Here is a 56,726-nt window from a genome sequence, read left to right on the forward strand (position 1 = left end):
TCGTGCAGGGTGAAGATGCTTCCTGGATTCGCGCTGCTAACCCTGCAACGCTGATGGCACTGTTGCGCTCCTGGGCAATTTCTTTGTTTCGTAAAGCTGGCTATTCCTCCATTACAAAAGCCATTCGCTTGTTCCAGCATGATTTGCCGACTCTGATTTCTTTTATCTAGAGAATCAGCCCTACGCTCAGGTGGGGGTGATGCTCCAGGTAGGTTTTCAGGGCTTCAATCGGGTCTAGCTCGTTGCCTGCACCTAACTCTGGCAGGCGTGGTCGGGCAAGCTGGCTCTGCACTTCGGGATAGATGCTGTAGGTATGGGCGGATTTCAGAACTTCGTGCAGAGCGGCCTGATCGATTTCCTCAGATTGCTCTGGCAGGATTTTATAGACTAGGCGCACCACCGCGTCGGCCATCAGGGTTTGCTGGAGATGGCTTAGGAGCGTTGCTTGTGGGTCTGCTGCATCCGTCAGATCCACGCTGAGGGTCTGAAAGGGGCGCACGGGCAGCGGGCAAAATTCCACCACTGCTTTGCCGCGCTCTAGGGACACCAGCACATAGCCCTTGTCTTCGGCTTCTTCGCTAAAGTCTACCCGCTCGATGCTGCCTGGATAGACCACGGGCGGCTGGTCGCAGAGAATCTGGTGGCGATGAACGTGACCCAGCGCCACGTAGTCAAAGCAGGGACGCGCCAGCAGCGCCATCGGCACGGTGAACCCCTTGCTGGCGGCGAGAAAGCGCTCTGCGCCAAAGCGGGCGGTGTCGGTCATCAGGTGCGCCAGCAGGATGGTGGGCAAATCTGGGTCGAGCCGCCGAATCTCGCCCTCCAGCGCCACTCGCAGCCGTTCCAGGAGCAAGTGATCTACATCTGCCAGCGATCGCCCTTCGGTGTCGGGGCGGCTAAGCAGGGTAGAGCGGGTTAGCCAGGGCAGCGTGATGACCTGAACCTCTCCGCTGCGGGTGGCAATGCGGTGCGTTTCCAGGCGATCGCCCACGACAAACCCTGGTACGCCCAGCGTCCGATAAATGCACAAACTCGCGCCGCCCTGTCCCTGCGTGTGCTGGTCGTGGTTGCCCACCAGCAGGACGGTGGGAATCTGCGCGTCTACCAAACGGCGAAACTGCTGGGCAAAGACTTCCTGCACCTTGGGCGGCGGCGTGGCATCGGGAAAGGCATCGCCCCCAAACAGCACCAGGTCAACGGATTCGGCGATCGCCCGATCGATACACCGCTCCAGCGATCGCCCAAAGTCCTCCAGCCGCGTATTTGCGCCCGTCTCTGGGTTCACGCGCCCGTGCAACAGTCCACTGCCGAGATGAATATCCGACAGGTGCAGCAGTCGAATCATGGCGATCGCCCCATGCGTTTCAGTACAAGTGTTTAGAGCATTTATACTATATCAGGACTGTTGAATTTTGGATTTTGGATTGGCGATTTTGGGGCGCTCTAGCCGTCTTCATCTGGTGTGATCCGGGTGGCATCAGCGCGGCAACCGCAAACCTGATAGGCTGGATGCCAGAGATTTGCATCGCTTGCGAAAGGCACGGTTTCCATGAACCCCGATGACGAAATTAGCCGCCTGGTTGAAATCATGCCTGCCTCTGGGCGGATGTATGTAAAGCTAATCGACCGCCCAGCACAGGCGGAGGTAATTACAGCAAACCTGCCCCTGCCCTGGCAGCAAAGCCGCCCAATTTACCTGAACTTTGACCTGTGGGAAGAATTGAGTCGTTCTCAGCGCGATTTGCTGCTGCTGCGAACCGTGGCATGGGTGAACGCGACGCGGTGGTTTCAGCCCGGTTGGCCGCAGTTGCTCCTGGCTGCGGGCACGCTGGGAACGGTCGTGGAACTGGCACAGGGCGATGCAATGGGAACCGTGGCCGCGGCGGGGCTGACGGCCTTTTCGGGCTATCGCATCTGGAAAAATAGCCGCAGCTCACAAATCGAGCTAGAAGCAGACGAGCGAGCCATTAATTTTGCCCGACAGCGGGGCTATACCGAACAAGAGGCTGCCCGCAGTCTGCTGAGCGCGATCGAGGCGGTGGCGCAGATCGAAAGTCGCTTTTCGCTGGATTTTACCGAACTGCTACGTTGCCAAAACCTGCGGGCGATCGCCGGACTCTCCAACACGCCCGTCCCCGAACGCCTGCGCGAAAAGTAACATCACATCCGCTTTTGAAATAGCACATTCAAGAGGCGTAAACTTCCCACTTTGCCAGGATTCTCCGCTCAAACCTTAGCCCGCAAAGCGATCGATCAACCTAGGGAGTGTCATCAATTAGATAAGCTGTAATCAGCAGTGATTCAGCTATCTGACGATTATGACAACCCGACGCTACGCCCTGCGCGATGACCAATGGGAACGGCTCCAAGATTTGCTCCTGGACGAGCGGGGCGGTAGGAGTCACAGCAAAGGATAATCGTCTGTTTGTCGAGGCAGTGCTATATCGATATCGAGCCGGCATTCCCTGGCGAGACTTGCCAGAGCGGTTTGGTCATTTTCGCAAGGTTCACACCCGCTTTCGGCGCTGGGCAAAGACGGGCGTATGGCAACGGGTGTTTCAGGTGCTGTCTGAAGATGCAGACAACGAATACGCCATGATCGACACCACGATTGTGCGTGCTCATCAGCATAGTGCGGGGCAAAGGGGGGATGCCAATGCCCAAGCCATTGGTCGTAGTAAAGGGGGATTGAGCACCAAGATTCATGCGACTGTCGATGCACTGGGCAATCCGACAGGCTTTCACCTCACACCCGGGCAGACCTGTGACCTTGATGGGGCTGATGTGCTGCTAGAGAATATTCAAGCTGATACAGTCCTGGCTGACAAAGGATATGACGCAGACCAACGGGTGATTGAGCGACTCCAACAACAGGGCAAGACGGCTGTGATTCCGCCCAAGCGAAACCGCAAGACACCGCGTGATTACGACAAGGAGCTATACAAAGCGCGGCATCTGATTGAGAACTTCTTTGCCAAACTCAAGCAGTATCGAGCGATTGCGACACGCTATGACAAGTTAGCCGAGACGTTTCTGAGTGCAATTTACATGGCGGCTGCCCTTATTTGGCTTAATTGATGACACGCCCTAGAAATCGAAGCTGGAGTCTGGGCAAGCTTGGGGAACAATCTCTTCAGAATTATCGTCGGGGCTTTATTTGTGTGAAGAATTTATAAGCTTTTATCTTCTTAAGCGGATTTTCAGAATCCAGGTTGTCTAAGGGAGTAACAGACAGGTTAACTCAGGGTTTTCCTTGTCTGACCAAGCCAGGGCTGCATAACTGGATTCACAGCGACTCTGATGAGCGAAAAGCAAGCTTTTTGCCGAGGACTACTAAAATCTGTCACATCTCCAATCAAAGCTTTAGTTTTGATAACGCTCCAGCAATCTTAGCCCCCGCTGGCTTAAAGCGTTTCCAGCAGCGATTTCGTGTCTGAAAATTGCCGTTTTGCATTTGCTCACACTTGCGGTTTCGGCAAACAGCCACGTTTTGCCCGTTGGCGATCGCCCTTCAGCATAGCCTGTGCCCCAGGCTGTGCAGAGAGTTGCGATTTCTAACCTGAGCTGCCATGCGAGGTTAAGAAAACCCAGCGCATCAGATTCCCCTGTCTCGATCAAAGGATTACCAGATTCGGTCAGGTTGCCTTCTGACCTGCGCTAGCTTGGGCTGGCATTTAGCAGACTGAACCATTTGTCAGAGTCGGTCTTTCAATCCTCAAGAACAGACAAACGACCGTTTATACATCTCACAACCATTACAACTATGCGTTTAGCTCCCATCGCGTTTTCTGCGCTGGCGATGCTTGGCTTTTTGGACGCAAATCGCCAGGCCAACGCCAGCCCCCTCTCGGAAGGGGACTTTGTAGAACCGATTGCGCCCGTGGAAACCGCTGCTCCGGCTGTGCCCCAGCCAAAAGCAGCGATCGCTCCACCAGAACCAATCCAGACCGCTCCTCAAGCCCGTTCCACTGCCCCTCGTCCAATCGAAAAGGCCGCGCAAAAGGCTGAAAAAGTTGCTGCATCGGCTCCTAGTTCACAGGTTACGCCGCCGCCTGCGCCCGCTCCGGAGAGAATTGCCGCCAGCCCCGTGAATCGATCTGCGACTCCTCAGCCCGTTGGGTCGGCTGAAGAAACTCCAGCAGCAGTCTTAGAACCGGCGGCGCGTCCCGTGGCGCAGCGGGTTGAGCGTGAGGCTCCGGTGGTCGCAGTGGCAGCGGTGTCTGAGTCGGACTCTCCAATAGCAGCAAGCGCCGAAGCAGCACCACCCGTGCGGGCGATCGCCCCGCGAATTGCGGAAAAACAAACGGCTCAGTCCGCGACGATTCCTGCATCTGCGGCTACTCCGACACCAGCCGTCACAGGCTCGTCTGCGCCGTCCTACGTCGCAGATGCCACCGTCGAACGGGTCTCCCCAGCCCCCGTTTCCCCCGTCGAGGTGAGCGCTCCGGCAGAAGTGACTGAGGTGATTGTGCCTCCGGCCGTACCAGTCACCTTTGTCGAGCCGACCACGCCCCGCATTTCCTACAGCGAACCAATCCCGCTGCTGAAGGATGATCCGCTGAACGATCCGCGAGAATTTCGGGCTGGCTCGATGCACCTGGAAACCCTGCCAGTGGTGGTGTCTCCGGCAACTGATCCCAGCCTTCGGGCCGGCGCAACGTTGACCGCCGATGCTTCGACGCTGAGGGTTCCAGACGCGACAAGCGCGGTTGCCGAATCGAGGAGCGATCGCCATGAGGCGGCAGTGCGTTCCTGCCTGGGCGAAAATCCCAACCTGTTTCGTCTGGTGGAGCGCGAGGAAGGACGCTATCTGTCTCAGGTGCTTTATAACGGGCAACCTGGAAGGATTGCGCGTGGCTCAGATGGACGGCTGGTGTGTCCCGACGCGGTGCCCGTTGCGCGGACGATAGAAACCACGCCCGGTGTGCAAGTTGCCGCTGCGCCCGCACAAGCGCCCGTGGCGATCGCCCCTGTCGAGGCAGAAGTCGTGACCGAGGGCACTTCTCACCGTCGTCATCGCTATTACTACGGCTATCGGCCCTACTATCCGCCAGTGGTGGTGTCTTACCCGCGCCCGGTGGTGGTCGAACGTGCCGTGCCCGTAGTTGTGGAGCGCCCCGTGCCCGTAGTTGTGGAGCGCCCCGTGCCCGTAGTTGTGGAGCGCCCCGTGCCCGTAGTTGTGGAGCGCCCCGTGCCCGTCCTGCTGCGCCAACTGCCAGTGCTAGAAATCCGCTATGACCGACGCACTCGCCGAGCGCTGCGGCATCATCCCTACCGCCTGGTGCATTATCACTATCCCTACTACTATCCAGAGCTGGCCTACGGCGGTTGGCCCTATGCTTTTGGGCTGCGGGAAGAAAACGCCGATTCGCAGTTGACTCAGCCGCAGCGAGAAGCCGAGACCTTAAACCCGACCCATCGGTTTGAGGGAACTTTGGAGGCCGCAGCGCCCGCAGAGATCACGACGCTCTCTGTTTCAACGGATGCTGCTAGCGTGGCGATCGCCCCCAGCGGCAGCCGCACCGCCGCCCCCGTCTATGCCAGAGCAAACGAGAGCGTGGTGGCGATTCGCGATCGCTTTTCGGGCAGCGGTTTTTTCGTTGAACCCGCCAGCGGCCCTGGCGGGAACCCCAACACCCTGATCGTGACCAATGCCCATGTGGTGGAAAATCTCCAGCAAGGGCAAGTTTCTCGTGTCACCCTGGCAGACAACAGCGACCGTCGCGCTCGTCTGGTGGGCTTTGATCCCAGTGGCACTGACCTGGCGCTGCTGACCCTGGAACCGTCTCGCTATCCCAACCTGGATCGGCTCAACGGGCGCGAATCGACCTTTACGGGGCAACCGCTGAGGCTGGCGGATACTCGCTCGGTGCAGCCGGGTGATCCCGCCTATGTCATTGGCACGCCCTTTGGGCAGGAGCGGTTTCGCAATGCGCTGACCAGCGGCGTGGTGAGCAAGATCAACCCCGATGAAGTGCTGACCGATGCCCAGATTAATCCCGGTAATTCGGGTGGGCCGCTGCTGGATCAAGACGGCAATGTGATGGGAGTCGTGGCGCTGTCTTTTGCGCGGGGCGGCAATCGCGGCCTCAGCAGCGCCATCAGCAGCGATCGCGTGCGGCATCTGCTGGCAAGCGCCCACACTGGGCATCTAGCCACCACTGCGCCGCTGTCGCGGGTCACTAATGCTACGCCGTTGTCCTTTGGGCAAGATTCGCATGGCATTGTCGCCAGGGCGGAAGGGATTATTGACGGGGGCGATCGCCTGTCTGACAACGGGCGGCGCTTCGAGACCTTCTCCTTCCAGCTTCCCGCTCCGGCCCAGGTGTCGATTCAGATCCGCAGCGCATTCGACTCGTTTCTCGCCCTGAGACGAGACGTGTCGCGCTTCAATGATCAGACGGCGCTGGAGCCAGTCGCGGAAAACGACGATGCCAACATTAACCCCAACGCACGGGATGCCGCCATTCGCGCCAACCTTCCGGCGGGAACCTATGTGGTGTTTGCGGGTAGCTACGGCGCAGGGGACGCAGGGCGCTATGACCTGAGCGTGCGCGTCAGTCCGCAGGGCACTCGCGTCGCGACGCCGGCGCGTGGACTTGCGGAAGGAAACGCCGTAATGGTGTAGTCAACCAAAGCGAGATTCGATTCGGCTAGAGTTCCATTCCAGATGAATCGTTGTGTGGTGAATCTGCACAACGATTCATTTTGTTTGGAATATCTTACTTGAGTCTCAATGCTTCTGAGTGGCGCTACGAATAGGATTACTGGAAGTCCCGCAGGCGCTTGACTGGCAATCTAAAATCGCCAATCCAAAATCCAAAATCAACATGATCGGGCATCAGGTCAAGCCCTTAGCCAGCAGACCGGCGATCGCCCCGCCTAGCACCAGCCACGCCGAGTTGATCTTGAATCGAAACACGGCAATCAGCGACACAACCGCCAGAATCCCCGTCACCCAGTCCACCACGGCGGCGCGGGCCAGCGTCCAGGTGACGACGGCCATGAGTCCGAGGGAAGCCGCGTTGACCCCATCCAGAAAGCCGCTGACCCAGCATGACTGGCGTAGCTTGGGCAAAAACGGGTTGATGATTAGCACCAGAGCAAAGGCGGGCAAAAAGATGGCAATAGTGGCGGCGATCGCCCCGCCATTGCCCGCCAGCAGATAGCCAACAAAAGTCGCCGTGGTGAACACCGGCCCCGGCGTGACTTGCCCCACAGCCACCGCATCGAGAATCTGCTGCGACGTGAGCCAGCCCGTGCGCTGCACAAACTCGCGCTCCAAAAACGCCAGCAGCACGTAGCCGCTGCCATACAGCACCGCCCCAATTTTCAAAAACAGCAGAAACACGCTGCCCCAGGTGGGGGAATTGGCGGGCGAGGCTGCCGGAGCCGCACTGGTTTGGGCTAGTAGCGATAGGGGAAACAGCAGCAGCGGCGAACCGGGTTCGCGTTGACCCAGGTTTTTGATCAGCATGACGGCGACTCCGCCTAGCAGCAGCAGCGCGATTTCGTTTAGCCCGGTGGCAAAGAGCGCGATGACGGCGATCGCCACTATCCAGGTGGGCCAGTCCTTCAGCGCCTTTTTCCCCAGTTTCCACAGCGCTTGCACGATGATGGCGATGACCACCGCCTTCACACCGTAGAGCAGCCATTCCACCTGGGGAATCGCCTGGTAACGGATGTAGACCGCCGCCAGCGCCCAGACGATCAGCATGGCAGGTAAGATAAAAGCAGGTGCCCGCCAAAACCAGCCCGCGCCAGCCCGCCCGGTCATACCCCAGGTAAATCGCTAGCTAGTTCCGTCGAGTTTGGGCCAGGAATCAGGTTGGGTGATGCCCAGAAAATCGAGCAGCTTCTCACGGCTGAGCCAGCGGCGGCGGGTAACGATTTCGTCGTCCATCATGGCGATGTGGGCGGCGGGCCCACCAAAGGCGATCGCCCCCAGTTTCAGAAACACGCCCGCCAGTTCGCCCAGTCGCTGCCGCTGTGCGGCCGGACTCAAGGTGTTGTAAGGAATGGTTTCGTTGCTAAAGTCTTCTAGGGGCTGAGATGGCTGAGACATGGCTAAGGTCGAGTGCTATGCAGGATTGAATCCGATGAGCTTGGCGTAATTTCGTCCTCAACCTATCAACTCAATTGGGTTCAACACCAGCCCAAGCAGTCACATTCTTCTCGGCCCAGAGGCAGATTTTAGCCTGGTGTAGTTGGTATCCCGGAGTGCAATTTGAGCGCACCTGCTCCGCTTACCATCCAGCGTAGATTACGATTTGGCAAAAGACTTTTAAAACCTCCCAACTCCACCCTGGTTTAATGCGGCTATGGCCTCAGATTCCCACATTCAGACCGACCTGCAATACACTCAGGCAAACAGCCTTTCCGACCTGTTTGCCGCAGACACCGCAGACGCGCCCCACGCCTTCATCCTCAACTATCCGGCAACCGCAAGCTGGGCCGCCTATCCCAATACCGAAAAGTACTTTCTGCAAGACGGCAGCGACGAAGCCACCAAGGTCAGCTATGACAAATCGTGCAGCAGGGAGCCTTGGAAAAAAACCTGGCCGTGTTGGGCGATCGCCTCACGGGGATTGTCATCCGCCCGCCGCGCAACCTCCTGATCGACTACTGGCGCGAGCATTTTGGCTTTCGTTACGAAAACCTGGAAGTGCTGCAACGGTCGGTTTACCTGGATTACCTGAGCCAGAGCGATCGCTTTGCCAAGGTGCTAACGCTGTTTCCCTTTGACCACCTCGCGCCCGAAAAGCACGCCGTCCCGCCCGACATCCACTATCGCCTGCTGAGTAAGGAAACCCTGTCCGAACTGGGTGTGCCCTGCCCGCACTACGTCACCTATCACCTGGACGAAACGCCGCTAGAGGACGTGCCGCTGCCTGCCGCGTTTCCTTACCTGATCAAAACGACCCACGGACTCTCTGGCGAAGGCACTTACATCATCCAGAACCCCAGCGACCTTGACTATTGCCTGCGAGAAATTCGCAAATATCGGGAAATTAATCTGGTTCGCAGCATCGTCGTGTCAGATTTTGTGAAAAACGCCGTGCAGAACTACTGTATGCAGTTCTACGTCAGCAAGACGGGCGCAGTGGCGCTAATCGGCGTGACGGGGCAGCTCGTCACCGAAGAAGGCGGCTATCTGGGCGGGCTGATTGATTACCAAAATACGCCCGTCGAGCGATTTGCGCCGCATATTCTGGCGATCGCCCGCTATGCCCACCAGCAGGGCTATTTCGGCATCATCGGCTGCGACGTGCTGGAAGACACCGATGGTCAGCTCCACGCCATCGATGCCAACTTTCGGGTAAATGGCTCCACGCCGCTCTGTTTGCAACGACAACCCTTGCTGAAGGCAGGAAAGGCGATCGCCAAATACTCCACCGACTATCAAATGGCGGGCACGCTCGACTCGATTCTGGTAGACCTCAAGCCCGAACTCGATCGCAAAGATTTCCTCATCCTGTCCGCCCTGGAAAAGGTGAAGTACGGCAAAATCTACACTGCCCTCTATGGAATCGTCGCGGGCGAAACGCTGGAAGAGATGCAGCAAATTGAGCAAACGCTCCAGTCTAAAGGGCTGATGCTGAGCTAAGCACCACCAGTTTGCGGCGATCGCTGCTATTCTTCGTCTTCCAAATCCATTTCTTCGTCTTCGAGCGCCTGAATCGCTAGCAGCAGCGCCTCTTCCTGCTCCTCAAACTCGTCTTCGGGCAGTTCGCCCATGTCGAAGGCGAGTTGCAGCGCCAGCAGTTCTTTTTTCAGATTTTCTTTTTCATCCAGCAGCGGCTCTGCCTGCTCCAAAATCTTGCTGGCGATCCAGTTCATGCCGTTGATGGGCGCGGTGACAGGGGCGAGGAGGAGGTCAAAGATCATAGCGGGGGTTGGGAGGGAAGTAATAAAAGATGGGTGCTATCTTACTCTGCGTCTAGCTGGGCAAAGTTGTAGGGCGCGGTGAAGTTGTTGTAGCGGATGGTGAGGCGGCCGCTGAACTGCGTGTCCAGTTGCTCGACCTGTTGCCCAAAGGCGGGTTCTGCGTCCCAGGGAATCAGGTAGGCGGCGTTGTAGATCATGCCTGGAACGCTCGGCAGCAGATCGTTTTCGGCAATTTCAACGGCATGGGCGTTGAGGCGATCGCGGCAGGTTTGGATGATCGCGTCTTTGCGAACAGTCATGGCGTGTTCGATGGATTGCCCAATGCGAACGATTTCGTCCATGCTGAGGGTTTTGCCTTCGAGGCGATCGCGCTCGGCTCTGAGCAGATCGTTTTCCTGCATCAGCGCCTCTAGCTCCGCCTCCTGGTTCCACACCAGCTTGATGCCCACCTCGCGGCGACCCTCCAGCCGCTGAAACAACTGCCGCAGCGCCTCTCCTTTGGGCACGATAAGCTGCGCCTCCACGCTCTCCCAGTCTTTCGTCACCATGCCAAACTGGAGCGGCAGCAGGGTGCGATAGCCCTTTTCCATTGCTTGCTCCAGCACGCGCTCATGGCCCAGCAGGTTTTTGCGGCTAGAGAGATAGCGCTTTTGCTGCGCCTCGGAATAGAGGAATACGAAGTCGCCAATGGCGTGGGAATCAACGGGCTGCGCGTCTAGACCTTCGAGAGTCAGCCCGATAGGGCCGGGACTGGGGAAGATGCCGTAGAGATAAAAACCGTATGCCATGATGCGTGGGGGAAACAGGGCCACTGAGAGCAAATGGGCGCAAATCGTCGGGGTATTGGCTGACCCAATCTGCCTACTCGCTGAGAATGCCCAGTTTAGAGGGGGCGATCGCCAACCGTCCCCAGATTGCGACACAGCGTTACATCCAGGCAGAAGCCCAACGCTACAGCGGCTTGGAAGTCAGCACAAGGCGGAGCTTGGCGTGAATTAAGTTGAGCTGCGCCAGCCCCAGATCTACGTCGCCCTCGACCACCACGCCCGTATTTAGCAGGCGATCAAGCAGTTCTAAAATCGATGGATTGGCAGACTGTTCACCCGGATAGTAGCCGCCCGCCTTGGGCAGCAGCGTGCCGATTTCGCCCAGGTCAATGTTGAGATCAGCCGGATCGACTTCAAAAATTTCGCAGAGCTGCACGACCTGTTCTTCTAGCTTTCGCAGGCTTTCGGCAGCGCGATCCAGGTCAGCATCAGCCAACAGGCCCGCTTCCATCCGGCGGATCACCTGCGCCTCCATCAACTGTCGCACTAGCTCAACAACCGTCAGCAGCAGCGGAGCCAATCCCGCATCCGATTTGCCCGCAGGCATCAGGGAGACATCCGCAGGCAGCGCCGCCAAATCCCCGGATAGAGCATCCCCAAGCAGAGCATCTGATGGAGGAGAGGCCGCCGCAGCATCAGGAGATGCCGAATCGGACATCGAATCCGTAGAGGTTGATGCCGAAGCAGATGCAGAATTGGGCACAAAATTGACAGGTTCCATGCCTCCATCATGCCCAAAATTTATCAAGTTTCTCCGTGAATTGTTACAGCATCCGTCACAATCTGTGTCGTCTTGTGTTCACCATGCACCAGCGACAAATTGGATGAGTATGGTATAGAAAATAAAGAAAACCTTAAGGAGGCGGTATGAGTCCTCTAATGCTCCGGCAACTCTGGATGGTCGTAGACGAGGCCCAATCAAGTGTATTACTGAACCTGGATGACCACACCCTTACCAAGTGGCTAATCGGGCAATTTTATCAAAGGCGATCGCTCAATCCCAGCGAATCTGATCTCCTCAGCGAATACATTCGCAACCGCATTCCGCTCATTCGCGAGATGGCACAAGGACGCTAAGCAACACGTCACGGGGTCAACATTTAACCCACTTTGCGCTCACAAATAGTCCTGAAATATTACTCAATATCGCTCAGCACTTGTCCCAGCATTTGTTTAGGCTATCTCAAAGCTGATTCAAGCACTCTTCAGGAATCATCCAGGTTATCTCCCGTCAAGCTGCATTCGTTCAAAATAATTCTCTGTAATTTTCTTCAGGCTACAAACCGCCAAGCGATGCGCCACTCCGGCATGCCACTCCGGCATGAAGGATATCGCTCTCGTTTGGCTGGCGCTGCCAATTTCTAAAACTAGCTCAGTCGGCGATCGCAATTTGGCAGAGCTTTTCTTCTTGTAGGAGGGATTAGCGATAGCATATCCATGCGGTCAAAAGATCTGCTTGACGCACCCTACCACACCCCACATTTGAGCAGGGCTAACGATAAAATCCTCACAGGATGAGGCGGAAAAAACTCCAAATCATCCTGATTTTTAGTGGCACTTTGCCCGCTTCTGATTTTTATCTTGCCAAGGGTTTTTCGCCAATTTTACAGCCCTATGACAACGCCATGAAATGTATAGCGATATACAAACGGAATTCCGGAAGCAGTAGACTGTTAAGAAAGTTCAAAGCAGTCGGCTGGAAGAACGTTGAGTCTGCGTCCTGGCGGATGCCTGGTTTTTGATTGCGGATGCGCTTCTTTCAGGCAAGTTGCTACCCTGATATTTTTTTGAAGTTCTGTTTGAAGTGAGTGAGACAACTATGCGTAAGTGGGGTTCTTTGCTGCTGGCAGCAAGCCTGTCTGTAGCCGCAATCTCTGCCTGTACCTCAGCGCCGACGGATACTGCGGGTTCGCCGGGTGCCGAAGGGGCTTCTCCAGCGGCAACTGCTGCGGGCAGAAGCCGTCTGGACATGGTGAAAGAGCGGGGCAAGTTGATCTGCGGCGTTGAGGGAACGATTCCTGGGTTTAGCTTTGTTGACCCCAGTGGCACCTATTCGGGGCTGGATGTGGATGTCTGCCGCGCCGTAGCTGCTGCGGTTTTTGGCACATCGGAAGATATTGACAGCAAGATTGAGTATCGAAATCTCGACTCTACGGCTCGCTTCCCTGCCCTACAAAACGGCGAAGTGGATATGCTGTCTCGTAACACCACTTGGACGGCTAGCCGAGATGCAGCGGGCGGAAACGGTCTGGAGTTTGCGCCGACCACATTCTATGACGGTCAAGGGCTATTGGTGAGTAAGGCCAGCGGTATCCAAGATGTGGCCGGTCTAGCAGGCAAGTCGGTGTGTGTGGAAACGGGCACTACAACCGAGCTAAACCTGGCCAGCCGCACCAAAGAAGCGGGTGTGACGATTAATGAAGTAAAGTTCCAGGACTCCAACGCGGCGATCGCCGCCTTTGCTGAGGGTCGCTGCGAAGCCTTCACGTCCGACCGCTCTCAGCTTGCCGCCAAGCGCACCTCCCTGCCCAACCCTGACGACTACGTGCTGCTCGACGTGGTGATGTCCAAGGAGCCTCTGGGCCCAGTAACCATCAACGGCGATTCTCGCTGGTATGACGTGGTGAAGTGGGTCACCTACGGACTGATCCAAGCAGAAGAGTTTGGCATTACCCAGGCTAACGTCGATCAAATGAAGCAAGACCCGAACCCCGACATTCAAAACTTCCTGGGTGTCCAGGGTGAATTGGGGAGCCAACTGGGTCTGCCTGCTGATTTCATGGTTCATGTTATCAAGGCAGTGGGCAACTACGGCGAAATCTACGAGCGCAACGTGGGCAGCGGCTCCGAGCTAAACATTTCTCGCGGCCCCAATGAACTGTGGACTAAGGGTGGTCTAATGTATTCGCCGCCGTTCCGCTAGAGCCTGCGCTAACGTTACCTAGTACGCCGGAGGGCAGGTTTCGTCAACATTTAACCGTCATTTCAGGCGGCAGTGTTGCAGAGCCTGCCCTTCCTGATATCTTTTCTGCAAAGGGCAAGTTCTGCAAAGGGCAAGTTCTGCAAAGGGCAAGTTCTGCAAAGGGCAGCCCCGCTCAACCATTTCCTTTCCTCAAGTCTCGATAGACATAGCAGATCGGCATGACGCAATCCACTGACGGCAGCGAAAAGATTCCCTTTTGGCGAGACGACCGGGTCTGGCGAATCATCATCCAACTGATTGTGCTGGGCGTTGTGTTGCTAATCGGGTCAATCCTGCTTGGCAATATGTTTCGCAACCTGGCGCAGCTAGGGCGGCAGTTTGACTTTGGATTTTTGAGGAACCAGGCCGGGTTCAACATTGGCGAAACCATCGTGCCCTACCAGACCAACGATCGCTACTGGTGGGCGCTGGTGGTGGGCTTTTTGAACACGCTGCGGCTGATTTTGGTGGGCTTTGTGCTGGCGACGGTAATCGGCGTGCTGGCGGGAATCGCTAGTTTTTCCGACAACTGGCTGCTGCGTAAGCTCAACGTGTTTTATGTAGAGATTGTGCGGAACGTGCCGCTGCTACTCCAGCTCTTTTTCTGGATTTTTGTGGTGTTCTATAGCCTTGCGCCGCAGCGTAACCTCAGTGATCCACCGACCCCGCTGCTGGGCAGGGGCTTTATCAACAAAGCTGGTATGTTTGTTCCCTGGCCCGCCAACACCACAGGCGACTGGCTAGCGCTGTTGGGAGTGGTGCTGGGGGCGATCGCCGCTTTCTTCATCTGGCGCTGGCGCATCAAGCTGATGGAAACCGCAGGCGCGTCGGGCAAACCGCAGCAGTGGATGCTGATTGGGCTGGCGCTCATCGGTCTGCTCGTCCTGCTGTTTGGCATGAAGTGGGAAACGCCGACCCTGGGCGAAAACAACAGCATCACGGGTGGACTGCGAATCTCGCTGGAATACGCCGCCGTGCTGGCTGGGCTGTCGTTTTATACGGGCGCATTCATCGCCGAAATCGTCCGCGCAGGCATCCAGTCCGTCTCGAAAGGGCAGTGGGAAGCGGCTCGTGCGCTGGGATTGCACACTGGACTGGCGATGCAGCTTGTCGTCTTGCCCCAGGCCCTGCGCGTCATTATTCCCTCGCTCAACAGCCAGTATCAAAACCTGGCAAAAAACTCGACCCTGGCCCTGGCCATTGGCTATCCTGACTTTTTCTCGACTTTTCAGACGACGCAAAACCAGACCGGACGCGCTGTTGAGATGATCCTCATCCTGATGGCGGTGTATCTCATCGTCAATCTGGTGATTACGACGCTAATGAATTTGCTTAACCGATCCGTTCAGCTTAAGGAACGCTAGCCCATACGCTGCATTCCTCTCGATGCTCGCTCTGCAAAACAGCAGCCCTGAAAGCCCTGAATCCTCATTTCCCATTCCCAGTTCCTCTAGCCCATGACCACTAGCTACCCCCCCGCCGCTGCCTCTCCTCCACCAATTGCCCAAGTTGGCCCAGTCGCCTGGATGCGGAAGAACCTGTTCAATAGCTGGTTCAACGGCATTCTCACCATTTTGCTGGTGTGGCTTTTGGGCAGCACGGTGATTAATTTCGTGCGCTGGGCCTTTTCGCTGGCGCAGTGGCAGGTGATTCCGGCAAACCTGCCGCTGTATTTTGTAGGGCGCTTTCCGGCGAGTCAGTATTGGCGGGTCTGGGTGCTGGTGGCGCTGCTGGCGGCGCTGGCGGGGCAGACGTGGGGCATTTTGGCAAAGACGGCTCCGCGCCTGTTTAGCCGTCCGGTGCTGATTGGGCTGGCGATCGCCGCGCTGATTGCCGTTATCTTTCCCACGCCGCCACTCTATCGCCTGCTGATTTTGGGCGTTGTACTGGTGGTTGCCGCGAGCGCCTGGGTGGGCTGGCAGATTGGCAGCAAGATCCCCGGTTTTGGCAAGTGGCTGTCGATAGCTTGGGCGATCGCCCTGCCGATTGCGCTATGGCTGCTGCTGGGGGGCTTTGGTCTGCGCCCGGTGAATATCAACGACTGGGGCGGGATGCTGCTGACGGTGTTTGTGTCGGTACTCAGTATTTTGCTGTCGTTTCCGCTGGGGGTTTTGCTGGCGCTGGGCCGCCAAAGCACGCTGCCCGTCATCCGCTGGCTGTCCACGGCCTACATCGAACTGGTGCGCGGGCTGCCGCTGCTGTCAATTTTGTTTTTTGCGTCGGTGATGGTGCCGCTGTTTATTCCGGGCAATATCCGGCTGAACCTGGTGATTCGCGCCATCATTGGTCTGACGCTGTTCACCGCTGCCTATCTGGCGGAAACGATTCGCGGCGGGCTGCAATCCATCCCTCGCGGCCAAACCGAAGCCTCCCGCGCCCTGGGGCTGAGTACGCCGCTGACGCTGGGGCTAATTATCCTGCCGCAGGCGCTGAAGGTGTCGATTCCGGCGATCGTGGGCTTGTTCATCAGCCTGCTGCAAGACACAACGCTGCTGCTAATCATCGGTCTGTTTGAGCTATTGGGCATCAGCCGCGCCATCCTGGCAAACCCGCAGTTTATCGGGCGCTATGCCGAAGTGTATCTATTTATTGGGCTGATTTTCTGGGTGCTGTGCTATGCCATGTCCTGGGGCAGCCGCCGACTGGAGCAAAGCCTGAATACGACGCATTAGGGGTTGAGATCCCCCTAAATCCCCCTTAAAAAGGGGGACTTTGAACGGTTGGGCTGCGTTGCGCGAATCGCTAACGCAGCCTACGGGTTTGGGTGTCTTGTGCAAGATCCGCTGGCTTGGCAAGAAGCTGTCCCTATCAACTGACTGGCGTTCCGGACATTTATACGCTACGACTATAGCAAATGGGGATCCGTCAAGCCCCCCGTTTCTGCCCATGAATGCTGCCGACGTATTACGCCGCTACGCCAACGGAGAGCGCGACTTTCGCCGGGCCAACTTGCGCGGTGCAAATTTCCAGGGAAAAGACCTGTCAGGAGCCAACTTTAGCGAAGCCGATCTGTGCGGCGCAAACTTTAGCAATGCCAACCTGCAGGGCGCAACCTTCATCAACGCCAGAGCCGGAGTGCAGAAACGCTGGCGGGTGGCGCAGTGGGTGATTGGGTTTGTGATATCTGCACTGATGAATTTTTTCTCAGCCGTCATTTATGCTGTGTTTCTTGCTGAGCTTTTGAGTCCACGAGGTATTGAAAGCTACACGATTTTTCCAGGTTTGGCAGTTCTGCTGGTGCTGGCCGTCACTCTCTATGCGATCGCCCGCCAAGGACTCACCACCAGAGCAGCCGGAACGATTTTGATCGCTGGAGCTGTAGCTGTAGCTGGAGCTGGAGCTGGAGCTGTAGCTGTAGCTGTAGCTGGAGCTGGAGCTGTAGCTGTAGCTGGAGCTGTAGCTGTAGCTGTAGCTGTAGCTGTAGCTGGAGCTGTAGCTGGAGCTGTAGCTGTAGCTGTAGCTGTAGCTGGAGCTGGAGCTGGAGCTGTAGCTGTAGCTGTAGCTGTAGCTGTAGCTGTAGCTGTAGCTGTAGCTGTAGCTGTAGCTGTAGCTGTAGCTGTAGCTGTAGCTGGAGCTGTAGCTGGAGCTGTAGCTGGAGCTGTAGCTGTGCTCGGCCTGTATATCGCCCGCAGGGCGATCCGAGGCGACGAAAAATTTGCCCTCGCCCGATCGATGGGGCTGGCGCTGGGGGCGCTGGGCGGCACGCGCTTTTGCGGGGCCAATTTGTCTGGGGCCAGCTTTGCGAAAGCCACGCTGGGGCGGGCGAGCTTCCACGCCTCGCGCCAGCGCCCCACCATCCTCGCTCAAGTCTGCTGGCGCGAAGTCAAACAGCTCGATCGGGCGCGGCTGGGCGGGTCGATCTTGGCAGACCAGGCGGTGCGCGAGCTGCTGGTGTCGGGCTATGGCTACAAAAAAGACTATACCGACGCCAATTTGCAGGACGCAGACCTGAGCGGCGCAAACCTGAATGGCGCAAACCTGACGCGGGCAAATCTCAGCCAGGCCAGACTCCACAACGCGGATCTGCGCGAGGCCACCCTGACCGCGGCGCTGGCCGTCGGGACAGATTTTGCTGGAGCCGCGCTCACCGGAGCCTGCTTAGAAGCATGGAACATCGACCACACCACCAACCTGAGCCAGGTAGACTGCCAGTTTGTGTTTTTGCTAGAACGTCCCAACGCGCTGGGCAGCCGCGAGCGCCGTCCCCACGAGCCGGATGCGGTGTTTGGGCCGGGTGATTTTGAAAAGCTGTATCGCAAAGTGATGAACACGGTGCAACTGCTGCTGCGGAACGGGGTGAATCCTGAGGCGTTTGCGGCGGCATTTCAGCAGCTCATGCAGGAGCATCCCGACCTGTCCTACGATTCGATCATCGGCATCGAAAAGAAGGACGGCGACGTGCTGCTGACGCTGGAGGTGCCAGACACAGCCGACAAAGCAGCCGTGTCTCGCAGCTTCTTGCATCCCTATGAAACGAAAGTGCGCCAGCTCGAAGCAGAAGTGACCCGCTTGCAAGAACTCCGCTCTGCCGACCTCAAGGAAATTGCCCTGACCATTGCCCGCCAAAAGAACACGACGATTGCTCAACAAGTCATTGGAGACGGACGCGCCATGACCGAAAACACCGACAAAAGCCAAGCCTTTAACGTGGGCGGCGATTTTACCGTCAACGCGACCAATTCGGTTGTGTCGCTGGGCGAACTCAGCGGCACGGTCACCAATACGATTCAGCAGATTCCGGCATCTGCCGAGGGCGACCAGCTTCGGGAACTGCTGACCCAGCTCCAGGCGACGCTATTGGGTGCAGACGACGCGGCCCTTTCGCCCGACGACAAGACCGACGCGCTGGCGGAGGTAAAGCTGCTGGCAGAAGCCGCCCAACAGCCCGACCCCGAACAGAAGAAAACCCTGGCGGGCAAAGCCATGCGGAGCCTCAAACGAATTGCGGGCGGCATTCCCACGGCAGTGCCAGCCACCACCGCGCTAATCGAGTCCGTGAATAAACTGCTGCCAGCGATCGCCACCCTGCTTGGCATTTTAGTTTGAGTTACTTTGAGGCTCGTGCTTCAAATCCGGCGATCGCCGTGTGCAGCGTTAGATAAATCCGGTCGGCTCCGATTTTTTCTAGCAGGCCCGATCGCCGCAGTTGGGCATAGAGGTCTTGCTTCACCCGCGCCAGGGCAAAGGTGATGTGGTGGCTGGCTAGCTCGTCGGAAAACTCCGAGAGCATATCGGCGGCGGTGATGTCGATTTCGACGATCGCCTCGGTATTCAGCACAAACCACTCGACGGGAGCGTGTTCTGCGGCGATCGCTGCCAGCGCCCGCTGCTTAAAGTCTTCCGCATTGGCAAAGCAGAGCGGCGCGTCGTAGCGATAGATGACCAGACCAGGAATCGTGACTGCGCCGGGCCAGTCGTCGATGTCATGCAGGCCGGGCACGTCGGGCGTGGTTCCCAGCACTGCGTCGTGGGGGTGCGTGATGCGGGCAAACAGATCGATCACCGAAAGCCCGACGGCGATCGCCACGCCGACCAAAATATCCGTGAGCAATACGCCAAATAAAGTGGCGATCGCCAGCAAAAACTCGCTCTGGCGAAACCGCCTCAGCCGCTTCAGTTCGGGAACTTCAATCAGCTTGGTAGCCGCATAAATCACGATCGCCCCCAGCGCCGCCTTGGGAAACAGCGCCAGCAGCGGCCGCAAAAATAGGAGTACGACAATGACGACTCCGAAGGCCACCAGCGAAAACAACTGCGACTTGCTGCCCAGGGAATCGCCAATCACCGTGCGGCTGCCGCTGCTGCTGACGGGGAAGCCCTGCATCAGCCCTGTGCCCAGGTTGGCCGCGCCTAGCGCCAGCAATTCCTGATTTGCGTTAACTTCGTAGCCGTTGCGCGTGGCAAAGGCGCGGGCCGTCAGCACGTTGTCCGAATAGCCCACCACCGCAATACCCACCGCCGCCGCCAACAGCGCAGGCAGTTCCGACAGGCTGGCCAGGGGCAGCGCCAGATGCGGCAATCCGGCGGGGATTTCACCTACCACGTCAATGCCCCGTTGATCCAACCCCAGCAGCGCGACGGCTGCCGTCGCCAGTAGCACCGCCAGCAGCGGCCCCGGAGCCGTGCGCCACCGCCGCTGGATGCCAAACAAAAACGCCAGCACCAGCAGCGACAGGAGAAACGTGGGTCGATGAATTTGGTCAAGCTGGCTGAAAAATTCGCCAAACTGGCCAAACACGTTGTCTGACTGGATGGCCACGCCGCTGATTTTGCTCAACTGCCCACCGATCATGATCAGCGCCACGCCGGCCATATAGCCAATCAGAATTGGCTTGGACAGCAGATTCGCCAGGAAGCCCAGCCGCAGCGCCGAGCCAACAATGCACACCAGCCCCACCAGCAGCGCCAACAGTGCCGCCAGACTGGCATAGCTGCTGGGAGAAGTAGCCACTAAAGGGGCGATCGCCGCTGCGGTCATTACGGCGGTGGTGGATTCCGGCCCGACGGAAAGCTGGGGCGACGACCCCAAAACAGCGTAAATCAGCATCGGCGGCAAAATCGCCCACAGCCCCGCCACCGGCCCCACGCCCGCTAGTTCACCATAGGCCATGCACTGAGGAATTAGATACGCTGCCACCGTCACGCCAGCCAGCACATCGCCCCGCAGCCAGTCGCGGCGATAGGACAGCAGCCGACGTAGCCCCGGCATTGGCAGGCGATTCGGTCTCAGCAGGTTTGACTTGACGGCCACGGCAGTTCCTCGGGTTGCGACGGGTTAAGAAGAGATTAAGTCGCATCCTCTAGCCTAACGAAAAGGTGTCTCGGAATACCGTTATTCGCCGTTTTAGTAAGTCCTATCAGTAAACCTTTTCAAAATAATGGGTGTCTGGCATGTCGCGGCGCTGCCCCAGATCGACCCAGCCGCGCTTTTGGTAGAAGGCGATCGCCACCAGGTTAGTTGGGCTGGCGCTGAGGCGGGCCCGCCCATAGCCGTGCTGCCCAAAGAACTCAGCCGCATATTCATCCAGCCGCGCCCCCAGCCCTTGCCCCCGGTACTCTGGAGCCAGGTAAAACAAATTCACATAGCCCACGCTGGCATCGCGCTTCCAGCGGCCTAGCTCGATTTGCCCAATAATTTGCCCGGTTTTCCACAAATGCACGCAACCATTGGGCAACTCCGCAATCCGCCGCTCTAGCCACCGCAAATACTGCACGGCCCCGGCTCCATTTGGCTCGTAAAACCGCTCCGCCGACCCAAAGCTGCACACAAACGCATCCGCCCTGAACTGCACGCACACCTGATGGTGTTTCGCCAGATCAATGGGCTTGAACTCGAAGGCAGCGTCAGAAGAGGACATTGGATGGAGCGTCCTGAGGGTCTGGAGTGCTTTGGGGAAAGCAAGCACGGGGCGATCGCCCCCTGAAACCCTGGATTGCAGAGCCGGTTGCCCGCTGTTGTGCATAGTTTTGCACAATCCTTAGCCAGCGAGATTCATGACTCATGCAATTCCTTAATTTTATTCCTTTATTCCAGGTGTAAATTTTATTCCAGGTGTAAATTGGCAGGGCAAGGGCTGGAATATCGGCTGCGTCTGTCCTAATTAGCATCAACTCGGCCGGCTTCCCAGCTTAGCAAAGCCGACTTGCGCGGCAGCCCCCAGCGATAGCCGCCCAGCTCGCCCGACTCGCGGATGACGCGGTGGCAGGGAATCAGCAGTGCTATTGGGTTACTGCCGATGGCGTTGCCGACGGCGCGGATGGCGGTGGGTCGGCCGAGGTGCTGGGCGATTTGCCGATAGGTGGTCAGGCTGCCGGGGGGAAGCTGGAGCAGCGATCGCCACACCTGAATCTGAAAATTGGTGCCTTTAACCCACAGGCTGATGGGCCGGGGATTGTCGAGCGGGTTCAGGAGGCGATCGCCCACGGGCGCAGTCGCAGCCGGGTCATAGCGCAGCACGGCGTTTGGCCAAAGCCGCCGCAATTCGGCTTCTCCAGCATCCCTGGCAGCGGCATCCGGCACATCCAAAAACAGCAGATTGCATACGCCCCGCGCCGTCGTTGCCACCAGCGCCCGTCCAAACCGCGTCGGGTGAATGCCGTAGACGATTTCCAGCCCTGCGCCGCCCGCCTTATATTCTCCGGGCGACATCGCCTCCAGCGACACAAACAGGTCATGCAGCCGCCCCGGACTCGACAGCCCCGCTTCCAGGCTCAAGTCCAGCAGGCTCTCGGTTTCCGCAATTTTGGACTTGGCATATTCCACCGTCAGATATTGCAAGAACCGCTTGGGGCTGATGCCTGCCCAGCGAGTAAATAGCCGCTGCACATGGGATTCGCTGAGGTGGAGATGCTGGGCTACGGCGGCCAGGTCGGGCTGCTCAACTCGGTGCGCCCGCAAAAAGGCGATCGCCGCTGCAATGCGCTGATAGTCGTCTAGGTCGTCTCCTGCGACCGATCCGGCGACCGGGATTTGATGGGGTTGGAGTGTGTTCATTGCCAAAAAGCTAAGCCAAAATTTTGACTCACTTGCCTACTTTAGCGATCGCCCCTGGCAAAACTCCACCCGATTTTTGCAATCCTGCACCGCAAGTCCCAAAAAACACTGAGCGGGAAGCATACCAGGCGTTTATCTGTCAGCATGATCGAGAACGGTGCGATCGCCTTCCCAACTAAACCTCGGCGACACCTTCAAACATCCAGAGCATCGAGCAGAGATGGGCATCAGCGCGGCAAATCCTGCTCGATGCTTCTATTTAACTCAGCCTCAGCTAAGTTTTAGCCCGAAAATAGAGCGATAATCTGTGCCGATAGTTTTTTATTCTAAATTCCTGCTTTGTGCTTCTGGCTAATCGCGCTAGGCTTATCACATGAATCTTTTACCGAAGCCACGTCGAGTTGCGATCGCCGGGCTTTTCTTCCGTAAGCCTCCAAGTCCGTTGATGGCTTGAATGAGATAGACCAAGCCGCTAAAGGACTATGATAACTATATCGAACGCTTGATATACAAAAAGCCTGGTTTTGAATCCCCCACTTTAGTCAATGCCAAAGATTGTTGACCACGAAGAATATCGCAAAGAGCTGCTGAGCAAGTGTTTTGAGGTGATTGCAGAAAAGGGCTACAACGCAGTCACCATGCGGCAAATCGCTCAGCGCATTGGTGTTTCTACGGGCACGCTTTATCACTACTTTCCTAGCAAGGAAAGTCTGTTCGAGCAGCTTGTGGGTTTTGTTTGCGAACAGGACTCCTTCGAGTTTATGTCCCGCACTGCCCACCTAGAGAGCGTTGCAGAGCGGCTCAGGGTGGGGTTTGAGCTATTGGCGGAGCGCGAAGAATACTTTCAGCACCAAACGCTGATGATGCTGGACTTTGCCCGCCAGCTCAGCCTAGAAGAGGTGAATTGCAATGAAACCTTGCAAAGCTCGGTGGAGGGCACGGAGCAGGGCATGATGCACTGTCTCGGCATTGACGACATCGAACTGGTGCGCTTTTTGGGCAATTTTGTAGATGGACTGTTGCTGCGACGACTGTACGTGGGCGATCGCACGTCGATCCCGCGCCAGGCCGCGCTGCTGGGTGAAATGCTGCAAGCCTACCTCGCCTCTAAGCAAGCCACCCCGAGTGAGCCATCTGCTGCATCCCCCTGCCACGCCCTGAAGCAAACCCTGGAAGAAAAGCTCGGCAAAGATCTGGATGCCACCGCCCTGCTGAGTCAGGACGAGCGCAACTAAGCGACCTTGACGCATTCATAGAAACAGCAGGCGTTTGTGGAGCCTGGGGCTGAATCTGGCTGTCTGCAATCTGCTGGAATTTTTTCAAAAAAGGGCGTGACAAATTGAAACAATGCGCCTATATTGATTTTATAACTCCTGTTCGATATAAATTGTCTTGGCGATCGCCCTGACCTGGATCTTGCCTGTGCGGGCTGCGACAGGGCAGCTGGGTTTCAAGTAAAAAAGCTTTTAAGAAGTTGGGACAGTATTTGCTTGCAGGGTGGTATTTGCTTGCAGGGTAAAGTACGCGCCGCCCTTGGGAGACAGGAGTTTGATGGATGTCTGCGGATCTCACGAGGTGCAAAGGCGCTGCATTGGTTTAGGGTCGAATGCCCCTGCCTCAGCGATTAAGTGCTTGCCTGAGCGCCGCCTTTAGATTGCGCCGCGCGTCAAATCTGGTTCGCTTCCTGGAAATCCTGGCATCTTCCCCTGTCCCCATCGTCTGGAGAGGCTTGCACGATTCGTTAACCCCCGCTCACCACGTTCTCGGAGGAGTGCGTCTGTATGTTTCAGTTTTCATATCGAGCGTTCGATTTGCACCACGAAAAATATCGAACGGTTGATATACAAAAACGCTCCGTCAATTCTTGCGATTCTTGCTCATACTCAACCATGACCCGCTGATGCCGTTTCCAAGGTTCGTGCTGTCTTAAAGCAACACCGCGCTAGATCGCTGAATTCTGGTTTTGCTTTTGGTCAGCTTTGGCTACAAGATTTCCTCAAGAGCAGGTGTTCTTCTATGCAACCAATCAGCCCGTCTCCGCTTGCAAAGCCCAACCTAAAGCTTGCGTTTCTCCCGGTCAAGCAAGCCCGTCGCCGAGCCTCTAGTGTCCTTTCCATCCGCGAACAAGAGGTACTACAGCTTATTGTCGATGGGTGCCGCACCTCTGAAATTGCCAAACGACTGCACCTCAGCCAGAACACTGTCAAGGTTCACGTTCGCAATATCTTTAACAAGTTCGGCGTGAATGATCGCGTGCAAATGGTTGTTCATGCATTTCGGAATGACCTAGTTCACTAGTGCAAATAACCCTAATTATTGGCAAGTCTTTGTAGGATGCACTAGCTTTGTAGGATGCACTAGCGTCAACGTAGCGCACTGAAGTTTTTCGAGTCAGTGTGTTTCTAGAGCGGATCGTGCTAACAAAAAAGCGCCATCAACTAGGCGCTTTTGGGTGTGAGGACTCAGTAAAATGTCTCAGTGAAAAAATGTCCCAGTGAACAGTGACACATTCATCGACCCATTGAGCTTCAGGAATTGGGAGAGAAAAGCTGCCCAATTCCTGGCTTTATAGCGCCTTTATAGCTAGGTTAAGCTTCCGCTTCGGTCGGCTCTTGTTGTTTTTTAGCCTTGTATTGCAGCACTGCCTGAGACAGTTCCGTTGCAACCAGCGTGATGAGCAGTGCATCGTCAATTTGACCCAGGAACGGGATCATGTCTGGTGAAAAGTCGAAGGGGCTGATGAGATAAATCAGTGATGCGCCGACGATCCACCAGCGGTATTTGGGGTTGGCAACCAGCTTGCGAAGCAACCCATAAAACGGCTGAGCAAAAAATTTCTTCATTTCAGTGACTCGATTCGCTTGACCACGACCTTACGTTATTGATCATCGCGGATTGCCCAGGGTTTTGAAAGCGTCTAGAGGTGAGGTTTATAGGGCTGTTTTGGGGGTGAAAACCAGCCTTGGGGTGCAAATTGGGCAAGTGATTTTGGATTTTCAATTGTTTTTTTGAGATGCAGATTGCTTGCAGCCTGGCTTTTGATTCCTAACGTCTCAACGCAGATTGTGCAGCTTGCGTCAGTGCTTTGAGGGCAGTGGCATCGGGGGGTGCTTTGGTGCTGTCTAGGTTGAGCCAGAGCAGGTATTCCAGGTTGCCTGCGGGGCCAACGAGGGGCGACCAAGTGAGATCGGCATAGCGCCAGCCGAGGGTCTGGGCAGCGGTCAACACCTGGGCGATCGCCCCTGCCTGATCCGCCGCCTCTCGCACCACGCCCTTTTTGCCAATTTTTTCCTTGCCCACCTCAAACTGGGGCTTCACCAGCAGAATTACGTCGCGGGGCGGCTCCAGCAGGCTCCACAGCGCCGGTAGCACTTTGGTCAAAGAAATAAACGATACGTCCACAACGCCCAAATCGGGATGTGGATCGCCTGGGCCGTAGAGGTCGGCGGGCGCGAGGTGGCGCAGATTGGTGCGTTCGCGCAGCACCACGCGCTCGTCTTGGCGAATGCTCCAGGCCACCTGGCCATAGCCCACGTCGATGCCATAGACTCGTGCCGCGCCCGCTTGCAGCAGGCAGTCGGTAAAGCCGCCAGTGGAGATGCCGCCATCCAAACACACGCGCCCCGCGACAGGGACTTGAAAGTCTTCCAGCGCCTTGGCTAGCTTTTCGCCGCCGCGAGAAACGAAGGGCGATCGCGCTTTGACTTCGATCTGGGCAGTTGGGTCAATTTCCGTACCCGGTTTGTCGATGACCTGCTGGTTTACCCGCACTTCGCCAGCCCGGATCAGCCGTTGTGCCTGCTGCCGCGACTCGCACAGTCCCAGTTCTACCAGTTGTGCGTCTAGCCGCTGTCGCGCCACGCGATCGCCCCCAAGGTTTCCTACGTCGATTTTAGAGGTTAGATTGGGGATTTTTTAGATTGTCCTGCTGAGAGAGCGCGGGATTTCCAGCGATCGAAAAGCATCAAGAAGCCAGGGGTAGGCGCATTCCTTTAGTTCTGATTCTGATTTCTGATTCTGATTCATGTCGCTGAACAGCCAATGGAGGCTTCCCTCTTCGTTCTTCCCTCTTCGTTCTTCCCTCTTCGTTCTTCCCTCTTCGTTCTTCCCTCTTCGTTCTTCCCTCTTCCCCATGCCCCATGCCGCTGATCAATCGAAATAGCGCTGCTGATCAGCGACCCAGCGACGCGCAATAGCCAGCCCCGCAGGGACAGCGCCAGGGCGATCGCCCCAAGAACCAGCGCCAGAGTTAGAGCATCTTCTGGAACGTGCAGGTTCATAGCAAAGTCTTTGTGCAAAATGGCTCGGCTAGCCTAGCATGTTCTCCGGGCGGTCGGGTGTGCGGGGCGATCGCTTTTGGCAACGGGGGAGCAGAAGTTTTCTTTAAAAAATTCTGTGCAGCGTCACCCCATTTTTCCGAATTTTTGACAAGAACTGCCCTATCTGGAGATCTCGCAGCCGTGAACTTACGGGAAGATAGAGGCTGAATGCTAGTCCATCTCTATCAATTTTTGGTGTAAGCGAGTGAGCGCGATTCCCCCTCTGGATTTAACACAGCAATTTCAGACCATTAGTGCTGAGGTGAATGAAGCGGTGCTGGCGGTGCTAGCTTCGGGACAATATATCAACGGGCCGCGAGTGCAGCAGTTTGAGCAGGCGTTTGCGGCGTATATTGGCAGCTCAGAGGCGATCGCTTGCAATTCGGGGACAGACGCGCTGTATCTGGCGCTGCGGGCGTATGACATCGGTGCGGGAGATGAGGTAATCACCACGCCGTTTACCTTCATCGCGTCGGCAGAAACCATTAGTCAGGCCCAGGCAACGCCCGTCTTTGTGGATATTGACCCGGCCACGTTTAACCTGGATCTGGCGCAGGTCGAAGCGGCGATCACGCCCCGCACTAAGGCGATTATTCCGGTGCATCTGTTTGGGCAGCCCGTGGACATGACGCGGCTGATGGCGATCGCCCAAGCCCACAATCTCATCGTCATCGAAGACAGCGCCCAAGCGGCCGGGGCCGAGTGGAATGGCCAGCGAGTAGGCAGCATTGGGCACATCGGCTGCTTTAGCTTTTTTCCGACCAAAAACCTGGGAGCCTGCGGCGATGGGGGCGCGGTGACGACGAGCGATCCGGCGATCGCCGCCCGCATCCGTGCCCTGCGAGAACACGGCAGCCACACCCGCTACTATCACGACGAAATTGGACTCACGAGTCGCCTAGATGCAGTGCAAGCTGCCATCTTGCAAGTAAAGCTGCGGTATCTGGAAACCTGGAATGATCAGCGACGGGCGATCGCCGCTCGCTATACGGAACTGCTCCGCCCTATTCCGGGCGTGATCCCACCGCTGCCCGTTGCTGGCGGCAAGCCCGTCTGGCATCAGTACACGATTCGCCTGTCGCCGCTGCCTGCGGGAACTGTAGGCGGGGAATACCGCGATCGCGTCCGGCAGTCTATGCAGCAGCAGGGCGTTAGCTCAATGGTCTACTACCCATTGCCGCTGCACCTGCAAAAGGTCTACGAACCGCTGGGCTATGGCCCTGGCTCTTTCCCCATCACAGAGCAGCTTTGCCACGAAGTCCTATCGCTGCCCATGTTCCCCGAACTGACCCCAGAGCAGCAGGAGCAGGTCGTCTACGCCCTGAAGGACAGCCTGAATCTCCAGGGGTAATCGGAACACGCCGCCCACCCAGAAAACCTGCCTCAAACCTCCGCCTGACTCACCACCTGATTCTCCTGCCGCAGGCTGGCTTCAATGAAGGCATCCAGGTCGCCATTCATCACGTCGGTCACGGCAGTGGTTTCGACATTCGTGCGAACGTCTTTCACCATCTGGTACGGATGAAACACATAGTTGCGAATCTGGTTGCCCCAGGCGGCTTCTACCATGTCGCCCCGGATGTCGGCAATTTCTTTGGCACGTTGCTCTTTGGCAATTACCAGCAGCTTGGCCTTCAGGCGGGCCAGGGCTTTTTCTTTGTTCTGAAGCTGCGATCGCTCTTCGGTACAGCGCACTAAAATCCCCGTTGGCAAGTGTCGCACCAGCACCCCTGTTTCCACCTTGTTCACATTCTGACCGCCCTTGCCGCCAGAGCGCATGGTGGTAATTTCCAGGTCTTTTTCGGGAATGTCGAGAGTCACCGAGTCGTCGAGAATCGGCATCACTTCTACACCCGCAAAGCTAGTTTGCCGCTTGTCATTGGCGTTGAAGGGCGAAATTCTCACCAGACGATGCGTTCCCTTTTCGTTTTTCAAATAGCCGTAGGCGTAGCGCCCGTCGATTTCTAGCGTGGCAGATTTGATCCCTGCTTCGTCGCCCTCTGACAGTTCCGACAGCGACACCTTATAGCCGTGACTCTCACCCCAGCGGGTATACATCCGCAGCAGCATCTCGGCCCAGTCTTGCGCGTCGGTGCCGCCTGCGCCCGCGTTAATCGTTAGCACTGCGCCCCGGTCATCGTATTCGCCAGAGAGCAACTGCTGAAGCTCCCACTGGTCGAGTTCGCGGCTCATCTGGCTGAGGCTGTCCTGCGCCTCTTGCAGCAGCGATTCGTCGGATTCCAGTTCCAACAGTTCCAGCACTGCCTGGGCATCGTCTAGGGTGGTTTTCCAGCGCTGCACCTGCTCGACGTGGGATTTTAGGTCGTTGAGTTCTTGCAGCACTCGCTGGGCCTGGGTCTGGTTGTCCCAAAAGTCGGGCTGCGAGGCGACCTGCTCTAGGTCTTGGATTTTGGCGTTTAGAGCAGGCAGGTCAAAGATAGTCCTGGGTATGACCCAGGCGATCAGACAACTGTTCGATGCTGCGCTTAATGTCGGACGAATCGATCATTAGGGGTTGGGAGTAAGGGGTCAGGTTAAATTCTGCGGCAGGTGTTAGCGGGGCTAAAAGTCAGGGTCTTTGCGAATCCCTGTCCCCTTAGTTCTGATCCGTAGAACCCTTATTTTACCTCTGCGGCCGGGGCCTTGGGGGTGGCGATCGCCTTCGGGTAGGCAATCCGCTGGTGGTTAAACTGTTGCCACACCTGCACGAAGACTTCGGCAATCCGAGGCATTTCCGATCGCTCTAGGCCCGAATCGACCAACTGATTGTCTTGCCAGCGGGCATAGAGGATGCGGTTGACCATCGCCAGCGCGTCTTTGGGTGTGGCATCTTTGAGCGATCGCAGCGCGGCTTCGCAGGAATCGGCCAGCATGACAATGCCCGTCTCGCGAGATTGGGGAATCGGCCCATCGTAGCGAAAATCTGCCTCACGCAGGGTGAGCGATGGGTCGGCTTTGACGCGCTGCTGGGCTTCGTGGAAAAAGTAGCCGACCAGCATCGTGCCCTGGTGTTCAGGAATAAAGGCGCGGATGGCGCGAGGCAGGCGATAGCGGCGGGCCATGGCCTCGCCTTCGGTGACGTGCTTTTTAATAATGCTGGCGCTCACCCAGGGGTCGTCAATGCTGTCGTGCTTGTTGGGGCCGCCCATCTGGTTTTCGATAAAGCCCAGCGGGTCGTGCATCTTGCCAATGTCGTGGTAGAGGGTCCCTGCCCGCACCAGCTCCACATTGCAGCCCAGCTCGCGGGCGGCTGCCTCCGCCAGCGTAGACACAAACAGCGTGTGCTGAAAGGTGCCAGGGGCCTCCTCGGCCAGCCGCTTGAGCAGGGGCCGGTTGGGGTTCGACAGTTCCACTAGCCGAATCGGGGTCACTAGGTCAAAGGCTTGCTCCAGGTAGGGACTGATGCCTAGCGCGACGATGCTCCAGGCAACGCCCAGCAAGCCCTGCGTCACCGAGGCCATGAGGATGGTGTACCAGACAATGCCGCTGCCGCCGCTGACAATCAGGCTCAGCAGCAGGTAGACCAGCCCTTGCGTCAGCCCGATGGCTCCGCCCAGCAGGGCGATCTCTTCGCGCGATCGCAGTCGGCCCGCCATCACCGCCCCCAGCAGGCTGCTGACGGAACTGGCAAACAGGTGGCGACTGCCGACATTCATCCCCAGCGGCAGGGCCAAGCTGAGAAATGCTGCAACCGTCGCGCCCAGTGGCGATCCGTAAAACGTGCTGACCAATAGCCCCACAGCGGGTAGCGTCGTGGTCGATGCGCCCAGCGCTAGCAGCACCGGGGTACTCAGCACCAGCAGCATCACCAGCACATAGTCGCGCCGTCGAAAACCGGGGTGAAAGCGTCTTTCCAGCAGGAGAAATGCCGCCACGCCGCCGCTCACTAGGGCCGCAAAGCTGGTCAGCCCAAACCAGTTGATCCCGCGCTGGCTCAGCCCAAAGTGGTCGAGCAGCACAAAGTCTTCCTGGGTAATGACATCTCCCTGCTCGACAATGACTTCACCCCGTCGAATGGTCACCATAACTGGCTCAACTGCCTGGGCAGCCTGCTCTGCCTGGAGCCGAGTTTGGGCTGGGTCTTGGATCAAGTTTGGCTCGATGGCAGAAATCAGCAGGGTGCTGGCCAGGGGCAACGTGTTGGCGGGTAGGTCGGTTCCCATCTGAATGCGAATGGCATCTTTCAAGATGCCGTTGGGCAGCCCTGGTGGCACTCCCTGCGTGAGAATTCGCTCCAAGGCGCGGCGGATTTTGACTTTAGTGTCTAGCCATTCGGTATCGGACAGTTGCAGCACGGCGGGCGAGTAGAGGCGGCTTATGCCTTCTGTGGGGGTAGATAGCTCCGCACGGGCGATCGCATAGTTTTGGCGGGCCCGCACGATGACTCGCTTCAGCGCCGAAAAGTCTTCTTCTGACATGGAGCGTCGCTGATTTTGCAGTTCCAGAATGGCGAGCTGCTGAGCCGACCGCGACGATGGCTCTCGCCCGCCTGAGGTGGAGGGAGTCGAGGGCAATGGCAGGCGGCTGGCGGTCGATTCGACCGCTGCAATCATCGATTCCCACTCTGCCTTTGAGGTTTGCCGCAGGTGGGATTGCGTTGCAGTAGACAGAGTGCCTGTAGAAACGTAAGGAAAGGGGCCAGCCATCTGGCGCAGTGCGTCTCCTTCATCCAAGAGGCGCTGAATGTTTTGATAAACGCGCTGGTTGACCACTGAATCGATCATCAGCACGGGCAGCGCACCCAGGCGGGCAGCCATCCGCTTTTCTTCGGTTGACTTGCTATCTAGCACCGTCGCATTCTCTGCGGCCCGCAGTGTTTGGGGAGCAACGGTGCCAACGGCAAGCTGAGGCTCGTTATAAAACCGATAGCCAATCACGCTCGTCAGCGTCAGCACTGCCAGTAGCGCGTAGGCCCGGGGGTATGCACAGGTCGAAGAAAAGGACGACTTGCGACGACGAGCCGGGGGACAGAGCCAGTCTTGTCCCAAGCGAGCCGCCTGGGAAACCTGGAGCCACAGACGATTGGCATGTTCGTTAGAAAAGCGAGTCGGCAGGGTACCAGATTGCCTACCAGGGCGCAGAGTGCCTGGTTCAGAGCGATGTCTTTGCCGCCCCGCTTCAAACTGTTTGGAAGATCCTCGGAACAGTTTCATCAGCGCACCAAGTGGCACTCAATTAAAGGGCTATGGCGATCGCACCAAGTACGAGACGATTTTTTCTCTAAGCGTTCTTAACCGAAGCGTTCTTAACCAACCAGTCAAACACCTAAACCCATCTCGCCAGCTACAGATCTCTAGTATAAGCGAGGGGTTTCTTTACAAGAAGATGGGGCCGGGTTGATTCGTGGAGCAACGGGGAAACACACCTCGAAGGATGGGGTTCACTCGCAGGCTTGCACCTGAGCCATCCGCAGCACCAAATCGTCTATCGTTGGGCGGACGGTTCGCACAGGCTGGTCAAAATGGTTGACCAGAATGCTAATCACTAGGGGTGGATGCTGGAGTGGCTCCAGATAGCCCGATAGCGCGGCGATGCCGCTGATGGCTCCTGTCTTGCCCCAGAACCTTCCCTGGACGGGCGTATTGCGGAAGCGGCTCTGCAAGGTGCCGCTGCTGCCAGCCACGGCCAGAGAGTCGCGAAACACGCGGGCGTTGGGTGTGTGGGCGATCGCCCTCAGGGTTTCCACCAGCGATTCTGGGCTAGCCAGGTTTTTGCGAGCCAGCCCAGAACCATCAACAGGAGCGTAGCTGTCGGCGGATACGCCCAGTTGGGTCAGCGTCGCCTTGAGAGCCATGATTCCGGCAGAGAGGCTATTGGCGGACTGGTCGGGCAATTGCTCTGCGCCGAGAATTCTCAGCATTGCCTCGGCGTAGAGGTTTTCGCTGTTGGCGTTGGTGGGTTTGAGCAATTCCGACAGTGGTGCAGAGGCGATGCTGGCGATTTCGGGTTCCGTGAGGCGAGTGGGTGTGGTGGTGATCGCCACAGGGCCGAGCGCAATGCCCTGGCTACGGAGCGATCGCCGCAGTCGGTTGATGAAATGGCGAGTCGGGTCGGTGACGGGGACGATTTCCAGTTCTGCGGCGCTGCCGACCCGCAACTGACCGCCCACCCGCAGCAGCAGTCGGTCAAAGGCGCGGCGGACGGCTGTAAATTCGGCTTCGCTGGCGGCGACGGTGCGAGAGCGATTGTCGATGGCCCAACCCGCACCATCGGCCGGGTCGCGCCACACGACACGGAGGGGCTGCCCCTGCGCCTGGGGAACCAACTGGAGGGCGATCGCATTGCCATCCACCATCACACTGCTGACGGGTGCGCCGTAGCCCGCCTGGGCATCTTCCCAGTCCCAGTTGGGGTTCACCTCGTCGCCTTGGAAGTAGGAGGCATCGACCGTCAGGTGATCGATGCGGGTGATGCCCTGTGCCTTGAGTTGTGTGGTCAGCGTATCAAGTTGGGCAGTGGTGAGCGTAGGGTCGCCGCGCCCCACCAGCCGCAGCCGAACTTGCCCTGTCTCTGCTGTCTCACGATCGCTTGCGTCTCGGTAGATAGAGGTGCGAATGCGAAAGGCGGGGCCGAGGGCCGTCAGCGTGGCTGCTGTGGTGAAGATTTTGGCATTGGAAGCGGGAATGAAAAACTGGTCTGCTTCGCGGGCATAGAGCGTGTCGCCCGTGTCGAGCGATCGCACCAATACGCCCCAGCGCGATCGCGGCACAGGCTCTGCATTCAGTAGCGCGTCCAGTTGCCCTGGCAAATCTGCCGCGCAGAAACTGCCGGGAGATTGGGCAATTTGGGGATTTTGGATTTTGGATTTTGGATTTTGGTTGGGGCCTGGGTTAGGAACTTGGCTTTGGGCGATTGCCGTGGAAGGGTTCCCACTGCCCAACAGCGCCAAGAGCGCGGCGAAGACAATCGGGGCTTTCTGGCTGCGGTGCCAGCCCTGCCACCCGCCCTGCCAGCCGATGCTCAAAGCCGCTCCTCTAGGGGCTTGCAGAAAGTCTCCACGCCCGTTTTTTGTACGTAAATGGCAACCAACGTCGCCAGATCAACGGGCAGCACCATTTCGGCTGCTAGAAGCTGGATGCCCAGGGCGATCGCCCCTGTTTCCAGGTGACCTCGAACACCAGACTGGCAAACGTAGACCCGCCAGCGCTTGGCAAAACCATCGAGCCAGCCTTCTGACTGATCGGGTTCCTGTCCTTCCCGCAGCGCTAGGGCGATCGCCGCGTCTTCCAAATCTCCTTCGCAATCTTCCAGCATGATCAATGCTGCCAGGGCCTCAGGATTTTCGGCTAGTTCGGCGCGATAACGAACCAATTCATCAGGCGAGACAATCATGCAGGTTTTGGGCAAACGTAAAAGGGTGACGACTCTGGTACATCATAGAGCAGCGTTGAGCAGCATTGGGAAAGACGCGCCGTGAGTCTTCAGGAACCCAATGATTAACGCGGCTTGTTGCAAGCCTGCGGCACTCTTGCGAAGCACCAAAATCGTCAACTATGAAACACTGCCAGATGAAACACTGCCAGATGAAACACTGCCAGACCCTGCCTACAGAGATCTTGGCGGCTTCTGCTAGCTTCTTGGGGCTATAGTGCGCCCATGCTGGCTAGTCCCAAAATCACTCCCGCGCCAAGGATGTGACCGAGAGAGGTCGTTCCCAGCAGCGCTCCCAGTCCCATGCCGCCAAACATGTTAGAGGAGGGCAACTCCGGCCCAACGCTGGGCTGTTGAATTGTGAATTTGCCAATGGCGATCGCCAGAATGTTGCACAGGATCATGACAATTGCCGTTTTGGGGCCCCATTCCAGGGTGGTGGGCACGGCAGCAAGTAACGGGGAAATGAACAAGGCTCGATCTCCTAAGTCATGAAAAGAGGAATGAATCAGAATGCTGATCTTTCCCACGCTCCGCAGGCCCCCGGCCAGCAAACCTGCCTCCCCGAAACCTCCGGCGGGCGAAAGACTAGCTTAAGGGCACTAGTATCAAAAAACGGACAACCTCTGGCATAGTTTGCATCAATAGTTAACGTTTGCCGCAACAAAATTCTACAAAAGGCGATCGCCCCCAGTCGCACTGGTTGCAGGTTGCGCCCTATGCGTTTTGCTAACCAAGCCTAGAAAGATCCGTCATGATCGAGAGTGATAGTCTCATTTCGCCTTGATCCCCCTCGCCCCTGACCCCTCTCACCCCCCGGAGGGCCAACATGTCCAACCGACTGCCGCTACGCGATCGCCAGGATGCCGGACAACAGCTTGCACCGCTGGTGGCTGCCGAGGTGAGCCTGCTGCGGTTTCGCTATCCCGATGCTCAACCGCTGGTCTACGCGCTGCCTAGGGGTGGCATTCCGGTGGCAGCGCCGATTGCCCAGAGCTTGCGCTGTCCGCTGGACGTGATGGTAGCCAAAAAGGTGACGCGCCCCGACAATCCAGAGTTGGCGATTGGGGCGGTGACGGCCGACGGCCAGGTGATGCGATCGCGCCATGCCGGGATGATGGAAACGCGAACATTGCTATGGCGGAGCGCAGTGCAAACCGCACAGGCGAGCGCTCGTATCCAGCAAGACTTGTTTTCGGGAGGCATGAAGCCGAATGATCCCCGTGGGGCGATCGCCATTCTGGTCGATGACGGCATTGCCACTGGGCTGACGATGGCCGCCGCTGCTCGTGCCCTGCAAGCCAAGCATCCGGCAGCAGTGCTAATCTGTGCGCCCGTTGCGCCCTCGCGGGTTGTGCCGTTTCTCAAGCATTGGGGCGACCGCATCGTCCTGTTGGCGGCTCCGCGCTCTTTTCTCAGCGTCAGCCGCTTCTATGTCGAGTTTCCCCAGGTCGAAACCGAAGAAGCCCTAGACATTCTCAAGCGCCACAATCAAACGCTCCAGGAGTCAGGGCTTCGTTAAGTTGGATGCTGTAATGCTCTGAAACCTGAAGGTGCAATCTAGCCGTGAACCCTGCATTCAGGCTTCTAGGTCAACGTTCCAGCGGTGAAGACTCCAGCGGTGAAGTGCGTTCAGGACTCGTCGTAGGCTTCCATGTCTAGCAGGTAGTAGTAGGGTTCTGCCAGTTCGGGGCGCTGGAAGGCGATCGCCCTCAGCAGGTGCCAGTCGCGCAGCCCTTCAAAGACGTTTGCATAGTCGTCTTGTTCGAGCCGCTTCGCCAGGTTTTCTACCTCGCCCTCGGTCATTTTGGCGACATCTTGCTCGCAAAAATCTAGTGTACGCATGGCTCGCCCTCCAAATTCCGACTAGTCAGAAAGCAATCCTTCAGAAAGCAATTCTCCAGAGCAGACCCCCATCCATACCTCCGCGGACTTCGCTGCCTGCGTAGGCTTCGCTGAGAGCCATAGACCTCTACATCTCCTATCCTATTCGCTCCGGCTCGCTGACAACCGTATTTCTTCTGTAAAGTTTTGCGCCAATTTCAGCACCTCTGGGGTAATTTCGTGACCCGTTGATAGCTCGTGATACCGCACCGATAGCCCCGCTGATTGCAGGACATCGCGCGATCGCCGGGCCGCACCAATCGGCACCACCAAATCTTGCTGACCATGCACCATCAGCACGGGTGGGGGCAGCGCGATCCCCAGTTGGGGTGGCCCGTGCAAATAGCCGCTCAGCACCAGCAGCCCCGCCAGCGGCAGACTCAGACCGACCTCCAAAGCCATCGCGCCGCCCTGCGAAAAGCCTGCCAGCAGCGTTTTTTCTAGCGGCACACCCGTGATCGAAACGAGCGATCGCAGCCATTCTGTTAGTCGGACAGCGCTCTCCCGCAGCTTGGGTTGATTCACGAATTCTGGATCGCTCTCGAAGGAATAGCCATCGGGCAAGTCGTACCAAACGCAACCTGTGGGCCCGTAGGGATAGGGAAACGGCGCATCAGGAAATAGCAGTTGCATCGTCGGCAAATCCAGCATCAGCGCCAGCGAAGCCACATCCTGGGCATTGGCTCCCCAGCCATGCAGCATGACCAGCAGCGCTTCCGGCGGTTTGCCGCTGCGGGGCGGGATGGAAATCGCTCTCAGAGACACAGTCTTCCTCTTGGTAGAAATTCAGCAGGAGTGTAAAAAGGATTGATGCGTGTGGACTCTGGATAGTGGTTGTTAGGGGTAATTTTGGGCGGCGACTCTAGAGGTTAAGGGGAGCTTGGCGCTAACTCTGCCTTGGCGGAGCCATTCAGCCAGAGTGCGAATTTAGCGAACCCAGGTTTAGACCTCCAGACGGCGATCGCCCTGAACGCAGTTCCATCAAAATCAAACGCAGTTCGATCAAATCATTCGATCAAATCATAAGTTTCCCAGCCCATTGTTTCCATATACTCTGAGTATTCTGAGGAAGCGTCAACCGCAGCTTTTGAGCAGTCCTTTAGTCCTTTCATGCAAGTGCGTCAGCCAGATGAACTGGTTAAGTGTTTTCATGAAGTGGTGAGGCGCTTGCGTGAAGTATTTCAGTCGTTATGCCGCCATCATTCGGGTTCGAGTCGGTTTAGAGTCGTTTTTGAGTTAGTAGAGTGCCATGACCCGTTTAGCTCTTCTGAGCGTTTCTGACAAAACCGGACTGGTGGCGTTTGCCCGCCAGCTTGTAGAAACGTTCAATTTTTCGATTATCAGTAGCGGTGGCACTGCCGAAGCGCTGAAGGCGGCAGGCATCCCAGTTACCAAAGTTTCTGACTACACGGGTTCCCCCGAAATCCTGGGTGGGCGCGTAAAGACATTGCATCCCCGCATTCACGGCGGCATTCTGGCCCGACGGGACATTCCCCAAGACCTGACCGATCTAGAGGCAAACCAGATTCAGCCGATTGACCTGGTGGTGGTGAATCTCTATCCCTTTGAGCAGACCATTGCCCAACCGGGTGTGTCGCTGGCAGACGCGGTGGAGCAGATCGATATCGGCGGCCCGGCAATGCTGCGGGCTTCGGCTAAAAACTTTGCCCATGTCACCGTGCTGTGCAATCCGGCGCAGTATGACGAATATCTGACGGAATTGCGGCAGGGGGATGGTCAGGTGTCGTTTGAGTTTCGCCGAGCCTGCGCCTTGGCAGGATTTTCGCACACGGCGAAGTATGACGCGGCGATCGCCACCTACCTGGCCGCGCAATCGGCAACCCGCGAACCCATTGCCGCAGAATCGACCAGCGAGCATCCAGCTTCGATTGCCCTTACGGGTCGCCTGCTGCAACCCCTGCGCTATGGCGAAAACCCCCATCAGCCTGCCGCCTGGTATCAAACTGGGGAATCGCCTAGGGGCTGGGCAGCAGCAACCCAGATCCAGGGCAAGGAGTTGAGCTATAACAACTTGGTCGATCTGGAGGCGGCGCGGCAGATTGTGGCGGAGTTTGACGATGCGCCTGGTGCGCCTGCCGCTGCTGTGATTATCAAACACACCAATCCCTGCGGCGTGGCGCTAGGCAATACCCTGCTGGAGGCGTATACCAAAGCCTATGCGGCCGACTCGACCTCGGCCTTTGGCGGCATTGTGGCGCTGAATCAACCCATCGATGGGGAGACGGCGGCAGCATTGACCCAGACCTTTTTGGAATGCGTCGTTGCGCCGGGGTGTGATGCGGCAGCGGCAGAAATCCTGGCGGCAAAGTCCAAGGTGCGGGTGCTGACGCTGCCCGACCTGCACACGGGCCCAGCGCAGACGGTGAGGGCGATCGCCGGAGGGCTGCTGCTCCAGGCATCCGACGACCTCCCCATCGACATCAGCCAGTGGAAAGTCGCCACCGAAAAAGCGCCGACCGACGACCAGTGGGCAGAACTGCGCTTTGCCTGGGCGGTCTGCAAGCACGTCAAATCCAACGCCATTGTGGTCACAAACCACCGCACCACGCTGGGCATTGGCGCAGGACAGATGAACCGGGTCGGCTCTGTGAAGCTGGCGCTGGAGCAGGCGGGCGATCGCGCTAGGGGCGCAATTTTAGCCAGTGACGGCTTTTTCCCGTTTGACGATTCGGTGCGGCAGGCGGCGGCAGCGGGGATCGTGGCGATCGCCCAACCTGGCGGCAGTCTGCGCGATGCCGAGTCGATTCAGGCCGCAAACGAGCTGGGATTGGCTATGATTTTCACGGGCGTTCGCCATTTCTTGCATTAGGTTTTCCTGATTGCACTTCGTCGCCCAGATGTTCAAGTCGTAAAACTGCATAACAACTAGCAGCCCATCGCTCGACTTTCCAGTAATTTCCCGATTTCCGTCTTATTTCGCGGGAAACGTGCAACAGGACTCGTCAAGATTCAGCCATTGGGCTGCCGTTCTGCGCGAACTCCCTGTTTTAAGTTTTCACTCAAGCTGTTGTTCAGCATTCACTTTATATTTAGGTAATCGCATGGTTTCTGATGCACCCCTGCCCCAAGAAGTCGCTGTCACCATCCTGCTCGATGGCGGCACGCAGCAAACGGTCACAATTCAGTCCAACAACATGCTCCTGCAAGAGCTGTTTGAGACACTGGTCGCACCCCCTGAAAACCGCCCCCAGCGCCTTTTCCAGATTCCAATTACCGAAGGCAAAGCGATTCTCTGCTTTCCGAGCGATCGCCTGGTGGGTCTGGTCACCGAGCCGCCCATCATCCTGCGCCAACAGCCCCAGAACGAACCCAGCAACGCGACTGACTCGCTCTTGCCAGGGATGTAGCGCGATCGCCCCCTGAGAGAAGGGTTACTAGCCCTACGCCCAGGCTTTCATTAGCAAAAGCAAACAAGTCTCCAAGCAAGTTCTCGCTGGGAGGCTTTTTTTGAGGTGACCTTTTCGGAACTGATCTGATTCGGAACTGATCTGACCGCATCCTCCTCCTGTCCCTCCTGCTAGTCTCTTCCCAGTGACGCTAACTGTGCTAATTTTTATTACAGTGCAGTTAGATTTTTTTAAGATTTGAGGCGCAGAGAGGGAGAGCGTAATGAGTCCTGAGCTTTTGCAGTCGCTCAAGGTTTACAGCCAGTTTGTTCACCCGATCCTAATGTGGATTTTGTTTGGGCTAACGATCTACGCCATGTATCTGGGCGTTCAGCTTCGGCGCACGCGCTCCGCCGAGGGCGAGGTCAAAAAAGCATTGCTCAAAGGGCGTTTCAATATCCGCCATCACCAGATTGGCTCGATCTTGCTGGCAACGATGGTGCTGGGCACGCTGGGCGGCATGGCTGCCACCTATATCAACAGCGGCAAGCTGTTTGTCAATCCCCACCTGCTGGTGGGCTTGGGCATGACGGGCATAATTGCCACCTCTGCTGCACTGACCCCGTTTATGCAGAAGGGCAACGATGCGGCCCGCTATGCCCACATCACGCTGAACGTGATCCTGCTGGTTCTGTTTGGCTGGCAGGCTATCACCGGGATGCAGATTGTGCAAAACGTCGTGAACCGCATGACGGGTAACGCCTGAGGACTAAGGGTTGCTGGGTTGGCGTTTCGTGCTGGGGCGATCGCCAACTCAAGTTATGATGAAGAACGACGCTTTTTCCCAATTTTTGATTTTGACGGTCGCTTTCCAATTGCCGATTTTTAGTTGCCGAGGTTCTATGAAGACTTTTCTAACTCGTCTGTTTGCCCTGGTGCTGGTGTGTGTCATTGGATTGACGGGCTGCTCCAGTGCGTCGGGAAATCTCAGCGGCAACTATCGGCAAGATACGCTGGCGCTGATCGGTAGCCTGCGGAATGCATTGGAACTGCCTGATGGCACGCCTGAAAAGGCCGCCGCCCAATCCGAAGCCCGCCAGCTAATTAACGACTTCTCAGCCCGATATCGTCGAGACAACTCGCTGCTCAAGCTGGGTTCCTTTACCACCATGCGAACGGCACTGAATTCTCTGGCGGGGCACTATAGCTCCTATCCAAATCGTCCTGTGCCTGCCAAACTGAAGGAGCGTTTGGAGCTTGAATTCAAGCAGGTCGAGTCTGCACTGAAGCGCGAAGCATAGTGTTTTTCTGAGAATTAGTTAGGACTTACGCAGTTGGACGATTTCTATTGGGCTGCGCCTGCGAGAAATCATCCAAAGTCCAAAGAGATGATCGCAAGTGCGTAAGTCCTGTCAGTTTGAGAATTAGTTGGAATTGGTGGAAGGGAGAGCGAATCTGCCCTTCCTTTCTTATTCTCGCATTGTTATACGTTATATGTCCGGTTCAACACCCAACGCTCTTAGCTGCTCTGTCAATCGTTGTGCCGATTCTTGTGGAGACAGCACCAGGTTACCTGTTTCTGTAAAATAGCGCAGCATCCCAGCTTGAATACCTAAATAGAGTCCTAAGGTATGACTCCACAGCCAGCCCGAATCAGTTTCAGTAATCGATTCATACTGCTGGTTAACTAAGCGATAGCCTGAAAATTCCAAAGTCTCAGGAGAAAACCAGAAATACTCTGGTGTGCGAAATCGGTTTTGATAGAGTTCCTTCTTTAAATTTCGATCGATTTGGGCTGTTGAGTCCGATAAGAGTTCGATAATCAAATCCGGGTACCTGCCGCCTTCCTCCCAGACAACCCAAGATTTTCGCGGGCGCTTTTCGGTGTTTTTCACTAAAAAGAAATCGGGGCCGCGAAACTCTTTGTTTTTGAGCTGCTCCCGGCTGAAATAAATTGTCAAGTTTGCCCCAATAAAAAAATCAGAGCGATCGCGCCAAAGCCACTCTAAACAAGCAACCAGCAGGGCTAGTTGGGCATAGTGTAGTGAACTCTCCATCTCTGGCTCGTCACTTTCTAATTGAGTGGCATCAGGCATCAAAGCAGCTAACTGTTGAGCAGTGAGTGACATTTGGTATCAACTCCTGAGCCAGAGCGTTATTTAACGTTGTTTAGCGTTGCTTAAATTTTAAGGGGTTAGACTTGAGCGGTTGCAACCAGTTTTGCGGATTTTGAAGGATTTTTGTGGGTGCGGGATTTCTGGCTGGAGGTGTTGCCACTGCCCCCAGCCAGCTTTTGCTGCGAGTCTTGCAGACCGATGGCTAGCGCGAGGACTCTGTTACCTCTTGTGCCACAGCATTGAATTGTCCGTTGCCGTTGCCTGAGCGCGGGAACTCCTCAGATGGCTCTGCATCAGCCCGTAAAATGGTACTTAATATTAGCTCTGGTCGCTGCGGATGAGTCCAGGCAAAGGCATGGCGGAAGGCGGCATCCTGGCAGGCTTTTAGCTCCTCAAAGCCAATGATGTCGTAGGTCAGCAGCGTTTCATATTCAAACGGCAACCGCACGTTATGCAGTCCAGCGTTGTCAGTACAGATGGCGATATCCACGCCCGCCTCAAAGCAGCGGTCGAAGACGACCTTAAGCTGATGCAGGTCTTGCAGCGTGCCGGTTTTCAGATACGTGGTGGGGCAGACCTCCAGGCATTGATCCTGGGCGGCCACCTGGGGCAACAGTTCGGGGTGCTTTAGCGGAATCTGGATGCCGTGGCCGATCCGCATCAGGTAGGGCAAAAGTTCGGGGTAGCAGCCTTCTTCGGTTTCATACAAGTGCCCGGTGGTGTTGAGACCGAGCGATCGCGCGTAGTCATATAGCCGGATGAATTCATCGAGGCGATCGCCATACAGCCCGTCTCCACCTGCCAAATCCACGCCACACACCACGTCGCGCCGCGCCGCCGCCAGATCGACGATCGCCCGGTTTACTTCGTAGGGTAGCCGCGAGTGCATACAGAGGATTTGGCTAGTGACGATGGGATACTCGACAATCTGGCTGGCGCGGCCCACGACCTCCACAATCTGGCTCATTAATGAGATGCGATCGCCCTGGCTAAGATGCTCCGGTGTCCGCAAATACGGCGTATAGCGCAATTCCAAATACGCCAAATTTTCAAACACGTAAGCCCCACGCATCAGGCGATAGATAAAGTAGGGTAGCGTGTCTTCCGTCTGCACGCTTTCCACCAGCGTATGCAACTCTAGATATTCCGCCAGCGTATTGCGCGGGCGCGTATAAAAATCCTCAAACTCGGCATAGTCGGCAAATCGTCCCGCCAGATCTGCCTGATTGCGCTGAAAGTAGCGCCAAAGAATACGCGGGACTACGGAGCCACCCAGATGGCGGTGCAATTCGGCATATAGCGTCACAAGATACCTCTCAATCTAGTTGTTAACTCGCCTAATTTCTCACTCGAAATCATGTACTGCGTGGTTCTAAAGCCAGGCCTGAGAATCAGCATTTCCAGACAGAGTAGCAGCGTCTTGCTCCCAAGCATTGACACCAGGAACACGCGCTGTTGATAATGGGAGTTTGCGTATTTCTGAAAATTCTAGCAACTTAAACCCTTGGCAAACGTTGTAGTAATCGGGGCCCAGTGGGGCGACGAAGGAAAAGGGAAGATTACCGACCTGTTGAGCAAGTCCGCCGATGTGGTGGTGCGCTATCAGGGCGGGGTCAACGCGGGTCATACGGTCGTGGTGCAGGGGCAAACCTTCAAGCTGCACCTGATTCCGTCGGGGATTTTATATCCCGCAACGGAGTGCATTATCGGCTCTGGCACGGTGATTGATCCAAAAGTGCTGCTGAGTGAACTGGATCAGCTAGAGAAACTGGGCATTTCCAGCGCAAATCTGCTGATTTCCGAGACGGCTCACGTCACCATGCCCTATCACCGCATGATCGACGCAGCCGCAGAGGAGCAGCGCGGCAGCCACAAGATCGGCACGACCAAGCGCGGCATCGGCCCCACCTATGCTGACAAGTCTGAGCGCACGGGCATTCGCGTGGTGGATTTGATGGATGCAGAGGGACTGCGCGACCAGTTGACCTGGACGATCGAATACAAAAACGTCATTTTAGAGAAGCTGTATAATCTGCCGCCGCTCGACCCCGACGCGGTGATCGACGAATACCTGGGCTATGCCGAGCGGCTGCGGCCCCATGTGGTCGATAGCTCCCTGCGAATTAGCCAGGCCGTGCGCCAGCGCCGCAATATCCTGTTTGAGGGCGCACAGGGCACGCTGCTGGATCTCGATCACGGCACTTATCCCTATGTCACCTCGTCGAACCCGGTTTCGGGTGGCGCGTGCGTGGGGGCGGGCGTGGGGCCGACGATCATCGATCGGGTGATCGGCGTGGCCAAGGCCTATACCACTCGCGTCGGCGAAGGGCCGTTTCCGACGGAACTGCTGGGCGATGTGGGCGAAGCGTTGTGCGATCGCGGCGCGGAATTTGGCACCACCACCGGACGCAAGCGGCGCTGCGGCTGGTTTGATGCGGTGATCGGTCGCTATGCCGTCCGCATCAACGGGTTAGACTGCCTGGCCATCACCAAGCTCGACGTGCTGGATGACCTCGACGAAATCAAAGTCTGCACCGCCTATGAAATCGACGGTCAGCAAATTCGCGATTTTCCATCCAATGCGCGGCTGTTTGCTCGCTGTCAGCCCGTTTATAAAACCCTACCGGGCTGGAAGCAAGACACTTCCCACTGTCGATCGCTCGATGACCTGCCGCGTCAAGCGCTGGACTATCTCAAGTTTCTGGCAGAGCTGATGGAAGTGCCGATCGCCATCGTGTCGCTTGGAGCCAGCCGCGACCAGACGATCATCGTCGAAGACCCGATCCACGGGCCAAAGCGAGCGCTGCTGTATACCAACGGCGCAGTCGAAACGGCGCAGTAAGACCTGTCTTCAGCGCCAGCAGTTCACGATTCGTTTCAGAATACGATTGCAGATGCGCTTGGAAACCTTCCAGGCGCATTTATTCTAGTGAAAAGCCAAACGGCAACCCCTAACCCCCAACCCCTAACCCCCAACCCCTAACCCCCAACCCCTAACCTCCAACCCCTCATGTCCGACTCTGCCCTACCGCCTGTCATCCAGCATATGCTCCAGCCGGGATTTTACCCGCATCCGGTGCCGCCCGACCCGCTGAAAACCGGGGCAGGCGATCCGCCAGAATATCCTGAAGATTTCTATCCGTCGGATGCGTCGCCCGTACAGTTGATTCAGACACATATTTCCTATGTGCTGCTGACGGGCGAATATGCCTACAAGGTCAAAAAGCCGCTGAACTTTGGATTTCTGGACTATTCCACGTTGGAAAAGCGGCAGCATTTTTGTCAGGAGGAACTGCGGCTGAATCAGCGGGCGGCGGCGGCAATCTATCTGGACGTGCTGCCGATCACCCAAACGGTGGAAAACGGCGTGCCGACCTTTCATCTGGACGGGCCAGGCGAGGTGGTGGAATATGCAGTGAAGATGCGGCAGTTTCCGCAATCGACGCTGCTGACCAACCTTTACGAGCAGGGCGAGGTGACCGAAGCTCTGCTGAAAGAACTGGCGCGGGCGATCGCCACGTTCCACCTCGCCACCGAAACCAGCGACTACATCCGAGAATTCGGCCGCGTTGGGCGCGTGCGGCAGGCCTTTGACGAAAACTGGGCGCAGACCACGCAATACATCGGCGGGCCCCAGACGCAGACGCAGTATGACGAGACGCGGGCCTACTGCGATCGCTTCTTTGCCGAAAACGCCGGTCTGTTTGACGAGCGCATTCAGCAAAACTGGATTCGCGAGTGCCACGGCGACCTGCACCTGCGGAATATCGCCTACTGGAACCAGCAGTTTTTGCTATTTGACTGCATCGAGTTCAACGAGCCGTTTCGGTTTGTCGATGTCATGTTTGACATTGCCTACATCGTGATGGATTTGGACGCGCGGCAGCGACCTGACCTGCGGACGGTGTTTTTGAACGAATATGTGGAGCAGACGGGCGATTGGGAAGGGCTGCGGGTGCTGCCAATCTACGTCAACCGCCAGACCTACGTGCGGGCAAAGGTCACGTCTTTCTTGCTGAATGATCCGGGTGTGCCAGAAGAGGAAAAGCGCAAAGCCCACGATACCGCCGCGCTCTATTATCGACTGGCGTGGGAGTATACCCAGCCCAAAGCCGGGCGGCTGATGCTGATGAGCGGGCTATCAGGATCGGGCAAGAGTACCACGGCGCGGGCGATCGCCCAAAAGCTGGGTGCCGTCTACATCCGCTCCGATGCAGTCCGCAAACACCTGGGCGGCGTGCCCCTGACAGAGCGTGGCGGCGACGACCTCTACACCCCAGAGATGACCCAAAAGACCTACAATCGGCTGCTGCACTTGGGCACGACGCTGGCCGCCGAAGGCTATACGGTAATCCTGGATGCCAAGTACGATCGGCAGGCGCTGCGAGAAGGGGCGATCGCCCAGGCCAGCGCCCACGGCATTCCGCTCGATATCATCCACTGCACGGCTCCGCTGGAAGTGTTGGGCGATCGCCTCAGTCAGCGCACGGGCGACATCGCCGATGCCACACCGGAAATTTTGGCAAAGCAGACCTTTGACCCCTTCACGCCCGCCGAAGCAGAATACGTTAGAACAGTAGACACGACCCAGCCCCTCGACGCGCTCCTGGATTCGCTTTGACAGAGACTCACTATGACCCACGAGCTGATTGTTGAAAAGCTAGACACCCTCGATTCCCACGTTGCAGCGGTAGATACCCGCATCGAAGTGCTGGATCAGCGCCTGACTCAACGACTCGACACGCTGGCCGAGAGCGTGCAGATTTTGTCTGATCAGGTTGGGCGAATGACGGAAGAACTGACTCGTCTGGAAATTTCTATGCGAGATGGGTTTGCTGAAATCAGAGCAGGCTTTCGCGAGATGCATGAGGGCTTTCGGGAAATGCGGGAACAGTCCAAAAAGCGCGACGAGCAAATCGATCGCCTGCTGACGATTTTGGAGCGGCTGATTCCGGCGAGAGAGTAGCTTTGCGGGGGCAAGGGGTCAGGGGTCAGGGGTCAGCGCTGAACGTGAGAGAGGTTGTGGCTTGTAGGCTTTCTCGTGGTTTACACGCTCTCGTTTACTGCGGCTCACGGCATGGGAAGGAATTGCACTGGAGGGATTGTGATGGGCAACAATGATCCGGTGATTGTCGGCATCAAGCTCTGGATTGTGTTTCTCATCGGCTTTGCGCTGTTGGGCTACTGGGTGCCGCTGAGCATTGGGCTGGGGGCGATCGCCGGACTGTCGGGCGGGCTAATCGCCAGCTACCGCAAACAGGCCAAGCCCCTGCCGCCAGAGCAAAAAAGCCAGCGCGATCTGATTCCCCGGCTCAGCCTGGGGCGAAAGTCCGAAGAGGAACCAGGGGAAAAGGCGATCGCCCGCCCCCGTCGTGGATTGTTCAGCCGTCAATCAGGGCCGAGCTTTAAATCGCGCCGGCGCTGAGCGAGGCCTGTCAAAAAAATGCCCGTTTGGGAAACATCATACTTTCATAAAATTGGGGCAATGGCCACCGAGAATTTACGGTTGTAGCTGCCAGGAAGTCGGGGATAAAACTAGAGCGTTGCAGTCTCCATAGAGAGCCTGCCTATCAGGGTTGGAGAATAAATTGCAAGATTCCATAGAAGTTTGCTGAGTTCCGTAAAACTACGCCAGCTTGTATATTTTTTTACTAAACTTTTGAGCTGCTCAGCAAGCCTCACACCGAACCGAACAATCTTGAAATTCCAAGTGCATCCTACTCAAGAACGAGCCATGATACCGACTGTTGTAAATGAGCGCTCTGTCCGCTCGTTCTGGTTCTATAGAGACGGCTACCTCTGTGAAGGCATCCGCTACGGCAATACGCTGTATCGCCTAGTTAATACCTTTGGTAAGCATGAAGAAGAGAGCGCCTATTCCTGTTGCAGTCATCTTCTTCTTCACGCTAGTGCAGATCACCCAGCCGCTATCCTCACAGTCTCCTCACAGCAGTATCGACTCTGGGCAGAGTTGCGAATCGAACTGCCCGTGGAGGCTGAAGTGGCGGTGCAATATGCGTAGCCAACGCCTTTGGGCAGGGGGCGCAGTCCGCTCGGCTACGATAGGAATGCGATGAACTGGATATCGGAGTGCCCCAAGCACTTCGTTTGGCACGACTTGTTTGGCTCAAGTCAGACTCACCCCGCTTACCAACTTGCCCCGCTCACCAAATTAGTTGCGCGATCGCCCTTCTGCTAGATGCACCCTCTGCTTGCCCTCTACCTGCCCCGTGCTGAAAACAAAGCCCAAGTCCAAAGCCCAGCCCAGCTCGGTTCTAGCGGTTGAATCGCCCCAACCCACCCTGCGTCAGCGTCTTGCTCAGCGCCGCAAAGCCAATCGCCTGCGGCAAGAGCTGGTTACCTTCACGATTTGTGCTGCGTTATTTGCCACAGTCGTTGGTTTTGTCGTGGGTCTGGCTGCCGGGGTTCGCCCGGGCATTGGCACCTTCATTGGTACGCTCTGCACCGCGCTGTCGTTTAAGTATCCCCGCCACGCGCTTTGGGCCTTTTTGATCTATATGCCCCTCAGCGGATCGGTCACCTATGCGCTGGGCAGCAGCCCCCTGCTTCAGCTTGCCAAAGACGGATTCTATATTCCTGCCCTCTTCGGCGTGATTCAATATTGCCGCCGCGAAAAGCTGCCTGTGCTGATTCCCCGGCAAATGATTGCACCTGTAGGCATTTTGCTGGGGCTGTGTCTGATGACGCTGCTGGTGGTGAACGGAGGCCAGCAGCTTAACCCAGCGCCCGGAGAGCAGCCGATTTTGATGGGTATTTTGGGACTAAAGGTGCTGATGGGCTATATGCCGCTGGTGGTGTGTGCGTATTATCTGCTGCGCGATCGCCGCGATTTGCTGTTTCTCATGCGGCTTACCGTCGTCATCATCCTCACCTGCTGCGCTCTCGCCTTTATTCAATATCTCCTGCTCAAAACGGGGCAATGTCCGGGAACGCGCTTTGCCCAGGGACCAGACCTCTACCGCGCTTCCCTCAATGCCCGCTGCTTTGTGGGCGGGTCGTTGCTCTATACGCCCCAACACAACCAGATTCGCTTGCCTGGAACCTTTGTTGCGCCCTGGCAATGGGGCTGGTTCCTGATTTCTGCTGCATTTCTGGCATTTGCGACGGCATTTAGCGACCCCAGAGCGCAATGGCGCACGACAGGGCTGATTTCTCTCGCATCGGTTTTCATTATGGCGGTGCTATCGGGGCAGCGAGTGGCGCTGATTCTGGTGCCCGGTGTATTTCTGACGCTGCTGGTGTTGACGGGGCAGGTGGTGAACCTAAAGCGCTTTATCCCTGGTGCAGTCATTCTCGGCGCTGTGCTGGGCTACGCTGCCCTGCGGAACCCCGACATCCTATCCCGACGCTTTGAGAGTCTGCAAAGCCGCTGGGAAGCCTCGCCACCGCACCTGTTTATTTTGGAACAGTTTCAGTGGTCGATTGATAATCAAAACTTTTTGGGCAACGGGCTAGGACGCGCTACTAATGCCGCCCGCACGCTGGGCGACACAGAACTGATCGAAACCTATTATCCCAAGCTGCTGTATGAAATTGGGATGCTGGGGACGCTGGCGTTTTTGGCGCTGGTAACCATGCTGACGGTGCTGACCTTTTTGGCCTACCGCTCCATGCGCGATCGCACCTTGCGGGGCTATGGCGCAGCACTATGGCTATTCGTACTGTTCATTAGCTACAACACGTATTACTATCCTCTCGATGTAGACCCCGTTGCGGTTTACTACTGGTTTTTTGCCGGGGTCGTGCTGAAATTGCCAGAACTGGAGCGCCAAGAACGCCTAGAAGCCACTGCTGCCCAGCCCCAGGCTCAACGCCGACGGTTCAAGCGACTGGGCTTTGCTTAGGTGAGGCATGAGGCAGGGTCTAAAAAAAATCAGGGAGGCATCGGTTCGATACCTCCCTGACAGAGCGGAGCAAAAGGGTGGATTTGGGCGATCGCCCAAGGTTTCAAACCAGGTCTTCCAAACCAGGTCTAAAATCGAATTCCTGTTTAACGGGATTGCGGAGCTAGTCCCCTGGCAACCTAGCTCATGGTCGAGCCGCTGCGGTCATAGCTCTGCACAAAAGACGGATGGGGCTTGCCCTGAACATGATTCCAGAGGGTGGGCGTTTCAGCAGGTAGGCCGATTTCGGCTGCGGCACGGCTGAGCATCGATTGCTGGCGATTCTTGATGTTGTGGTGGTGGCGCATCATCAGGGCGCGGGCTTGATCTTGAGTAGACATAGTGAAATCCTTCTGGTGGTGTTAAGTGATGGAACCTTGACGCTTATTGTTTAATCATAGCAGTAAATTCTGTATCTAAAAATACAGAATGGCGCTTTATTGGAAAAATTAATGCTTCTTCATGGCGTGTGTTGCCATGCTGAGTGGCTACGCCAGATTGCCACACTAAATACAGAGCAGCTTGATACAGAGCAGCTTGGTGGGCGATCGCGCTCTCAGGGCAGCGTATTGAGCAGCGTATTGAACGGCTTAAACCGCAACGCGGGAACAATCAGGGTCGCTTAGGACGGTGATGACGCACCCGGCTAGCCTTGTCCCGCTCGTAGGCGATCAGGCGGCCGTAAATTTCGTGCTTGCTCAGGTTCATCGACAGATAAACATGGCGACGGGGATTGCCAAACCCCTTGCGCCGAAAGAACTTGATCGCAGGTTCATTAGCCGGATCGGTGTCCACCAGCATGAACCGAGCGCCCTCCTCGATCATGCGCTCAACGATTTTGTCCACCAGCTTATCCGCCACGCCGCGCCGCTGAAACTTGGGACTGACTCCTAGCCAGATAATGTAGCCGTAGACCCAGGATGCCTTGCTGATAATCGTGCCCAGCACAAAGCCTGCCAGTTCGCCTTCGATTTCTGCAACCAGGCAATATTCTGGGTCGGTGTTGTATTGCCCAATCACTTCCCACTCGTCCCAGGTGCGATACAGGTAGGGATAGAGGTCGCTAGTAAACAGGCTTTCCCCCAAATGAAACACCGGAGCGAGGTCGTCGATGTCCATGTCCCGAATCTCGACGGGCAGGGTATTGGCGATCGCCCGTTCCCGCTCAGCCTTATTGCTTTCGGAATCAGAAGCCATAGTTAGACGTCAGGAGGTCAGAAATAGAGGTTAAGAAATAGGGATTAGGGCAAAAAGCGAGCTTCGGGAAAGACATTCGGAATGCCTTGCGGAAACGTCGAGATAACCAGTTGAGACAGCGGATCGAGATGACGGGTCGGGGCAATGGAGCATGTCTGATAATTCTGATCTGATAATTCTCTGATAATTCTGATAATTCTGACCCGCTTCGATGGCAACACCACTCATCCCACTCAACCTTATCGCGATTCTGGTGGGGGATTGGGCCGGTTTCCCCCGCGATTGATCCTGCAAAAGCCTCGCTTTTTGGGCGGAAACCCGCCTTTTGAAAAACCCGTCTGCGATAGGACGGTGTAGAATAGCCAGTCAGACCCAATCGGGGATCGCTAGACCGAAGAATTAGGTTAGACCGCATGGATCGATTGAACAATGCGCTGACGCTGTTTTTCAGCCTGCTCGTGGAGGCGATGCCCTTTTTGCTGCTGGGCGTGCTGTTTTCGAGTGTGCTGCTGCTATTCGTGGATGAGCGGCGGCTGATTGCGGCAGTGCCCAAACATCCGCTGCTGGCGGCGATGATTGGCGGCGGCATTGGCTTCTTGTTTCCCGTGTGCGAGTGCGGCAACGTGCCTGTAGCGCGGCGGCTGATTGTGCAGGGTGCGCCCGCGTCGATGGCGGTGGGCTTCTTGCTGGCGGCTCCCACCGTGAATCCGGTGGTGTTTTGGGCAACGTGGATTGCCTTTCGGGATCAGCCGGAGATCGTGTTTTTGCGGGTGGGGCTGTCGCTGCTGGTGGCAGTAATTGTGGGCTGGGTGTTTAGCGCTCAGGCAGACCTGCGGCCGCTGATGCAGCTGGGAGTGGCGCGGGCCATGCCAGCAGTGCGCGGGGCGGCTGCAAAGCCCGCGGGTGAGTCGTCCCTGTTGCAGTCAGGGACCTATTGGCTGGGACAGGCGGATCAGCCCATTCGCCCGGATGGGTCGCTGTCTTCGTCGGCGATCGCCATCAATCCCGTCCTCACCCAGCCCCTGTCAGACAAGCTGTGGCTATTGGTGAACAACATTGTGCAGGAAATGCGCGAGTTGGGCGGTGTGCTGATTTTGGGAACGGCGATCGCCGCAATCGTTCAAGTCTTTGTGCCGCGCGAGTGGGTGATTGGGTTGGGGCAGGGCCCAGTCACGTCGATTTTGGCGATGATGCTACTGGCGTGGATTGTGTCGATTTGCTCAACGGTGGATTCGTTTTTTGCCCTGTCCTTTGCCTCTACCTTTACTAGCGGCGCATTGCTGGCGTTTCTGGTATTTGGCCCGATGATTGACCTGAAAAACATTGCGCTGCTGCTGTCGATGTTTCGCGGTCGGGCGATCGCCTATCTGTTTATCCTGGCGGGTCAGCTCACGTTTTTGTTTTGCTTGCTGATTAATCTGTATATCAGCTAGAACAGGAGGGCTGGAGGGCTGGGATGACAGGGGGACGGAGCAACGGAGTGATGGTGTGACCGAATGATGGTGTGACGGAGTGACGGAGTGACGGACTGATGGCAAGCAGGAGCAGTAATCGGCCTCGGAAAAATCGGACAGGGCTTTGGCTAGTCTGGCTAGATGCAGGGATGCTGCTGGCCTGGGGCGGGCTGATGCTGCGCTTTTGGCTGACTGGGCGCATCAACATCCTGCTGCATCCGGATTATGTCTGGTTGGCGATCGCCGCTGGGTTTGCGCTGTTGGGGCTGGGCGTGGCCAAACTGTGGGAGGGGCTGCGGCTGCTGCGACGCGGCATTGCTATTACCCAGCCCTCAGAGTCCCACGCGAACCTACTGCCGCCCGGATGGAGTAGCGCCCTGCTGCTGGCGATCGCCCTGTTTGGCCTCCAGTTTACGCCCCGCGCCTTTGCCAGCCAGGTCGCCATCGAGCGCGGCGTAGCAGATACGCTCACCCTGACGCGATCGCAGCCTCAGTCCTTCCGCACCAACACCCGCCCCGAAGATCGCTCGCTCATTGACTGGGTGCGCCTGCTGAACGTTTACCCCGAACCCGATGCCTACACGGGTCAAAAAGCCTCGGTCGAAGGGTTCGTCATCCATTCGCCCAACCTCCCTAGCAACTATTTCACCATCACCCGCTTTGTGATTACCTGCTGCGCTGCCGATGTCTATCCGGTCGGGCTTCCCGTGCGGATCGAGGGCGATCGCACAATCTACGAACAAGACCAATGGCTCCGCGTAGAAGGCAACATGGCGACGGAAACCCTCGATGGTCAGCGCCAACTGGTTATCCAGGCCGCCTCTTTGACCCCAATCGAGGAACCTCAGAATCCGTATGACTATTGAGGTTTGCTGAGGTTTGCGTGTGAGGCGTGCGTGTGAGGCGTGCGGAGACTTCAGACTTCCTTGATTTCCACAGGCGGCAATCCCAAGAATGCTCGAATCGCTTCGGCCGCTTCCTGTTTGCTTTCCAGATTGCTGCTATAAGTCTCAGTCAGGGGATAGCGATCGCCCCGCTGCGTCAGCAGCACTACGCCATACCCCGTTAAATCTTCACCGCTACACTGCTCAATGACCACAGACTGAACCTCTCGCAGCCATAGCTCCTGCTTAAGGCGGCCATTTGCTCCAAACGCCTGCATTTTGCCCATCAAGCGATCAAACTCGAAGCGATGGGGTCTGCGCCGCAGGAGGGCGATCGCCAGACCGGCCAGCCCCAGTGGGCCCCATGTAAAGCTCCAGATAGACCGGGTTTGTAGGGCGATCGCAGGGCGACCAGGATTGACCAGAAACCGTTGAACCGCTTCAGCCATCTGCTGAGCGCGAGCTTGATCCATCGTATTCAGCCCCAGTTGCGTCACCGCCTCAGTTCCACTCAGCTTCAGGTCATAGACCAGATAGTCCCCGTCATCTGAACGACGAGTTTCACTAATAACCTGAACTGTGGTCAGGGAGCCAAGCCGAACCGTCTCACGAGGAATTAGGCCCACTCCAAGGGTGCGAACCACCTGGCAGTGGGTAGTAGATAGGGTGGGGCGATCGCACGTCAGGCGATTATTGCTGAAAACCCCAAGCCATAGACAGGAGATTATCAGTAGGACAAATGCAGAAGGACGCTCCCAGGATGGACATTTCAGCACCAAATGTCCGCCTTCTTGATGGGTGGGTTTGGGCCCCAAATCAAAGTTGACTATTCCGCCCATACCGCTTGTTTGCCTCCATGTAGCCTGCCATCCAGCGTTGACGTAATCTGGTTGGATGCTACGGTGCTAACAAAAAGATCTACCTCCTGACAAGTGCAAAAAACCCACCCGTGGGTAAGGTGGGGCAAGCTAAACTCTGGCAGGATCATCAGCGAATAACTCGGCACACGCTAACAATCAAAGCCTTTCGCGCTTAATTGGCTCTTGAAAACTATAGATGCTTTTCAAGCGTGCTGGCGAGGGTCGTCTTGGGAACTGCGCCGACTACCATGTCTACACGCTGACCACCCTTGAAAATCATCAGCGTAGGGATGCTGCGGATGCCATACTGAGTGGCAACGCTGGGGTTCTCGTCGGTATTCACTTTTACGACCTTTACCTGTCCCGCGTATTGCTCGGCAATCTCATCGACTACAGGAGCAACCATCCGGCAGGGACCACACCAAGGGGCCCAGAAATCTACCAGAACGGGGACATCGCTATCAAGAACTTCTTGCTTAAAAGTGGAATCTGTAACTTGTGCGGCTGCTGACATGCCTAATAAGTCCTTCGCCTTCAATATCAATGGAAATCTTACCATAGCGAACTCACCCGCTTCAGCAGCCAGAGTCTTAATAGTGAGTTACATTTGGGCACTCAGCGCGTTGTGGGGATCGCTTGATTCGATTGGGTCACCTATAGAATTCCGTGTAGGAATTTTTCTAGCCGCTCCATGCCGCGCTTGATGGTGTCTAGATCGGTCGCATAGGACAGCCGGATGCAGTCGTCTGCGCCAAAAGCCGCGCCCGGAACTGTAGCAACTTGATGCTGATCTAGCAGTTCGCTGCAAAAATCGAGGGAAGACCGTCCCGTTTTGGCGATGCTGGGGAACATATAGAATGCGCCATCGGGTTTGGGACACTCTAGCCCTGGCATGGCGTTGAGGGCATCCAGCATATAGCGGCGGCGCTCGGCAAAGGCGGCTAGCATTTCCTGTACGCAGTCTTGGGAATTTTCATAGGCGGCGATCGCCCCATATTGGGCAAAGGTGCAGACATTGGAGGTGCTGTGGCCCTGGATTTTTGTTGCCGCCTTTACCAGGGGCACTGGCCCTGCCAAGAAGCCAACGCGCCAGCCCGTCATGGCGTAGGTTTTGGCAAACCCGCTGCACACGACAGAGCGTTCGTAGGCTTCTGGGCTGGCTGCGCCGATGCTGAGATGCTGAGCGCCGTCATAAAGAATTTTTTCGTAGATTTCGTCCGACAGTATCCAAAGGTCGGACTCGACGGCGACCTGGGCGATCGCCCTCACTTCGTCTGGCGTGTAGACCATGCCCGTCGGGTTGGAGGGCGTGTTGAAGACGAGCAGCTTGGTCTTAGGAGTGATGGCTTGCCGGATCTGCTCTGGCGAGACTTTGAACTGGTTTTCCACGGTGGTCGGCAGAATCACGGGTGTGCCCTCTGCCAGCTTCACCATTTCGGGATAGCTGACCCAAAAGGGCGCGGGGATAATCACCTCATCGCCCGGCTCAATCATCGCCAGCATCAGGTTAAAGATGGACTGCTTACCGCCGTTGGTGACCAGAATGTTGTCTGCGCCGTAACATAGCCCGTTGTCGCGCTGGAGCTTCTGGGCGATCGCCTCTCGCAATCTGGGTTCCCCAGCGGCCGGGCCGTAGCGGGTTTTGCCCTGCTCTAGCGCGGCTTTGGCGGCTTCTACAATATGCTTGGGCGTGTTGAAATCTGGCTCTCCGGCGCTAAAGCTGCATACGTCAATACCCTCTGCCTTCATGGCTTTGGCCTTTGCGTCAATAATCAGCGTCATCGACGGCGATACGCTTTCTACCCGTGCTGCCAGTTTCATGCCTACCCCAAATACTTGACCGTTCAAGACGTTTTAGCTGAATGTAGCTCACTTCAGCCTACTGTGAATGCTGACGTAGGCTGGAAAATGTCAGGCGTTTTTTACAAAGTGCGATTCTGCCAGAGGCAGCTTGTCCACAATGCTTTCAGGCAGGAAATTCATGCAGAACTCTTCAAGCCTCAAGTGAGACGCAGGAAACGCTTAGAGCGTGTCTGGGTCGATGCCGTGCGATCGCAGCTTGTCTCGCAACTCTGCAAGCTGCTGCTCGGCTGCTTTCTGCTGAGCCTGTGCCTCTGCGGACTGGGTTTGCAAATCGGCAATCTTTTGTTCTGCGTTTAGTCGAGCTTGCTCCGCTTCCTCATAGGTCAGCAGTTGTGCGCCCGACTGGGGATCAAACAGGCGCAGTTCGCGGGCAATAGGCAGCAGATGGGCAATCGCGAGTGGGGCCTGAGGGGGCAGCAGGCGCAGGTCTAACCCCAGCATCTGGCTATGCAGTGACAGGCTTCCATCTGCCAGGGTTTCAGGGGCGATCGGCTCATATTGCCCATTGACCAAGCGCTGTCCCTTGAGCTGCGAGGGCAAATAGTCGCCGGTAGGGTCATATTGAAAATATTCAGGAATTTCCAGGCTGGCGTAGAGCTTGGGCTTGATTTCCTCGTCTTGTTTCTGAGTGGAAAGGGAGGTGATTTCTAGCACAAAGGACGGCAGTTTGCCGCCTTCCTGCCAGGTTTTATAGCTGCGTCGTTCTCGCTTGTTCACGCCAAAAATGACGAACACATCCGGTGAGATACTCTTTTGTGGCTTTCCCTCTTCGTAGTAGATAAACAGATTCCCAGAAACGTATACCTGGGGGCGGCTCTGAAAAAACAGCCGCAACGCGCTGATGCAATAAATCAGGTAGGCACGAGTTGCATCACTCTCGGTCATAGGCTGGCCGTCGGTTTCGGGATATTTAATCAAACTGGGGCGTGGCGGTTCCAGCATGACATCGTGCAAGTATGTGACAAGTTGCGATGAGTTGCGATGATCTTAACCCGGTTGATCAAGCCCTTGGCGGATTGGGGGGAGATGGGGGTAAGGGCGATCGCCGCCAAACCGGTTTAGGAATGATAAGGTGACGAAATATTAGCCGAAAGAGAGTGTCGCAGCACCCTCAGATTGCAGTAAGTTACACATCAGCTAGACCGCTAGACCGCTCATTACGCCAATCCCTATTTACGTCAGTCCCATTACGCCAATCCCCATTACGCCAAGACCCATTACGCCAAGACCCTAACCCCCTCTTCCAAAAAAATATGCCCAACCACAGTCACAACGGTCTGTATATTGCGCTGATCAGTGTGCATGGCTTGATTCGGGGTCAGAATATGGAGCTAGGGCGCGATTCTGACACAGGC

Annotated in this window: 52 protein-coding genes and 3 pseudogenes (2 of these 55 only partly in view); 29 read left to right on the forward strand and 26 right to left on the reverse strand. The window is 56.7% G+C overall.

Features of this window, described 5'->3' with window-relative positions:
• A pseudogene (locus O77CONTIG1_RS25965) lies at window positions 1–170 on the forward strand (ISAs1 family transposase) (it extends 923 nt beyond the left edge of the window).
• Here O77CONTIG1_RS25965 and sbcD read toward each other — a convergent pair.
• Window positions 167–1,345 carry an exonuclease subunit SbcD gene (gene sbcD, locus O77CONTIG1_RS04145; RefSeq protein ID WP_084782155.1) on the reverse strand — a complete coding sequence of 393 codons (1,179 nt, stop codon included), beginning with the start codon at window positions 1,343–1,345 and terminating at the stop codon, window positions 167–169. The pseudogene O77CONTIG1_RS25965 and the gene sbcD overlap by 4 nt on opposite strands.
• 204 nt (window positions 1,346–1,549) lie before the next feature.
• Between sbcD and O77CONTIG1_RS04150 the strand changes: the two genes are divergently transcribed.
• The 3 genes from O77CONTIG1_RS04150 (at window position 1,550) to O77CONTIG1_RS04165 (ending at window position 6,628) form a co-directional block, all read left to right on the forward strand.
• Window positions 1,550–2,158, forward strand: coding sequence for a DUF3318 domain-containing protein (locus tag O77CONTIG1_RS04150; RefSeq protein ID WP_068508322.1), 609 nt, complete (start codon window positions 1,550–1,552; stop codon window positions 2,156–2,158).
• 160 nt (window positions 2,159–2,318) lie between these two features.
• A protein-coding gene (locus tag O77CONTIG1_RS04155; protein WP_317134206.1) for an IS5 family transposase occupies window positions 2,319–3,078 on the forward strand; the annotation gives its coding sequence in 2 pieces (ribosomal slippage) (window positions 2,319–2,389 and window positions 2,388–3,078; 762 coding nt in all).
• Window positions 3,079–3,763: 685 nt separating this feature from the next.
• Complete coding sequence (locus O77CONTIG1_RS04165) at window positions 3,764–6,628, forward strand: trypsin-like peptidase domain-containing protein (RefSeq protein WP_068508328.1); 2,865 nt, start codon at window positions 3,764–3,766, stop codon at window positions 6,626–6,628.
• Between the two features lie 213 nt (window positions 6,629–6,841).
• Here O77CONTIG1_RS04165 and chrA read toward each other — a convergent pair.
• Window positions 6,842–8,065: pseudogene (chrA, locus tag O77CONTIG1_RS04170) on the reverse strand (chromate efflux transporter).
• A gap of 256 nt (window positions 8,066–8,321) precedes the next feature.
• On the opposite strand from chrA, the gene O77CONTIG1_RS27735 reads away from it, so the two are divergent.
• Both O77CONTIG1_RS27735 and O77CONTIG1_RS04175 read left to right on the forward strand, forming a co-directional pair.
• Window positions 8,322–8,618, forward strand: a complete 297-nt coding sequence (locus O77CONTIG1_RS27735) for a hypothetical protein (protein WP_197673317.1) — start codon at window positions 8,322–8,324, stop codon at window positions 8,616–8,618.
• Window positions 8,546–9,607 carry a carbamoylphosphate synthase large subunit gene (locus O77CONTIG1_RS04175; RefSeq protein WP_197673318.1) on the forward strand — a complete coding sequence of 354 codons (1,062 nt, stop codon included), beginning with the start codon at window positions 8,546–8,548 and terminating at the stop codon, window positions 9,605–9,607. The genes O77CONTIG1_RS27735 and O77CONTIG1_RS04175 overlap by 73 nt, the downstream gene beginning before the upstream one ends.
• Before the next feature lie 26 nt (window positions 9,608–9,633).
• Here the strand turns inward: O77CONTIG1_RS04175 and O77CONTIG1_RS04180 are convergent, their stop codons facing one another.
• The 3 genes from O77CONTIG1_RS04180 to O77CONTIG1_RS04190 all read right to left on the reverse strand — a co-directional run bounded on the left by O77CONTIG1_RS04180 (window position 9,634) and on the right by O77CONTIG1_RS04190 (window position 11,436).
• The gene (locus O77CONTIG1_RS04180; RefSeq protein ID WP_068508329.1) at window positions 9,634–9,888 is read right to left on the reverse strand and encodes a gas vesicle protein GvpG; all 255 of its coding nucleotides are present in this window, start codon (window positions 9,886–9,888) and stop codon (window positions 9,634–9,636) included.
• Window positions 9,889–9,929: 41 nt separating this feature from the next.
• Window positions 9,930–10,676, reverse strand: coding sequence for a GvpL/GvpF family gas vesicle protein (locus O77CONTIG1_RS04185; RefSeq protein WP_068515983.1), 747 nt, complete (start codon window positions 10,674–10,676; stop codon window positions 9,930–9,932).
• A 163-nt stretch (window positions 10,677–10,839) separates the two neighbouring features.
• Window positions 10,840–11,436, reverse strand: coding sequence for a gas vesicle protein K (locus O77CONTIG1_RS04190; RefSeq protein ID WP_317134207.1), 597 nt, complete (start codon window positions 11,434–11,436; stop codon window positions 10,840–10,842).
• Between the two features lie 146 nt (window positions 11,437–11,582).
• Here O77CONTIG1_RS04190 and O77CONTIG1_RS04195 point away from each other — a divergent pair, with 146 nt between their 5' ends.
• The 5 genes and pseudogenes from O77CONTIG1_RS04195 to O77CONTIG1_RS27740 all read left to right on the forward strand — a co-directional run.
• Entirely contained in the window at window positions 11,583–11,792 is a 210-nt protein-coding gene (locus O77CONTIG1_RS04195) for a hypothetical protein (RefSeq protein WP_068508332.1), read from the forward strand.
• A 742-nt stretch (window positions 11,793–12,534) separates the two neighbouring features.
• Complete coding sequence (locus tag O77CONTIG1_RS04205) at window positions 12,535–13,638, forward strand: amino acid ABC transporter substrate-binding protein (protein WP_084782157.1); 1,104 nt, start codon at window positions 12,535–12,537, stop codon at window positions 13,636–13,638.
• A gap of 218 nt (window positions 13,639–13,856) precedes the next feature.
• The gene (locus tag O77CONTIG1_RS04210; RefSeq protein WP_068508335.1) at window positions 13,857–15,041 is read left to right on the forward strand and encodes an amino acid ABC transporter permease; all 1,185 of its coding nucleotides are present in this window, start codon (window positions 13,857–13,859) and stop codon (window positions 15,039–15,041) included.
• A gap of 93 nt (window positions 15,042–15,134) precedes the next feature.
• Window positions 15,135–16,349 (forward strand): amino acid ABC transporter permease, encoded by a 1,215-nt coding sequence (locus O77CONTIG1_RS04215; protein ID WP_084782159.1) that lies wholly within the window; start codon window positions 15,135–15,137, stop codon window positions 16,347–16,349.
• A 214-nt stretch (window positions 16,350–16,563) separates the two neighbouring features.
• A pseudogene (locus tag O77CONTIG1_RS27740) lies at window positions 16,564–16,701 on the forward strand (pentapeptide repeat-containing protein); the annotation flags it as partial.
• Window positions 16,702–16,821: 120 nt separating this feature from the next.
• Here the strand turns inward: O77CONTIG1_RS27740 and O77CONTIG1_RS25975 are convergent.
• On the reverse strand, window positions 16,822–17,451 hold the full coding sequence (locus O77CONTIG1_RS25975) for a hypothetical protein (RefSeq protein WP_225894822.1): 630 nt from the start codon (window positions 17,449–17,451) through the stop codon (window positions 16,822–16,824).
• Here O77CONTIG1_RS25975 and O77CONTIG1_RS25980 point away from each other — a divergent pair.
• The gene (locus O77CONTIG1_RS25980) at window positions 17,401–18,723 is read left to right on the forward strand and encodes a pentapeptide repeat-containing protein (RefSeq protein ID WP_286132679.1); all 1,323 of its coding nucleotides are present in this window, start codon (window positions 17,401–17,403) and stop codon (window positions 18,721–18,723) included. The genes O77CONTIG1_RS25975 and O77CONTIG1_RS25980 overlap by 51 nt on opposite strands.
• Before the next feature lies 1 nt (window position 18,724).
• Here the strand turns inward: O77CONTIG1_RS25980 and O77CONTIG1_RS04230 are convergent, their stop codons facing one another.
• The 3 genes from O77CONTIG1_RS04230 to O77CONTIG1_RS04240 all read right to left on the reverse strand — a co-directional run bounded on the left by O77CONTIG1_RS04230 (window position 18,725) and on the right by O77CONTIG1_RS04240 (window position 22,171).
• The gene (locus O77CONTIG1_RS04230; RefSeq protein ID WP_286132534.1) at window positions 18,725–20,428 is read right to left on the reverse strand and encodes a SulP family inorganic anion transporter; all 1,704 of its coding nucleotides are present in this window, start codon (window positions 20,426–20,428) and stop codon (window positions 18,725–18,727) included.
• 106 nt (window positions 20,429–20,534) lie between these two features.
• Window positions 20,535–21,035, reverse strand: a complete 501-nt coding sequence (locus O77CONTIG1_RS04235) for a GNAT family N-acetyltransferase (protein WP_068508339.1) — start codon at window positions 21,033–21,035, stop codon at window positions 20,535–20,537.
• A 239-nt stretch (window positions 21,036–21,274) separates the two neighbouring features.
• Window positions 21,275–22,171, reverse strand: a complete 897-nt coding sequence (locus O77CONTIG1_RS04240; protein ID WP_068508341.1) for a methylated-DNA--[protein]-cysteine S-methyltransferase — start codon at window positions 22,169–22,171, stop codon at window positions 21,275–21,277.
• 545 nt (window positions 22,172–22,716) lie between these two features.
• On the opposite strand from O77CONTIG1_RS04240, the gene O77CONTIG1_RS04245 reads away from it, so the two are divergent.
• Window positions 22,717–23,406: a TetR/AcrR family transcriptional regulator gene (locus O77CONTIG1_RS04245; RefSeq protein WP_068508344.1), complete on the forward strand. Its 690-nt coding sequence runs from the start codon at window positions 22,717–22,719 to the stop codon at window positions 23,404–23,406.
• Window positions 23,407–24,187: 781 nt separating this feature from the next.
• Window positions 24,188–24,469, forward strand: a complete 282-nt coding sequence (locus tag O77CONTIG1_RS23295; protein WP_084782168.1) for a response regulator transcription factor — start codon at window positions 24,188–24,190, stop codon at window positions 24,467–24,469.
• Between the two features lie 290 nt (window positions 24,470–24,759).
• On the opposite strand, the gene O77CONTIG1_RS04250 is transcribed toward O77CONTIG1_RS23295, so the two are convergent.
• Window positions 24,760–25,014, reverse strand: coding sequence for a YkvA family protein (locus O77CONTIG1_RS04250; RefSeq protein WP_084782171.1), 255 nt, complete (start codon window positions 25,012–25,014; stop codon window positions 24,760–24,762).
• 202 nt (window positions 25,015–25,216) lie between these two features.
• Complete coding sequence (locus tag O77CONTIG1_RS04255) at window positions 25,217–26,032, reverse strand: TlyA family RNA methyltransferase (RefSeq protein ID WP_068508345.1); 816 nt, start codon at window positions 26,030–26,032, stop codon at window positions 25,217–25,219.
• 663 nt (window positions 26,033–26,695) lie between these two features.
• Here O77CONTIG1_RS04255 and O77CONTIG1_RS04265 point away from each other — a divergent pair.
• The gene (locus O77CONTIG1_RS04265; RefSeq protein WP_084782173.1) at window positions 26,696–27,841 is read left to right on the forward strand and encodes a DegT/DnrJ/EryC1/StrS family aminotransferase; all 1,146 of its coding nucleotides are present in this window, start codon (window positions 26,696–26,698) and stop codon (window positions 27,839–27,841) included.
• A 32-nt stretch (window positions 27,842–27,873) separates the two neighbouring features.
• On the opposite strand, the gene prfB is transcribed toward O77CONTIG1_RS04265, so the two are convergent.
• From prfB to psaK, 5 genes are all read right to left on the reverse strand, one after another.
• A protein-coding gene (gene prfB, locus O77CONTIG1_RS04270; protein WP_197673319.1) for a peptide chain release factor 2 occupies window positions 27,874–28,999 on the reverse strand; the annotation gives its coding sequence in 2 pieces (ribosomal slippage) (window positions 27,874–28,923 and window positions 28,925–28,999; 1,125 coding nt in all).
• Between the two features lie 109 nt (window positions 29,000–29,108).
• Entirely contained in the window at window positions 29,109–31,643 is a 2,535-nt protein-coding gene (locus O77CONTIG1_RS04275; RefSeq protein WP_068508350.1) for an HD family phosphohydrolase, read from the reverse strand.
• A 227-nt stretch (window positions 31,644–31,870) separates the two neighbouring features.
• Window positions 31,871–33,454 carry a D-alanyl-D-alanine carboxypeptidase/D-alanyl-D-alanine-endopeptidase gene (dacB, locus tag O77CONTIG1_RS04280; protein WP_068508352.1) on the reverse strand — a complete coding sequence of 528 codons (1,584 nt, stop codon included), beginning with the start codon at window positions 33,452–33,454 and terminating at the stop codon, window positions 31,871–31,873.
• Window positions 33,451–33,822, reverse strand: coding sequence for a hypothetical protein (locus tag O77CONTIG1_RS04285; RefSeq protein ID WP_068508354.1), 372 nt, complete (start codon window positions 33,820–33,822; stop codon window positions 33,451–33,453). The genes dacB and O77CONTIG1_RS04285 overlap by 4 nt, the downstream gene beginning before the upstream one ends.
• Before the next feature lie 251 nt (window positions 33,823–34,073).
• The gene (gene psaK / locus O77CONTIG1_RS04290; RefSeq protein ID WP_068516001.1) at window positions 34,074–34,334 is read right to left on the reverse strand and encodes a photosystem I reaction center subunit PsaK; all 261 of its coding nucleotides are present in this window, start codon (window positions 34,332–34,334) and stop codon (window positions 34,074–34,076) included.
• A gap of 356 nt (window positions 34,335–34,690) precedes the next feature.
• Here psaK and O77CONTIG1_RS04295 point away from each other — a divergent pair, with 356 nt between their 5' ends.
• Complete coding sequence (locus O77CONTIG1_RS04295) at window positions 34,691–35,383, forward strand: phosphoribosyltransferase (protein WP_068508357.1); 693 nt, start codon at window positions 34,691–34,693, stop codon at window positions 35,381–35,383.
• Between the two features lie 110 nt (window positions 35,384–35,493).
• Here O77CONTIG1_RS04295 and O77CONTIG1_RS04300 read toward each other — a convergent pair whose 3' ends face one another.
• Window positions 35,494–35,706, reverse strand: a complete 213-nt coding sequence (locus tag O77CONTIG1_RS04300; RefSeq protein WP_068508359.1) for a DUF2555 domain-containing protein — start codon at window positions 35,704–35,706, stop codon at window positions 35,494–35,496.
• Between the two features lie 141 nt (window positions 35,707–35,847).
• Entirely contained in the window at window positions 35,848–36,510 is a 663-nt protein-coding gene (locus O77CONTIG1_RS04305; protein WP_068508361.1) for an alpha/beta hydrolase, read from the reverse strand.
• A 484-nt stretch (window positions 36,511–36,994) separates the two neighbouring features.
• Here O77CONTIG1_RS04305 and purH point away from each other — a divergent pair, with 484 nt between their 5' ends.
• The 4 genes from purH (at window position 36,995) to psb27 (ending at window position 40,393) form a co-directional block, all read left to right on the forward strand.
• A complete protein-coding gene (gene purH / locus O77CONTIG1_RS04310) occupies window positions 36,995–38,575 on the forward strand; it encodes a bifunctional phosphoribosylaminoimidazolecarboxamide formyltransferase/IMP cyclohydrolase (RefSeq protein WP_068508363.1) in 1,581 nt (526 codons plus the stop codon).
• A 232-nt stretch (window positions 38,576–38,807) separates the two neighbouring features.
• Window positions 38,808–39,113: a hypothetical protein gene (locus O77CONTIG1_RS04315; protein WP_068508364.1), complete on the forward strand. Its 306-nt coding sequence runs from the start codon at window positions 38,808–38,810 to the stop codon at window positions 39,111–39,113.
• A gap of 262 nt (window positions 39,114–39,375) precedes the next feature.
• Entirely contained in the window at window positions 39,376–39,858 is a 483-nt protein-coding gene (locus O77CONTIG1_RS04320; protein WP_068508366.1) for a DUF4079 domain-containing protein, read from the forward strand.
• A 136-nt stretch (window positions 39,859–39,994) separates the two neighbouring features.
• Window positions 39,995–40,393, forward strand: a complete 399-nt coding sequence (gene psb27 / locus O77CONTIG1_RS04325) for a photosystem II protein Psb27 (RefSeq protein ID WP_068508368.1) — start codon at window positions 39,995–39,997, stop codon at window positions 40,391–40,393.
• A gap of 189 nt (window positions 40,394–40,582) precedes the next feature.
• On the opposite strand, the gene O77CONTIG1_RS04330 is transcribed toward psb27, so the two are convergent.
• Both O77CONTIG1_RS04330 and O77CONTIG1_RS04335 read right to left on the reverse strand, forming a co-directional pair.
• Window positions 40,583–41,221, reverse strand: coding sequence for a Uma2 family endonuclease (locus tag O77CONTIG1_RS04330; protein ID WP_068508370.1), 639 nt, complete (start codon window positions 41,219–41,221; stop codon window positions 40,583–40,585).
• A 190-nt stretch (window positions 41,222–41,411) separates the two neighbouring features.
• Window positions 41,412–42,515 carry an adenosine deaminase gene (locus O77CONTIG1_RS04335; RefSeq protein ID WP_084782181.1) on the reverse strand — a complete coding sequence of 368 codons (1,104 nt, stop codon included), beginning with the start codon at window positions 42,513–42,515 and terminating at the stop codon, window positions 41,412–41,414.
• A gap of 198 nt (window positions 42,516–42,713) precedes the next feature.
• Here O77CONTIG1_RS04335 and O77CONTIG1_RS04340 point away from each other — a divergent pair, with 198 nt between their 5' ends.
• The 6 genes from O77CONTIG1_RS04340 to hpsL all read left to right on the forward strand — a co-directional run bounded on the left by O77CONTIG1_RS04340 (window position 42,714) and on the right by hpsL (window position 49,074).
• Complete coding sequence (locus O77CONTIG1_RS04340; RefSeq protein WP_068508372.1) at window positions 42,714–44,051, forward strand: adenylosuccinate synthase; 1,338 nt, start codon at window positions 42,714–42,716, stop codon at window positions 44,049–44,051.
• Between the two features lie 168 nt (window positions 44,052–44,219).
• Window positions 44,220–45,830, forward strand: coding sequence for an AAA family ATPase (locus tag O77CONTIG1_RS04345; protein WP_068508374.1), 1,611 nt, complete (start codon window positions 44,220–44,222; stop codon window positions 45,828–45,830).
• A gap of 12 nt (window positions 45,831–45,842) precedes the next feature.
• Window positions 45,843–46,175 (forward strand): hypothetical protein, encoded by a 333-nt coding sequence (locus O77CONTIG1_RS04350; RefSeq protein ID WP_068508375.1) that lies wholly within the window; start codon window positions 45,843–45,845, stop codon window positions 46,173–46,175.
• A gap of 75 nt (window positions 46,176–46,250) precedes the next feature.
• Window positions 46,251–46,634: a hypothetical protein gene (locus O77CONTIG1_RS04355; protein WP_156434926.1), complete on the forward strand. Its 384-nt coding sequence runs from the start codon at window positions 46,251–46,253 to the stop codon at window positions 46,632–46,634.
• A gap of 309 nt (window positions 46,635–46,943) precedes the next feature.
• Window positions 46,944–47,231, forward strand: coding sequence for a hypothetical protein (locus O77CONTIG1_RS04360; protein WP_068508379.1), 288 nt, complete (start codon window positions 46,944–46,946; stop codon window positions 47,229–47,231).
• 208 nt (window positions 47,232–47,439) lie between these two features.
• Complete coding sequence (hpsL, locus tag O77CONTIG1_RS04365; RefSeq protein ID WP_068508380.1) at window positions 47,440–49,074, forward strand: hormogonium polysaccharide biosynthesis protein HpsL; 1,635 nt, start codon at window positions 47,440–47,442, stop codon at window positions 49,072–49,074.
• A 179-nt stretch (window positions 49,075–49,253) separates the two neighbouring features.
• On the opposite strand, the gene O77CONTIG1_RS04370 is transcribed toward hpsL, so the two are convergent.
• A complete protein-coding gene (locus tag O77CONTIG1_RS04370) occupies window positions 49,254–49,454 on the reverse strand; it encodes a hypothetical protein (protein WP_068508382.1) in 201 nt (66 codons plus the stop codon).
• Window positions 49,455–49,725: 271 nt separating this feature from the next.
• Window positions 49,726–50,310: a GNAT family N-acetyltransferase gene (locus tag O77CONTIG1_RS04375; protein WP_068508384.1), complete on the reverse strand. Its 585-nt coding sequence runs from the start codon at window positions 50,308–50,310 to the stop codon at window positions 49,726–49,728.
• A gap of 413 nt (window positions 50,311–50,723) precedes the next feature.
• Here O77CONTIG1_RS04375 and O77CONTIG1_RS04380 point away from each other — a divergent pair, with 413 nt between their 5' ends.
• Both O77CONTIG1_RS04380 and O77CONTIG1_RS04385 read left to right on the forward strand, forming a co-directional pair.
• Entirely contained in the window at window positions 50,724–51,743 is a 1,020-nt protein-coding gene (locus O77CONTIG1_RS04380; protein WP_068508386.1) for a permease, read from the forward strand.
• 170 nt (window positions 51,744–51,913) lie between these two features.
• Window positions 51,914–52,630 (forward strand): TIGR03943 family putative permease subunit, encoded by a 717-nt coding sequence (locus tag O77CONTIG1_RS04385; RefSeq protein ID WP_225894685.1) that lies wholly within the window; start codon window positions 51,914–51,916, stop codon window positions 52,628–52,630.
• A 50-nt stretch (window positions 52,631–52,680) separates the two neighbouring features.
• On the opposite strand, the gene O77CONTIG1_RS04390 is transcribed toward O77CONTIG1_RS04385, so the two are convergent.
• From O77CONTIG1_RS04390 to O77CONTIG1_RS04405, 4 genes are all read right to left on the reverse strand, one after another.
• Window positions 52,681–53,487 carry a hypothetical protein gene (locus O77CONTIG1_RS04390; protein WP_156434928.1) on the reverse strand — a complete coding sequence of 269 codons (807 nt, stop codon included), beginning with the start codon at window positions 53,485–53,487 and terminating at the stop codon, window positions 52,681–52,683.
• Between the two features lie 211 nt (window positions 53,488–53,698).
• Window positions 53,699–54,022, reverse strand: a complete 324-nt coding sequence (gene trxA / locus O77CONTIG1_RS04395) for a thioredoxin (RefSeq protein WP_068516004.1) — start codon at window positions 54,020–54,022, stop codon at window positions 53,699–53,701.
• A 140-nt stretch (window positions 54,023–54,162) separates the two neighbouring features.
• A complete protein-coding gene (locus O77CONTIG1_RS04400) occupies window positions 54,163–55,356 on the reverse strand; it encodes a pyridoxal phosphate-dependent aminotransferase (protein ID WP_317134208.1) in 1,194 nt (397 codons plus the stop codon).
• Between the two features lie 174 nt (window positions 55,357–55,530).
• Window positions 55,531–56,313, reverse strand: coding sequence for a Uma2 family endonuclease (locus O77CONTIG1_RS04405; RefSeq protein WP_068508393.1), 783 nt, complete (start codon window positions 56,311–56,313; stop codon window positions 55,531–55,533).
• Between the two features lie 311 nt (window positions 56,314–56,624).
• On the opposite strand from O77CONTIG1_RS04405, the gene O77CONTIG1_RS04410 reads away from it, so the two are divergent.
• Window positions 56,625–56,726, forward strand: the 5' portion of a protein-coding gene (locus tag O77CONTIG1_RS04410) for an HAD-IIB family hydrolase (RefSeq protein WP_068508394.1). It continues 2,049 nt past the right edge of the window; the window shows 102 of its 2,151 coding nt (coding positions 1–102); it begins with the start codon at window positions 56,625–56,627; the stop codon falls past the right edge of the window.

Origin of the sequence: Leptolyngbya sp. O-77 (genome assembly GCF_001548395.1) — a bacterium.
Lineage (GTDB): Bacteria > Cyanobacteriota > Cyanobacteriia > Elainellales > Elainellaceae > Thermoleptolyngbya.

Bases quoted from the DNA above. Each gene is read 5' to 3' on its own strand.
- O77CONTIG1_RS04250 (WP_084782171.1), bottom strand. From the start codon at position 25,014: ATGAAGAAATTTTTTGCTCAGCCGTTTTATGGGTTGCTTCGCAAGCTG.
- O77CONTIG1_RS04285 (WP_068508354.1), bottom strand. From the start codon at position 33,822: ATGATTGTCTCGCCTGATGAATTGGTTCGTTATCGCGCCGAACTAGCC.
- O77CONTIG1_RS04205 (WP_084782157.1), top strand. From the start codon at position 12,535: ATGCGTAAGTGGGGTTCTTTGCTGCTGGCAGCAAGCCTGTCTGTAGCC.
- psb27 (WP_068508368.1), top strand. From the start codon at position 39,995: ATGAAGACTTTTCTAACTCGTCTGTTTGCCCTGGTGCTGGTGTGTGTC.
- O77CONTIG1_RS04210 (WP_068508335.1), top strand. From the start codon at position 13,857: ATGACGCAATCCACTGACGGCAGCGAAAAGATTCCCTTTTGGCGAGAC.
- O77CONTIG1_RS04240 (WP_068508341.1), bottom strand. From the start codon at position 22,171: ATGAACACACTCCAACCCCATCAAATCCCGGTCGCCGGATCGGTCGCA.
- O77CONTIG1_RS04275 (WP_068508350.1), bottom strand. From the start codon at position 31,643: ATGAAACTGTTCCGAGGATCTTCCAAACAGTTTGAAGCGGGGCGGCAA.
- O77CONTIG1_RS04320 (WP_068508366.1), top strand. From the start codon at position 39,376: ATGAGTCCTGAGCTTTTGCAGTCGCTCAAGGTTTACAGCCAGTTTGTT.
- O77CONTIG1_RS04165 (WP_068508328.1), top strand. From the start codon at position 3,764: ATGCGTTTAGCTCCCATCGCGTTTTCTGCGCTGGCGATGCTTGGCTTT.
- O77CONTIG1_RS04195 (WP_068508332.1), top strand. From the start codon at position 11,583: ATGAGTCCTCTAATGCTCCGGCAACTCTGGATGGTCGTAGACGAGGCC.
- O77CONTIG1_RS04330 (WP_068508370.1), bottom strand. From the start codon at position 41,221: ATGTCACTCACTGCTCAACAGTTAGCTGCTTTGATGCCTGATGCCACT.
- sbcD (WP_084782155.1), bottom strand. From the start codon at position 1,345: ATGATTCGACTGCTGCACCTGTCGGATATTCATCTCGGCAGTGGACTG.
- O77CONTIG1_RS04235 (WP_068508339.1), bottom strand. From the start codon at position 21,035: ATGTCCTCTTCTGACGCTGCCTTCGAGTTCAAGCCCATTGATCTGGCG.
- O77CONTIG1_RS04245 (WP_068508344.1), top strand. From the start codon at position 22,717: ATGCCAAAGATTGTTGACCACGAAGAATATCGCAAAGAGCTGCTGAGC.
- O77CONTIG1_RS04350 (WP_068508375.1), top strand. From the start codon at position 45,843: ATGACCCACGAGCTGATTGTTGAAAAGCTAGACACCCTCGATTCCCAC.
- O77CONTIG1_RS27735 (WP_197673317.1), top strand. From the start codon at position 8,322: ATGGCCTCAGATTCCCACATTCAGACCGACCTGCAATACACTCAGGCA.
- purH (WP_068508363.1), top strand. From the start codon at position 36,995: ATGACCCGTTTAGCTCTTCTGAGCGTTTCTGACAAAACCGGACTGGTG.
- O77CONTIG1_RS04190 (WP_317134207.1), bottom strand. From the start codon at position 11,436: ATGGAACCTGTCAATTTTGTGCCCAATTCTGCATCTGCTTCGGCATCA.
- O77CONTIG1_RS04385 (WP_225894685.1), top strand. From the start codon at position 51,914: ATGCTGCTGGCCTGGGGCGGGCTGATGCTGCGCTTTTGGCTGACTGGG.
- O77CONTIG1_RS04180 (WP_068508329.1), bottom strand. From the start codon at position 9,888: ATGATCTTTGACCTCCTCCTCGCCCCTGTCACCGCGCCCATCAACGGC.
- O77CONTIG1_RS23295 (WP_084782168.1), top strand. From the start codon at position 24,188: ATGCAACCAATCAGCCCGTCTCCGCTTGCAAAGCCCAACCTAAAGCTT.
- O77CONTIG1_RS04405 (WP_068508393.1), bottom strand. From the start codon at position 56,313: ATGCTGGAACCGCCACGCCCCAGTTTGATTAAATATCCCGAAACCGAC.
- O77CONTIG1_RS04185 (WP_068515983.1), bottom strand. From the start codon at position 10,676: ATGGCATACGGTTTTTATCTCTACGGCATCTTCCCCAGTCCCGGCCCT.
- O77CONTIG1_RS04380 (WP_068508386.1), top strand. From the start codon at position 50,724: ATGGATCGATTGAACAATGCGCTGACGCTGTTTTTCAGCCTGCTCGTG.
- O77CONTIG1_RS04360 (WP_068508379.1), top strand. From the start codon at position 46,944: ATGATACCGACTGTTGTAAATGAGCGCTCTGTCCGCTCGTTCTGGTTC.
- O77CONTIG1_RS04215 (WP_084782159.1), top strand. From the start codon at position 15,135: ATGACCACTAGCTACCCCCCCGCCGCTGCCTCTCCTCCACCAATTGCC.
- O77CONTIG1_RS04150 (WP_068508322.1), top strand. From the start codon at position 1,550: ATGAACCCCGATGACGAAATTAGCCGCCTGGTTGAAATCATGCCTGCC.
- O77CONTIG1_RS04370 (WP_068508382.1), bottom strand. From the start codon at position 49,454: ATGTCTACTCAAGATCAAGCCCGCGCCCTGATGATGCGCCACCACCAC.
- O77CONTIG1_RS04315 (WP_068508364.1), top strand. From the start codon at position 38,808: ATGGTTTCTGATGCACCCCTGCCCCAAGAAGTCGCTGTCACCATCCTG.
- O77CONTIG1_RS04300 (WP_068508359.1), bottom strand. From the start codon at position 35,706: ATGCGTACACTAGATTTTTGCGAGCAAGATGTCGCCAAAATGACCGAG.
- O77CONTIG1_RS04345 (WP_068508374.1), top strand. From the start codon at position 44,220: ATGTCCGACTCTGCCCTACCGCCTGTCATCCAGCATATGCTCCAGCCG.
- O77CONTIG1_RS04295 (WP_068508357.1), top strand. From the start codon at position 34,691: ATGTCCAACCGACTGCCGCTACGCGATCGCCAGGATGCCGGACAACAG.
- O77CONTIG1_RS04375 (WP_068508384.1), bottom strand. From the start codon at position 50,310: ATGGCTTCTGATTCCGAAAGCAATAAGGCTGAGCGGGAACGGGCGATC.
- O77CONTIG1_RS04390 (WP_156434928.1), bottom strand. From the start codon at position 53,487: ATGGGCGGAATAGTCAACTTTGATTTGGGGCCCAAACCCACCCATCAA.
- trxA (WP_068516004.1), bottom strand. From the start codon at position 54,022: ATGTCAGCAGCCGCACAAGTTACAGATTCCACTTTTAAGCAAGAAGTT.